Source organism: Pseudomonas azotoformans (assembly GCF_001579805.1).
Taxonomy (GTDB): domain Bacteria; phylum Pseudomonadota; class Gammaproteobacteria; order Pseudomonadales; family Pseudomonadaceae; genus Aquipseudomonas; species Aquipseudomonas azotoformans_A.
Window position 1 is genome coordinate 5,257,282 of sequence record NZ_CP014546.1, and the last position, 57,671, is coordinate 5,314,952.

Here is a 57,671-nt window from a genome sequence, read left to right on the forward strand (position 1 = left end):
AGCCAATCGCGCCCGTGACAAGGCCAGCGGCAAGTTGCAGAACAGCCGGCAGAGCCTGATTGACCTGGACAGCGACCAACTGCTGGCCAGCCAGAAAACCGAATACAAAACCCAGCTGGAACTGGCCCTGGGCCTGAACTTCGAACAGTTCACCCGTGCCGTCTTGCTCGCGCAGAGTGAGTTCAGCGCCTTCCTCAAGGCCAACGACAACGAGCGCAGCGAACTGCTGGAAAAGCTCACCGACACCGCCCTGTACACCCAACTCGGGCGGCGCGCGTTCGACAAGGCCAAAGAGGCCAGGGATGCGCACAAGCAGCTGCAGGACCAGGCCACCGGCGTGGTGCCCCTGGCGCCCGAAGCACGTGTGGAGCTGGATCAGCAGTTCGATGCCGCACAACAGCAACTCAAGACCCAGCAAGCGCAACTCAAGCAACTTGAGCTTCAGCACACCTGGCTCAAGGAGCTGCGCGAATGGCAGGAACGTCAACTTGCTGCCACCGAACAACTGCAGCGCGCGCAGGCCGACTGGGATAACCAGGGCCAGCAACGTGAAGACCTGAGCCGCCTTGACCAATTGGCGCCACAGCGTCACCAGTTTGCGCGCCAGGCCGAACTCGGCAGCGTGCTTGCCCCGCTGGCCGTGCAGATTCAGTCGCATATCCAACAGCAAGGCGAACTGCATACCCGCCAGGAGCAGGCCCGGCAACAACAAGCCAGCGCGCAAACTGCGTTGGCTGAGGCCCTGAAAAACCAAACGGATGCAGTGCCATTACTGCGACAGGCGTTTGAAGAGCAAAGCACCCTCGCCCACTTGACCAAGGAGCTGGCCAAGCGCACCGAGGACCAACAGCAACACGAAAGCGCCTGCGCCGAAGGTCAGGCCCACCTCACTGCGCTGCTGGAAAAGCAGAATCACGTTACTGAGCGCCTGCAACGCCTGGGCACCGAGCTTGAGCGCAGCGCCGCCCTCGCGCCGCTGAGCGATGCCTGGACCGCCTACCGCGATCGCTTGCAACAGCTGACGCAGATCGGCAATCGCCTGAATAAAGGCCAGGCCGAACTGCCGCAATTGGAGCAACGTGCGACCAGCGCCGCCGAGCAGTTCGCTCAGCAACGCGAAGCCCTGGACCTGCTGTATCAGGAGGCCGGTGCAGAGCCTCACGCCGTGGCCGAGCAGATCCAGTTGCTGGCGAGCCTGCTGCAAGACAATCGCAAACAGCAGCGCGCCTTTGAAGACCTGACGCGCCTGTGGGACAACCAGCAACAGCTGGACCAACACGCCGCCAGCCTGACGCACAAGCTCACCGACGCCCAACGGCAACGCGAACAACTGAACCAGACCGGTCTGCAAACCAAGGCCGAACTGACGGTTGCCGAACAGACGCTGAACGTGACCAAGCAACTGTTGGAACGCCAGCGCCTGGCCCGCAGCTCCAGCGTCGAGGAGTTGCGCGAGCAGTTGCAGGACGACCAACCTTGCCCGGTGTGCGGCAGCCACGAACACCCGTATCACCAGCCCGAAGCGTTGCTGCAAAGCCTCGGTCGACATGACGAAAACGAAGAAGCCACCGCGCTGAAAGCCGTGGACAGCCTCAAGGAAAAACTCACAGAGTTGCGCGGCGAAGTGGGCGGTTTGATCGCCCAACAAAAGGAATACCTGCAACAGCAGGAACACCTGGCCACGCAACAGCAAGCCCTCCAGCCAAGTCTGGATGCGCACCCGCTGGCCGCGTCAATGCTCAACCAGGAACCCGCCAAGCGTAGCGCCTGGCTTGAACAGCAACTGGGCCAACTGAGCCAAAGCATCGCCCAGGACGAACAACGCCAAAGCGCCCTGCTCAACCTGCAACAAAACGCCGGGCGCTTGCAGCAGCAACTGCAAGCGGCCCAGGAAGCCAGCCAGCAGGCCCGTCAATTGATGGTCGATCAGCAACGCGAGCTAACCAGCGACCGCGAACGCCTCGACCAGGAACTGAGCGCGTTCGCCAGCCTGCTGCCCGCAGAAACCCTGGAGGGTTTGCGCGCCGAGCCGGCCGCCACCTTTATGCAGCTGGACCAGCAAGTCAGCCAGCGCCTGGAACAGTTGGGCCATCAACGCGATGAACTGGCCGAGCAACACGAACGCCAACAGGTGATCGAGAAGGAACAGACCCACCAGCAGCATCGTCAGCAGCAACTCGACGCCCTGCGCCAGCAGGTCACCGAGTTGGCGATCCAACAGCAAGCAGCCCAGGCAAAACTCAGCACGTTACTGGGCGAGTACACCAGCGCCGAACACTGGCAGCAGCAACTGGAACAGGCCGTGACCCAGTCACGCCAAAGCGAAACCGACGCCAGCAAACAGTTGCAGGAAATCCACAACGCGCTGGTCCAACTGGCGGCGGACCTCAAGGCAAAACAGGAACGCGAACAGGCGTTGCAGGCCGAACAAAAGGCCCTCGTCACGCGTATCAGCGAATGGCGCGCCTTGCATCCGGAACTCGATGACGCTGGCCTCAACCGCTTGCTGGCCTACGATGACGCCCAGGTCAGCCAATTGCGCCAGCAGGTGCAGCTCTGCGAAAAAGCCGTCGAACAGGCCAAGGTACTGCTGCAAGAACGCGAACAACGCCTTGCCGACCATCAGGCCCTGCACAACGGCAACCTCGCAGCCGAAGAGCTGGACAGCACCTTGGCCACGCTCAATCAGCAACTGGCCGAGAGTGAAAAACACTGCGCTGAACTGCGCGCACGCCAATCCGAAGACCAGCGTCGCCAGGACGCCAACCAGGCCTTCGCCGAGCAGATCGCCAAGGCCTATGACGAGTGGCAACGCTGGGCACGCCTGAACGCGCTGATCGGCTCGGCCACCGGCGACACCTTCCGCAAGATCGCCCAGGCTTACAACCTCGACTTGTTGGTGCATCACGCCAACGTGCAACTGCGCCAGTTGGTGCGGCGTTATCGCCTCAAGCGTGGCGGCAGCATGCTTGGCCTGTTGGTGATGGACACGGAAATGGGCGATGAACTGCGCTCGGTGCATTCGTTGTCCGGCGGCGAAACCTTCCTGGTGTCACTGGCGCTGGCCTTGGGGCTGGCGTCGATGGCCTCCAGCACGTTGAAGATCGAGTCGCTGTTTATCGATGAGGGCTTTGGCAGCCTTGACCCAGAATCCTTGCAATTGGCGATGGACGCGCTGGATGGCTTGCAGGCTCAGGGTCGTAAAGTGGCGGTGATCTCCCACGTGCAGGAAATGCACGAACGCATTCCGGTGCAGATCCAGGTCAAGCGCCAGGGCAATGGTTTGAGCACCTTGGAGGTCAAGTGAGCGAAGCGCTGCTGTATTCGTTCCGGCGCTGCCCCTATGCGATGCGGGCACGGCTGGCGCTGCGTTATTCGGGCGTACCGGTGCGCATCGTCGAGGTGAGCCTCAAGGCCAAGCCCGCCGAGATGCTGGCGCTGTCGCCCAAGGGCACCGTGCCGGTATTGAACGTTGATGGCAGGGTGATTGAAGAAAGCCTGGAGATCATGCAGTGGGCCTTGGCGCAAAACGATCCGGATAACTGGTTGCGGCACGGCGACCCGGCGGTATTCGCATTGATCGCCGAGAACGACCAAGGCTTCAAGTATCACTTGGATCGATACAAGTACGCCGAACGCTACCCGGAAAAACCGATGGAGCATTATCGGGCCGGGGGTGAGGTGTTCCTGCAAAAGCTGGAGGATTTACTGACGGACCACGCCTATTTGCTGGCGGATCATCCGAGCCTGGCGGACATGGCCCTGGCGCCATTTGTGCGACAGTTTGCCCATGTGGATCGGGAATGGTTTGCCGGCGCGCCGTATCCCCGGTTGCAGCAGTGGCTGGAGCGGTTTCTGCAATCACCGCTGTTTGTAGCGGTGATGGCGAAGGCTTAGCCCTGGACCAAATCCAACAGTCGCTCGCGGGCAATCTCAGGCTCACCGTCTACCAGATGCACGGAAGACAGGATGGGAGCGGAATAAAGCACCAGAATGAGTGCGGCGAGTCGGAGTGCCATGCTGTCGATTCCAGGAAGATGAGCGTCAATTTCTGAGCGTCAAATTTAAACACATGGCAATATGATATCAATCTTTTTTCTTCTGCACATGCACAAACGCCAAACCACTCGAACGAGCCAGGCTTCGTTCCAGTGGTTTGGCGTCTGCTGGTGTGCAGGTTATTGCTGGGTTTTGTGATCCAGTGCGGCGTAGAAGTTGGCGCTTTGTTGCAGGTATTTCTGGGTGTAGGCGCTGGTGCTGGATTTTTTGCCGGAGACTTCCACACTGGCCGCGGCTGGCAGGGCAACAGTGGCGGAAACAGCGGAAGCGGCGATGATGGAGAAGAGATTCAGATTCATGTCGGTAACCCTTGTGTTCGTTTGGTTAAGTGGCCGGGGAAGGCCTTGGAACCAAACTTACGCCCGAGGGCTAAGCCTTAGAAATGCTTTGAAACAGTAGCCGCTATTAACAGAATTAATAGAAAGGCTCAGGCCCCGCATGACGGGGCCTGTGGCTTATTGACGCACCAGGAACTTGAGGTCGCTGGGCGCATCGATCGGCAATTTCTGCACGGTTTTACCCAGCAGGCCGGTTTTGGGTTCGCGTTCGACCACCACGATTTCGTTGCTTTTCTGGTTGGCGATCAGCAAGAACTTGCCGCTCGGGTCCAGGCTGAACTCACGCGGATGATCGCCTTCCACGGAGCGGCGCTGCAGTTCCTTGAGATGCGCGGTGGCCGGGTCGATGCTGAACACCAGCAGTTGATTGGCCGTGCCACGGTTGCTCAGGTACAGGAACTTGCCATCACTGGAGGCATGCAGCGCGGCACCGGCCTTGTCAGTCACCGGTTGCCCGGCGGCGAAATCCACCAGTTGGGTCTGGGTCAGTTGGCCGTCCTTGTAGTCGAACACCGCCACCTGCGCGCTCATCTCGGTGGTCAGCCAGGCATGCTTGCCATCGGCGCTGAACAACAAATGACGCGGGCCACTGCCGGGTGGCAATTGCACCGACGCCGGTTTCGCCGGGGTCAATGGCAGCTCAGGGTTGGCCTTCGGATCGTAGCGGTAGGCAAATACCTTGTCCGCCCCCAGGTCCTGCACAAACACGTATTTGCCATCGAGCGATGACACCACCGAATGCACATGGTTGGACGCCTGGCGCTCAGGGTTGACGCGACTGGCGGGGTGCCCGCTCAGTTGCACCGGGGCCGACAGCTTGCCCATGGCATCCACCGGCAGCACCGCCAGGCTTCCGCCTGGATCTTCCAGCACCGAATAGTTGGCGACAAACAGGTAGCGCCCATCGGCGGCCACGCTGGAATGGGTCGGCTCGTTGCCCAGGCTTTGCACCTGGTTGATCAGGGTCAGCTGATGATTCTGCGGGTCGATGCTGTAGCTGCTCACGCGCCCGACCGGGTCTTGCTGGCCGGGGCCGTTTTCGTTGACCACAAACAGGTGCTTCTGGTCCTTGGAGACCGTCAGCCACGACGGATTGTCCGCCTTGGCCGCCAGCACCGGCTGGCCCTGGAACTGGCCGGTACGGCTGTCGAATTGCAGGCGGTAGATCCCTTCGCTGCTGCCGGCGGTGTAGCTGCCCACCAACAGTTCATAGGTCTCAGCCGGCGCGGCTTGCACCGACATGGCACCGACACTGCCCGCCATCAGCAGGGGCCAGAATTTACGCATCATCATCCGCTTCATCCTCATCGTTATTGTTGTCGCCCTTGATAGCGCTCAAGCAGACCAGACGGTGTTCGCCGTCTTCGTTGCGCAAGAGCCAGCTTTGCAAGCTGTCATCAAAGGTGGCGGCGTTCAGTTGTTCTGGACTGAACTTCCAACGCTTGAGTTCCCGGCCGTCCATGCTTTCGATCAGCAAGTGCTGGTCAAACGTGAAGTCGAAGGCGTGCAGCCCGTTGATGATCAGCATGTCGCTGTCGGTCAGGGCGGTGCTCAGGTTGGGTTGCGAATCGGTCATGATGTGAAGTCACTGCGGGGGAAAAGACACATGATAGGTCAATTCCCCCGCGGTGCCTTGCGGCAATGGTCTAATCGATCAATGCGCGAAGAGTGAATTGCCCTTCTGCCCTGCCAGTTTCTCCGGCTTGATCAGGAACCGCGCCAGCGCCGGCAGCAGCCACAGCGCGCCGAACATGTTCCACAGCAGCATGAAGGTCAGCATCAGGCCCATGTCGGCCTGGAACTTGATGGCCGAGAAGATCCAGGTGCACACGCCGATTGCCAGGCACAGGCCGGTGAACAGCACGGCTTTACCGGTGGACTTGAGCGTCTGGTAGTACGCCTCTTGCAGCGGCAAGCCGGCGCGCAGGAAGCTTTCCAGGCGGCTGTAGATGTAGATGCCGTAGTCCACGCCAATCCCCACGCCCAGCGCCACCACCGGCAAGGTTGCGACCTTGACGCCGATACCCATGAACGCCATCAGCGCGTTGCCCAGCACCGAGGTCAGCACCAGCGGCAGCACGATGCACAGGGTCGCCGCCCAGGAGCGGAAGGTGATCATGCACATGGTCGCCACGCACAGGTACACCAGGATCAGGATGGTCAGCTCCGACTCCTTGATCACCTCGTTGGTAGCCGCTTCGATCCCGGCGTTACCGGCGGCGAGGATGAATTCCAGGCCGTCCTTGTTGTTTTCCTTGGCGAAGTCCTGCACCGCATGCACCGCGCGGTCGAGGGTTTCGGCCTTGTGGTCGTTGAGGAACACCAACACCGGCGCCAGGGAGCAGTTGTTGTTGTACAGGCCATCGGCACGGGCGATGGAGTTGTTCAGCACGTCCGGGTTACGCGACAGGGTTTCCCATTTCAGGTTGCCCTCGTTCATGCCCTTGATCATCTGCTTGGACACGGTCACCAGCGAGATCGCCGACTGCACGCCCTCGGTGTTCTGCATCTTCCACATCAACTGGTCGATGGGCGCCATGGCTTCATAGCGCGAGCAGCCTTCGGCCTTGGTCTTGACCATCACCACCAGCACGTCGGAGCTGGTGGAGTAGTTGCTGATGATGAAGTTGTTGTCTTTGTTGTAGCGCGAGTCCGGGCGCAGTTCCGGCGCGCCCTGGTCAAGGTCGCCGATCTTGAGGTTCTGGCTGTACCAGAGGCCGCCACCAAAGGCGATCAGGGCCAGGAAGATCGAGACCGGCGCGACTTTGGGGCTGGCGAATTTCGACAGCAGGCGCCAGAACGGGTGTTCGCGGTTCGCGTCTTTCTTGCTCTTGGCGATGGCGCGCTTGCTGATGCCGACGTAGGAAATCGCCACTGGCAGCAGGATCAGGTTGGTGAACACGATAACCGCCACGCCGATAGAGGCGCCGATGGCCAGTTCGCGGATCACGCCGATGTCGATGATCAGCAGCGTGATAAAGCCCACCGCATCGGCGAGGATCGCGATCATTCCCGGCAGAAACAGCTGGCGGAAGGTGCGGCGTGCGGCCGTCAGCGCGTTGTCCGCTTCGCTGGATTGCAGGGCGATACCGTTGATCTTCTGCACGCCGTGGGAAATACCGATGGCAAAGATCAGGAACGGTACCAGCATCGAGTAAGGGTCCAGCCCGAAACCGGCGGCATGCATCAGCCCCAACTGCCAGACCACCGCCACCAGGGTGGTGCTCAATACAGCAATGGTGCTGCGCAGGCAGTTGGTGAACCACAGCAGCAGGACCAGGGTGATGCCGAACGCCACGCCGAAGAACAGCACCACCATGATCAGGCCATCGATCAGGTCGCCGACTTTCTTGGCGAAGCCGACGATGTGGATCTGCACGTTGGGGTTCTGCTCCTGGAACTTGGTGCGGATCTTGTCTTCGAGTTCATGGGAGAACTTGCGGTAGTCCAAGGCCAGCAACTTGCCCTGGTCCTGTGGGTCCGGGTAAGACTCCAACAGCGGGATGTCGACGATGCTCGACTTGAAGTCGTTGGCCACCAGGCGCCCGACCTGGCCGGACTTGAGCACGTTGTTGCGCAGTTGATCGAGGCTTTCCGGCGAGCCGTTGTAGCTCTGCGGGATCACTTCACCGCCGGCAAAGCCTTCTTCGGTCACTTCAGTCCAGCGGACGCTGGGGCTCCACAGCGACTTGAGGCCCGAGCGGTCGACCCCGGAAATGTAGAACACTTCGTCGTTGATCTGACGCAGAGTCTCCATGTACTCCTTGGTGAAGATGTCTCCGTCCTTGGCCTCCACCGAAATGCGCACCGTGTTGCCCAGGTTCGCCAGGTCATTGCGGTGCTCCATCATCTTCTCGATGAAGGGGTGCTTGAGCGGGATCATTTTTTCAAAGCTGGTGGACGGGCGAATCAAGGTCGCCTGCCAGAACAGGAAAATACTCACCAGCAGGCAGATCACGATCACTGCCGGGCGGTTGTTGAAGATCAGGCGCTCAAGAAAGGTCGCTTTATCGTTGTGATGACTGCTCATTCTTTCCCCGCCTTCTTATTGTTTTGTCGGTTCGGCGCCATCGGCTTTAGCGACGCGAACGCCCCCCTGCCCGGCCAGAATCAAGTTGCCATTGCCTGCCGCCGTGACGGACGAAAGCGAAATGCGGTCCGCACGGTTGAACACGCTGAAGGTCACGCCGTCGTCATGGCTGACCACCACGCTGCCGCCGTTGCCGACCACGACAATCGAGCCGTCCTCCAGCAAGGTCGCGCCGGACAAACCAAACTCCAGCGCTCCCCGCGCAGCGTTCAGTTCAACTTGCTCCCAGGTATTGCCGAAATCTGTGGAGCGGTACAGGTTGCCGCGCAAGCCATAGGCCAGCAGGGTTTGCGGCTGGGCGGTGCCGATCACGCCAAACAGCGAGCCCTCGTAGGGGCCTTCGAGTTTTTCCCAGGTCTGGCCGTCGTCGCTGGAGCGGAACATGCTGCCCTGCTCGCCAACGATGAACAGGCCGGCGTCCTTGATGTGGGCAATGGCGTTGAGGTGGTATTGGTCTTCGTTGTCGAGGCGGTCGCTGACGTCGTCCCAGGTCTTGCCGCCGTCGGTGGTTTCGATCAACGCACCGTAGGCGCCGACGGCCAGGCCGTGGTTGGCGTCGTTGAACCACACGTCGAGTAGCGGGGCTTCGCGTTTGAGGTCCTGGTACTGCTGGGTCCAGGTGGCGCCGCCGTCGGAACTGGCAAGAATCTGCGCATCATGGCCCACCGCCCAGCCCTGCTTGTCATCGACGAAAAACACTGCCGTAAGCAACTGTCGGGTGGGGACTTTGGCTTGGGTCCAGGTGCTGCCCTGGTCATCGGAATAGAGGATGTGCCCGCGATCACCGACCGCCACCAGGCGCTTGCCCGCGTGGACCACATCGATCATCAGGCCTTTGGCGGCCTTGGGGGATTCAATCGCAAACGAGGTATCGCTGGCGGCCTGGACGGCTGCCGGTAACACGACAGCGCCAAACAGCGAGAGCGCTGCGGCCAGCATCGCAACCCTGCGTGCGGCGCGTGGGCGGCAAACAACCCAACCCATGACAGGCTCACTCATAGACCTTTCTCCCATTTATTATTGTTATCGCTGCCTTCCGGGGCCTTGAAACCTGCAATCTAGAGCGCCTGGAGGAAGCAGGGGCCATCCTATCGGGCTTTCGAATCGTCTGACAATCGGCGCTACGTTATCTTTTGTTAACTGACGCCCTTTCGTCAGCGCCTGAATATAGCTGTATTCGCCGGGGTGATCGCCGAGGCAGCAATGAATTTTTATTCCATCTATTGAAATATGGGAATTTTTATTCCATTAATAGTATTCCTGAAAACAATAATCCAAAGGACCACGGCGATGCGTGAACTCGGAATCGGCTTGATCGGCACAGGCTTCATGGGGCGCGCCCACGCCTTGGCCTTCAATAACGCCCGCGCGGTATTCGAGCTGCCGCTGCACCTCAAGCTGGCAGCACTGGCCGACGCCGACACCGAACGCGCCCACCGCTGCGCCAAGGATTGGGGCTTTGCCCAGGCCCATGGCGATTGGCAGGCGTTGATCAATGATCCCAATGTCGACGTGGTGGCCATCACCACGCCCAACCATTTGCACTACCCCATGGCCATGGCCGCCATCGCAGCGGGCAAGGCGGTGTATTGCGAAAAACCCCTGGCCGTGAGCCTGGAACAGGCCGACACCATGCGCCGCGCCGCCAGTGCTGCGGGCGTGGTGACGCGGGTGGGCTACAACTACCAGCACAACCCGATGATCACCCTGGCACGGCAGATGATTGCGAGCGGCGAGTTGGGCGAGATCATCAGCTTCCAGGGTGAGTTCAGCGAAGATTTCATGGCTGATCCGGCCTCGCCATGGTCGTGGCGTTGTGAAGTGGAACACGCGGGCGGCGCCTTGGCAGACTTGGGCAGCCACTTACTGTCGATGGCGCGCTATCTGGTGGGCGACGTAGTGAGTGTGTGTGCCGACACCCAGACCGTCCACGCCCGGCGACCTGCCGTCAAAGGCAGCACCGACCTTAAATCGATTGCGGTGGATGACCAAGTGCACGCCCTGCTGCGTTTTGCCAATGGCGCACGCGGTACGGTGAGCAGCAGCTGGCTCAAGCAGGGCTACAAGAACCACCTGAGTTTCGAGATCAGCGGGACGAAAGGCACCTTGGCGTTCGATCAAGAGCGCTTGAATGAATTGCAGGTCTGTCGCGTTGGCCAGGACGGTTTCCAGCGTTTGCTCGCAGGCCCTGCCCTGCCGGGTTATGCGGTGTTCAGCCCGGCGGCGGGGCATCAGTTGGGCTACAACGAGCTGAAGACGCTGGAGGTGCAGGAGTTGATCCTGGCGCTGGCCGGTCAAGGTGCAGATGGCACTGACTTTGAGGCAGCGTGGGAGGTGGAGCGGTTGGCGACGGCGATTCGCGTGGCGGCCAGAGAAGAACGCTGGGTACAGGTCGAAGAGGTTTAACAGCGCCGAACCTTGTGGTGAGCGGGCTTGCCCCGCGCGAGGCAAGCTCGCTCACCACAAAAAGAGAAGTCTAACGCAGTGCCCGGCGCAGGACTTTACCGACGGTGGTCTTCGGTAACTCAGTGGTGCGGAACTCCACGTACCTGGGCACCTTGTACCCCGTCAGGTACTCCCGGCAATGCGCAAGAATCTGCTCCTGGGTCAGGCTCGGGTCCTTGCGCACCACGATGATCTTGACCTTCTCCCCGGTCACGCCATCTTCTACACCAATGGCCGCCACTTCGGCCACGCCAGGGTGCAGCGCTACCACGTCCTCGATTTCATTGGGGTACACGTTGAAGCCGGAGACCAGGATCATGTCCTTCTTGCGGTCCACCAGGCGGATATAACCACGCGTGTCCATCACGCCGATATCACCGGTCGACAACCACCCCTCGGCATCCAGCACTTCGGCAGTGGCCTCCGGTCGTTTCCAGTAGCCCTGCATCACCTGTGGCCCGCGCACTTGCAGTTCGCCCTGTTCGCCAATCTCAGCCAACTCACCGTCTTCGCGCACAAACCGCACCCAGGTCGAGGGCAATGGCACGCCGATGCTGCCGGTGAATTCCATCTCGCGCATGCGTGCAATGTTGATCGGGCTGATGCTCACCACCGGCGAACATTCGGTGAGGCCGTAGCCTTCGATGATCGGCAGCCCGGTGACTTCCTTCCAGCGCTTGGCCACCGCCGTGTGCGTGGCCATGCCGCCGGCGATCACCATGCGCAGGTCGGAAAAGTCCCGTGCGCAGAACTCCTTGTTCTCGAGCAGGCCGTTAAACAAGGTGTTGACCCCGGCAATCCCGTTGAAGCGCTCCTTGCGCAGGATCATCTGCACGCGTTTCACGTCCCGTGGGTTGGCGATCAGGATGTTGCGCCCTCCCAGGCACATGAACATCAGGCAGTTCACCGTCAGGGAAAAGATGTGGTACAGCGGCAGCAAGGTGACGTTGGTTTCTTGCTTGTCCTGGTCCAACTGATCACCGACCCAAGCCTTGGCTTGCAGCAGGTTGGCGATGATATTGCGGTGACTGAGCATCACACCCTTGGCATCGCCGGTAGTGCCGCCGGTGTATTGCAGGAAGGCCAGGTCGTCGAGGTGCATCTCCACCGGGAAATGAGTGAGCGCCCGTCCCTGTTTCAGCACCTGGTTGAAGCGCAGCGAGCCGCGCAGATTGAACGCTGGCACCTGCTTTTGCACCCGGCGCAGGATGAAGTTCATCGCCGCGCCCTTGAACGTCCCCAGCAAATCGCCGATGGCCGCGATTACCACACGCTTGACGCTGCTGCCGGTGATGACTTTCTCCAGGGTGTGGGCGAAATTCTCGAAGATCACCACGGTTTCCGCGCCGCTGTCCTTGAGCAGGTGCTTGAGCTCATGGGAGGTGTACAGCGGGTTGACGTTGACCACCACCGCGCCGGCCAGGATCGTACCCAACAGGCAAATCGGATACTGCAAGCAGTTGGGCATCATCAGCGCAACACGATCACCCTTCTTGACGCCCTGCCCCTGCAGCCAGGCGGCAAAGGCATAGCCTTGCACCTGCCAGTCGGCGTAGGTCATTTCGGTGCCGATGCTGACGTACGCCACCCGTTCGCGAAACTTCTCCAGGTGCTCCAGGAACACCTCGCGCAGCGAAGGGTAGTCCTCGATAGCGGCGTCGATATCTGCCGGGACGCCGGGCAGGTAAGCGTTCAACCAGATCCGTTCGGTGTGTTCCAGGCTTACAGCGTTCATGGCAGTCTCCTTGTTGTTGTTTTTGATAGAGCTACTTTTCGACGATGGCGGTAATGCCCAGCCCGCCCGCCGCGCAGATGGAAATCAGGCCGCGCCCGCCGCCGTTCGCATGGATGATCTTGGCCAGCGCCGCCAACTGCCTGCCTCCCGTGGCGGCAAAGGGATGGCCGCAGCCCAGCGAGCCACCGTTGACGTTCATCTTCGCGCGATCAATGGTGCCCAGGGGCGCCTCCAAGCCAAGACGTTCGCGGCAATAATCCGGGTCTTCCCAGGCCTTGAGCGTGCACAACACCTGGGCGGCAAAGGCTTCGTGGATCTCGAAGAAGTCGAAGTCCTTGAAGCTCAGGCCTTCGCGTTTAAGCATGCGCGGCACGGCGTAGGCCGGGGCCATCAGCAAGCCTTCGGTGCCGTCGACAAAATTCACCGCGGCGGTTTCGCCGGTACGCAGGTAAGCGAGCACCGGCCAGCCGTTGGCGGCGGCCCACTCTTCACTGGCCAGCAGCACCACCGAGGCGCCGTCGGTCAACGGAGTGGAGTTACCGGCGGTAAGGGTGCCGTTCTGGCGGTCGTAGGCTGGAGACAGGCCGGCGAGTTTTTCCAGGCTGGCATCGGCGCGCAGGTTGTTGTCCCTGGTCAGGCCGCGATGGGGGCTGATCAGGTCGTCGAAGAAGCCGCGTTGGTAGGCCGCCGCCAGGCGCTGGTGGCTGGTGAGGGTCAGCTCATCCTGGGCCAGGCGTTTGATCTGCCAGCGCTTGGCCATTTCTTCGCAGTGCTCGCCCATGGATAGGCCGGTGCGCGGCTCGCCGTTGCGCGGCAGCAACGGCTTGAAGAACATCGACGGCCGGACCTTGAGCAACGTCTTCAGCTTGTCGCCCATGCCCTTGGCACGATTGGCCGCGAGCAAGGTGTGGCGCAGGGATTCATTAATGCCGATGGGCGCGTCAGAGGTGGTGTCGGCCCCCCCGGCAATGCCCACCTCGATCTGGCCGAGGGCAATCTTGTTCGCCACCAGCAACGCCGCTTCCAGCCCGGTGCCGCAGGCTTGCTGCACATCGTAGGCCGGCGTATCCGGCGACAAGGTGGTGGACAGCAACGACTCACGCGCCAGGTTGAAATCCCGCGAGTGCTTGATCACCGCGCCAGCGGCAAACTCACCGAGGCGTTGGCCGTGCAGGTTGTAACGGTCGACCAGCCCTTGCAGCGCGGCGACCAGCAGGTCCTGGTTGCTGTCGTGGGCGTACACCGTGTTGGAGCGAGCAAACGGGATGCGGTTGCCGCCGATGATCGCCACACGACGGACCGGGGCCGGGTTGAAGCTGTAGTCACTCATTCCAGGTTCTCTTTCCAGATGAAAAGGCCACGCATATGGGGTTTGTCACCGGCAAAATTGCGCACTTCGAATTCGCGGCGCGGGCCAGTCACCGGATGGCTCCACAGCGCGACCTGGCCGGGCAGGAAGATCGGCAGCTTGAAGTCACAATGGGCCTCGGCCTGGTCCAGGCCACCGGGCGGTTGCTGGGCGGCGAGCGCGCGGCCCAGGGTCCACATGCCATGGGCGATGGCACGGCGAAAGCCGAACAGCTTGGCGCCGATCACCGAGGTGTGAATCGGGTTGAAATCCCCTGAGACCTTGGCAAAACGTCGGCCCAGGTCGGCGGGCAGCACCCAGCGCTGGGTGCGTAACAAGCCTTCTTCCTGCAGCGACAACGCGTCACCCCACGGTTCGCCAACCGGGTCCTTGACGTCCCGGCGCAGGTACAGGCTGTCGCTTTCCCATACCAGCGTGTCGGCACCGTAGGCACGAGTGGCGATGCTCAATGCCTGGCCCTTGGGATGGGCGACCCAACGCTCGCAATACACCTCAATGCGCAACGCCTGGTCTTCGTGCAAGCGCTGGTGCTGACGGATGCGATTGGCCAGGTGCACCATGCCGCTGGCCGGGTACGGAAAGCTGGGGCGGGTCAGCAGCATCAAGTGCAAAGGGAACGCCAGCACGTGGGGATAGGACAACGGCACGCCCTGCTCGCGGCGAAAACCACAGGCACGGCCATAGGCGGCGATGTCGGCGGCAGACAACCCCACCGCCGAGCGCACCAGGCGCTCCTTGGGCAGCACAGGCGCACCGTCTAGCTTGGGTTTACGCAGGGCGCGCACGCCATCCAGCAGCAAGCGGCTGCGTGAAGGCGGCGGATCAATGATCTGCGTCACGTAGTCCATGGCTCAGGCTCCCAGCAGACTTTGGCCGCACACCCGTACGACTTGGCCGTTGACCCCGCCGGATGCCGGATGCGCCAGCCAGGCAATGGTCTCGGCCACGTCGATCGGCTGGCCGCCCTGGGACAGCGAATTCATGCGCCGCCCAGCCTCACGGATCATCAGCGGGATCTTGGCGGTCATCTGGGTTTCGATGAACCCCGGCGCCACTGCATTCACCGTCACCTGCTGCGGCGATGCACGCGGTGCCAGGCCCTGCACCAGGCCGATCACACCGGCCTTGGAGGTGGCGTAATTGCTTTGCCCGAGGTTGCCGGCGATACCGGAAATCGACGAGACACAGACAATTCGCCCTCCCGGTTTGAGGCCTTGACTGTCCAACAATGCCTCGCTGAGCTGCAAAGGCGCTTCGAGGTTAACCGCCAGCACGCTACGCCAGGCGGCCTCAGTCATTTTGGCGATGGTCTTGTCGCGGGTGATGCCGGCGTTGTGCACCACCACGTCAAAGGCGCCGTATTGGCTGACGTGGGCCTGCAACAGTGCGGCCGCGTCCAGCGCGGTGATGTCCAGGGGCAGCGCCGAACCGCCGACGCTGTCCGCCGCCTGTTGCAACGCTGCCTGGGCATGGGGCACGTCCACGCACACCACATGGGCGCCGTCCCGCGCCAATACCTGGGCGATCGCCAGGCCGATGCCACGGGAGGCGCCGGTGACCAGGGCGCGACGGCCGGCGAAGGGTTTGTCCCAATTGACCGTGACGTGGCCGTCCACCGGTTTTTCCAGGCGCACCACTTGCCCCGACACATAGGCCGAACGGCGCGACAGGAAGAAACGCAAGCTGCTGTCCAGCGCGTCTTCGGCACCCGGCGCCACGTAGATCAACTGCACCGTGATCGCCCGGCGCAGCTCCTTGGCCAGCGAGCGCACCAAGCCTTCAAGGGCGCGTTGGGCGATGGCCTGGGGCAAATCCTGGCAATGTTCCGGCGCGGTGCCGAGCACCACGACGCGGCCATGGTGGCCAAGGCGCTTGGCGTTGGCGTGGAAGAACACATACAGCTCGTCCAACTGTTGCAGGTCGGCCACGGCACTGGCGTCAAACACGGCGCCTTGCACTTTCACCGTGGACGGTGCCTTGAGCGTCGCCGGGGTGGCGGCAACGGTATCGGTGGCCGCGAAAATCCGCTGTACCTCGGCGGCCAGGCGCCCTGCCCCGGCGATGATCACCGGGTTGACCAAGCCCTGCTGGCCGCTGCGGTGGCGTTGCAGTGGCAGGGGCTGCGGCAAGCCGATGGCTTGCGCCAGGCGACGGCCCCAAGAGGAATTGACGAAGGAAAGGTAGCTGTCACTCATTGATAGATTCACTCACAACACGGTGTTGGCTAATTGACCGAGGCGTTTTCGCTTTGGCTGGTACGACGTTTCGCCGTCGGCTCCAGCGCTTGCTTGCGCTGCTGCAACGCCTCCAGCAAGCCGAAGTCCTGCGGGAAGTGGTCCACCTGGATGCCGTGGTCGGCGTATTCCACGTAGCGGCCGAGCAAGGTGTCTTCGTCGTCGCTGATCAGGTCCAGCGCCCGCGCCTTGACGCGCCAAGCGGTGAAGGCCGTGGCGGAGATCGGCATCGGTTCGATCAGGCCCTGCTTCACGGCGGGCTTGAGCCGGGCGTCGATCAGCTCGACTTGGGGCAGCAGGCGGAAACCCAGCTCGCCGTAGGCCAACTTGTCGATTTCCGGACGTGGGATGTAAGAGTTGGCCAACAAGCGGTCGCGGGTTTCGCCCGGTGTCTGCACCACGTCGGCCACTTGGGCCAGCAGACGGTCCGACGGTTTGCGCAGTGGAATCCCGAACGGGAATGTCAGGCCACGTAGCACCGCCGCAGCGGGTTTCGAGGGGTAGTTATCGAGCACTTCCGCCAGTGCTTCGTGGGCCCGCAGCAATGAATCCTGCGCCGCCCAGTGCACCAACGGCAGGTCCGCCTGGGGCCGGCCGTCGTCTTCAAACCGCTTGAGCACGCAGGACAGGATGTACAGCTGCGACAGAATATCGCCCAAACGCCCGGTGATACTTTCCTTGCGCTTGAGCGCACCGCCCAGCACGCCCATGGAAATGTCCGAAATCAGCGCAAGCACCACTGACAGACGATTGGCCTGGCGGTAGTAGGACGCCAGCGCAGGGTCGATCTTGGCCGGAACGGAAATCAACCGCCCGCCTGTCAGGGAATGCACCGCCGCTCGGACGGTATTGGCCAGCACAAAGCTCACATGGCCAAACATGGCACTGTCGAAGGCTTCCAGCGCTTTACGTCGGTCCGGGTTACGCGCTGCTTCCATTTCGCGGAACACATAAGGATGGCAACGGATCAGGCCCTGGCCAAAGATGATCAGGCAGCGCGTCATGATGTTCGCGCCCTCCACCGTAATGGCGATGGGGCTTTGCTGGTAGGCACGGGCCAGGAAGTTGTTGGGGCCCATGCAGATGCCCTTGCCGGCAACGATGTCCATGCCGTCATTGACGATGATCCGCGCGCGCTCGGTGACGTGGTACTTGGCAATCGCCGAGATCACCGAGGGTTTCTCACCCGCGTCCAGGGACGCCACCGACACCTTGCGCACCGCATCACAGGCATACAGGTGCCCGGCCATGCGCGCCAGGGGCGCCTGCACGCCTTCGAATTTGCCGATGGGCAGGCCGAACTGTTTGCGCATCGCGGCATAGGCGGTGGTGCCGCGCACCGCCACCTTGCCCAGGCCAACGTTGGCCGACGGCAGGGAAATCGCACGGCCGGCCGCCAGGCATTCCATCAACATGCGCCAGCCGTTGCCGACTTGCTCGCGGCCGCCGATCACCCACTCCAGCGGAATGAACACATCCTTGCCGGTGGTAGGACCGTTCTGGAAGACGGCGTTCAGCGGCCAATGCCGGCGGCCGCTGTTGACGCCGGGATGGGAGGTTGGGATCAGTGCGCAGGTGATACCGAGTGAACCCGGAGCGCCGAGCAACCCGTCCGGGTCTTCTGCGCGGAACGCCAGGCCGAGCACCGTGGCAATCGGGCCGAGGGTGATGTAGCGCTTGTCCCAGGTCACGCGAAAGCCCAGCACTTCCTCGCCTTCATGGGTGCCTTTGCAGACGATGCCCAGGTCGGGGATCGCCCCGGCATCGGAGCCGGCATACGGGCTGGTCAGGGCAAAGCATGGGATGTCTTCACCCCGCGCCAGACGCGGCAGGTAGTAATTGCGCTGGGCATCGGTGCCGTAATGCAACAGCAGTTCGGCCGGGCCGAGGGAGTTGGGCACCATCACCGAAATGGCGGCCGCCGAGCAGCGCGTCGACAGCTTCATCACCACCTGCGAGTGCGCGTAGTGGGAGAAGCCTTTGCCGCCGTATTGCTTGGGAATGATCATGCCGAGGAACCCGGCGTCCTTGGTGTACTGCCAGCCTTCGGGCGACATGTCTTGCCAGACCTGGGTGGTTTCCCAGTCGTTGGCGATGTCGCACAGGGTTTCCACTTCGTTGTCGAGGAAGGCTTGTTCCTCTGCGCTCAGGCTGGCCGGTGCGGCTTGCAGCAGACGCTGCCAATTGGGCTTGCCGCTGAACAGCTCGGCGTCCCACCACACGGTGCCGGACTCGATGGCGGCGCGTTCGGTGTCAGACATCGCCGGCATGATCGTACGAAACAGGCCCAAAGCCCTGCTGGTCAGCAAGGTGCGGCGCAGGGGTTTGATGGTCATCAGCAACGCGGGCGCCACCACCAGTATCGCCGCGACTGTGGCGCCGAAACCGGCCACGACGTTGAACAGGTAACCCGCTGCCAGCCAGATCAGGCCTGCGGCCAACCACAGGGTGGCGACAGCTTGTCGATATGCCAGGGCGATCGCTGCTGCGAAACCCACCAGTAACCAGATAACCATGGAGATACCTCGATTCGATTCAGGGTACGGCCTACGTGCGCCAGGTCGGATGACATGCGGCGTAACGCCACACTACAAAATTCGAAAACTATATTCAAATTTTGTTTTGAAATTATTATTTAATGCCTGGGCAAAAAAATGGCGGCTGAGCGAGCCGCCTGGTCAAGTCATCACCAAAGGGGAATACAGCCTTGAAACATCAGAACGTATAGGAGGCCGACAGGCTGACGACATCACCGGACGCATTCACCTTGCCATCGAGGCTCGCGGCCCCCAGCCGGTCGACGTTCTGGGTATTCAACTTCACCGTCTGAACGAACTGGTGGGAATAGGCAACGTCGAGGGTCAGGCCCTCGATTGCCTTCACGTCGTATCCGGCCCGAGGGACACAAAGGTGCGATCACCATCCGGGATGCGCGGGTCACGGGTGGAATTGCGGGTTGGCGTCTGGTCAATGGCCACACCTGCACGCAAGGTCAGCTCATCGGTCGCACGGAAGTCGCCACCGAGGGAGTACATCCAGGTGTCCCTGTAGTTGTAGGGAATAGACACGATGGTGATGTCCCCCGACTTGAGTGTCAGGTCCTTGAACGAGGACCACTGCGTCCAGACCACACTCGCGCCCAGGGTGAACCGATCATTGAACGGGTGCACCCAGTCCAAGCCTGCGGTGGCAGGGATATCCAACCGGGTGCTGGCATGGGCACCGTCCGGAAACAGCTCAAGCCCCGGATAGGCCGTGCCCACCAGCGTACCGCTGCCGCCGAAGGGGCTCGGTTGGGTCATAAGGTTGTAGGAAAACTTATCGGCATGGATGTTGTACTTGCCGGTCATCTTGTTCTTGATCCTGGCGTGGTAGTTCAACCCCAGCGTGTCTTTTTCCGTGGGTTTCCACACCACACCGGTAAACCAGCCGGCTGACACATTGTCGACCTTGACCCGCATCAGCGCGCCGCCACCGTCCGACGGGAAAGCAATGCCGCCCAGTTCAGAGTCCGATACCGCCGCCGCCGACAACAAGTCGATGTTCTGGCTGACGAACCCCTTGCTGTGCTGGACGATCACCCCACCGCCGACGGAAAACTGGTCGTTGACCTTGAACGACAAGGCGCCGGTCAAACCCACGGTTTCGATTTTGGTGTCCACTGCAAACCCACGCAGTTTCGAATCCTGGTCCCAGGTGGAACGCATGCCCTGGGGCACGACCTGGCTCAGGCCGAAGGCAAACCGGTCGCCCAGCGGCATGACCATGAAGCCTGTGGGCAGCCAGGCGGAGAAGACCCCTTGGCCACCGTCATTGTGGTTCGCGGTCGTCGCGGTGGAATCAGGAAAGCCGTTGTCATCCAGCGGCGTGCTGGAAATCGGCTTGCCAGCATAATCATAGGCGTCGCCTTTGTACTTGATGTTGATGCGCGCGTAATCGACCGTGAACTGCGCAACATTGCGGTCGACAAACGCCATGGCAGCCGGATTGTTATACGCCGAACTCGGATCGTTCTTGAACAGCGAGCCACCCGCGAAGGCCCTGCCCCAACCGGGGGCGCCATAGGTCGGGGTGGAGAAACCACCGGCCTGCACAGGAGCGGCCACCATCCATCCGCCCATTAACGCCAGGCCCAGCAGCACTTCAATCTGTCGTTTATTTAACTTCACACGGCACCTCTACTGCGCTCTTAATCAGCCAGCCGCAACAGACGCCTCATGGGAGGCGCCTGCCTTTTAACGGGCGCTCAGCCCCTTGTATTCACGCCATCCTCAAGGAACAACGGTGAACGCTGGCGTTGGCTTGACGCTCAGGCTTACCGGTGCAGTTGCCTGCCAGGGATTGATTGGTAGCCGTCAACACACCACCGCTGTAGTTGGCGGTGATAGTGGAAGCACCACAATTGGAGACGGGGTACAGAATCGAACCCGCGATGGTGTATCCGACGTTGGTCACCGAACCTGCGGTAGCACCGGTCGAGGTCAACGTCCATGGCAAGCCGGTGATCTTGGGCAGGCTGCAAAGCCCGCCACCCGTGATGGCAACGTCAGTGATTTTGGCAACGCCAGCGGCATCGACATTACCGGTGAAGGTCGCCCCGCAATTGACCGCGGCCCTGATAGGAGGATGGCGATTTCACCGAGATCGTGCCGGGTGCGGTGAAGTTGGTGTTTACAGGGGTGATGCTGTAGGCATTGGCCATGGAGGCGGCCCCCATCAGAACAGCCAAGGCAGACAACGATACGACAGTTTTAAAGTTCGTCATTGTTATTCCTCACATAGAAAGGCGAGTTAGTCGCCAGGGACAATGACCATGACTGAGGTGTTGAGGTGAAACTGCAAAACTCCTCGGCCAGGCCAAACTTCAAATTAATGACCGATACCGATGAGAGGGGAACCTTGTAGGAAGTTGCACAGTTAGCGTTCATCCCTTCAAATTGTTTTTTGTTCGGGTAGAACAACTTTCCTGCAACTAAGAAGGCGCCGGTATAGGACTAATCCGAGCGAGGAGAAACATCGTTTTTTTCAGGAAACAATGACGGAATCAGGCAGGAGCTTGAGTACTTGCGAGGGATGATGAAGCGAGAGGTAGAGAATGCCTCAGTGACAATCGAAACGGGTCGCACAGGCGACCCGTCGATGCGGTAACTGCGTGAAACAGCAGAAAGATGCGCTGACTGCCTGTTCCACTACCGCATGCATTAGAACCTGTAAGTGGCCGACAGACTGACAACCTCGCCTTTACTGTCCACTTTGCCATCCAGGCGCCCACCGCCCAAGCGATCAACGTTAACGGTCTTGAGCTTGACCTGCTCGACAAATTGCCGCGAGTAAGCACCGTCGACACTCAAGCCCGGTATGGCCTTGATGTCATAACCAAAGCCAAGCGATGCGAAGTAACGGTCACCGTCGGGGATGCGCGGGTCGCGAGTCGAGTTGCGGGTAGGGGTTTGGTCATAGGCTACGCCCGCCCTCAAGGTCAGCTCATCCGTGGCCTTGAAATCGCCCCCCAGGGAGTACATCCAGGCGTCCTTGTAGTTGTAGGGAATGGCGACAATCGTCGAACCTTCGGACTTGAGCGTCAGGTCCTTGAAGGAAGACCATTGCGTCCACATGGCACTGACGCCCAATGTCCAGCGGTCGTTGAGCTGGTGTACCCAGTCGATGGCGGCGGTTGCCGGAATGTCCAACTGAGTGCTGGCATTGGCGCCATTGGGGTACAGCTTGAGCCCAGGATAAGCTGTTTCAACCAGCGTCTTGCCATCACCGAAGATCGTATCGTCGGTCATCAGGCCGTTGTTCAGCGCATCCGCGCGGATCTTGTACTTGCCGGTCAGCTTGTTTTTGATTTTGGCGTGATAGTTCAGGCCCAATGAGTCCCTCTCAGTCGGTTTCCACACCACGCCGCCAAACCAGCCGACGGACACATTGTCCACCTTGACCCGCATCAGCGCGCTACCAACGCCCGACGGGAACGCGCCGTTGCTCAGGCCTGGAGAGACCGACGCGGCCGAGAACAGGTCGATGTTCTGGCTGACGAAACCCTGGCTGCGCTGGACGATCATGCCGCCACCGAGCGAAAGGTTGTCACGCACCTTGAAGGACAGCGAACCCGTCAAGCCGACGGTTTCAATCTTGGTGTCCACGGCGAAGTCACGGAACTTGGAATTCTCATCCCACGTGGTACGCATGCCTTGCGGCACGACCTGACTGAGGCCGAAGGCAAAGCGGTCATTGATCGGGATCACCAGGAACCCGGTTGGCAACCAGGCGGTGAAACCACCCTGACCACCGTTGTTGTTGTTGACGGTGGCCGTGCTCGGATCAAAGCTGCCATCGGGCAATACCGCGGTATTGCTGGCCGGGGCACCGGTGTAATCGTAGGAGTTACCCGTGTATTTGATCTTGATCCGCGCATAATCGACGGTTTGTTGAACCACTGATTGGTCGACAAACGCCATGGCGGCCGGGTTGTTGTACGCAGAACTTGGATCGTTCTTGAACAGAGAACCGCCGCCGAACGCCCGGCCCCAGCCTGGGGCGCCGTAAGTCGGCGTGGAGAAACCACCCGCCTGCACGGGCGCAGTCGTCATCAGCCCCCCCAGTATTGCCAGCCCCAGCAGTGTTCGAGCCTGTTGTTTCTTAGTGATCATGCGGCACTCCTTATTATTATTCGCTTCCGGCATGGCCGGCTTTCCACGGCAGCCGGCACCTCTTTCGAGGCACCGGCCTTTCAGCGGGTGATCAACCCTTTGTTCCGTGACCCATCCCCGTTATGGGTTAACGGTCAGACCTGTGGCAGTGGTGGTCAGCGAGACAATGTTGCAGCCGCCGCTCAGAGGCTGGTTGGCAGCCGTCAGCGTGTGCGTGGTTGGGTTCCAGTCCACGTCGATGGTGGAGATGCCGCAATCAGTAGCCGGAATAACGATGGTTTTTTTGATGGTGTAGCCGACGTTAGCCACCTTGCCCTTCTTGCCATCAGTGCCCGCCGATGCAGTCAGCACCCAACCGGGTGCCGGAATGCTTTTAAGCGTAGGCAAGCCACACAGACCGCCGCCGGTGAGGGCAGCGTTGGTAATGGTGGCAACACCGCCAGTGACCGTGCCGCTGAAAGTAATGCCGCAGGTCACGCTGCCGCCAAATGAGGACGGCGACTGCACCACGATGGAGCCAGCAGTCGTGGTGAACGGACCTTCAGGGCTGATCGAAGCGGCATTCGCCAGAGAGGCTGCGCCCATGCAAACAGTCAAAGCAGTCAACGACACGAGGGTTTTCAAGCTTTTCATTGTTTTTCCTCACATGTTATGGCGAAGTCATTTCGCCAGGGGTAATGGCCATGATCGAGAGGTCACGGTGAAACTGCAGAACTTCCCTTTCCAGCCAAATCTCAATTCAATTACCGCAATAAAATCAGGTAGTTACTCAACAACCTTAAAGTTAGGTGGCATCTTGATAGATACCGTCTTGATCGTGCAGTCTTCGCCGATCGGTACATTGGCGGCCTCCAACTTGCCGGTGGCGTTGTCCCAGGTGCCATCGGCGGTCGAGGGTCCGCATTTGCCGCCCAAGCCAAATGCATGGACATCCACGCTGATCTTCGACATGGAACCGCTCTTGGTGTCTTTGGCGACCAGTACCCAAGGCAGGTTGATGGCTTCGACCCGGCTGCACTTGAGGCCGCCGTCGAATTCGACTTTGTCGACATTCACCGATGAGCCATCCGCCGCGACTTTGCCGGCCACCTTGATGGTGCAATCAGCGCTGATCAGCGCACCTTTTGAAAAGCTGATGGGGCCCTGGGCGGTAAACGTACTGCCAGCCGGTTCGATACGGGCGGCCTGGGCCTGGTGATAGGCAATAAGGCCCAGTGCAGCCAAAATGATATGGGTGGTGAACTTGGCAGGTGCTTGCATGGTGTACGTCCTTCCCTTTAATTATTTTTGTTCGGGTCAAACAACTTTCTGGCTATCGAATTGGAAACTTCCGGGCGATAGAGGCCTGCGCGGCACGCAGGCCCCGAGTACGCAAACGGTGTGACTTGAACTTAAAAAGGCTTGGCGCTGTTGCTGTACTTCTCCAGGTACTTCAACCGTTGTGAGGGCTGAAGATTAGTCAGCGTAATATCTCCCGCATAATGATTCAGTACCCGATGGTCCATGCGCCGCCGCCATAAGTAAGGCACATAGGCCCAGACAATCATGCTCGCATAACCATAAGGAAGTTGCGGCGACTCATCAAAATGACGCAACGATTGATAACTACGAGTTGGATTGGCATGGTGATCGGAGTGCCGTTGCAATTGAAACAGGAAGATATTGGTAACAATCCGATTACTGTTCCATGAATGCCGTGGCGAACAACGCTCATAACGACCATTGGGCAACTTCTGACGTTTAAGCCCGTAGTGTTCTACATAGTTCACGACTTCCAGCAGCGAAAACCCGTAGATGCCTTGGATAATCAGGAACGGAATCACTGCCGCTCCCAGCCAAGCGATCATCGCGCCCCACAGCACCACGCTGTACATCCAGGCACTGAGCACGCCGTTCTGCCAATGCCAGGCCGGCAGGCCGACCTTGCGCAGGCGTTCGCGCTCCAGGTTCCACGCCGAGCGGGCACTGAACCACACCGAGCGCGGCAGAAAGGCCCAGAAGCTCTCCCCCAGCCGCGAGCTCGCCGGATCTTCCGGCGTGGCGACACGGACGTGGTGACCACGGTTGTGTTCGGTGTAGAAGTGACCGTAGAAGGTCGGCGCCAAGGTGACTTTGGCCAGGAACACTTCCAACGCATTGGGCTTGTGACCCAGTTCATGGGCGGTGTTGATCGCGATGCCGGTGGCGGCGCCGGTCGACATGGCCATGCCCAGGTAAGTGAACCAACTCACTTCGCCATGCAGCTGGGTGCGTGCGGTGATGTAGCTGGCCGCATGGGACAGCCAACTCGACGGCTCCAGGTTCGCGGCAGCCTGCAACAGCCCGCCGTGGATGATCCAGTCGATACCGCCAGCGGCCAGCCAACCGGTGATCACCACCGACGAAATGACAAACAGTACGCCGGTGTAGACGATCCAGCGGTAGTAGCTTTGCGATTCAAGGTGGCTGACGGCGGATTCGGGCGGGTTGCTCACGTCTTCACCGAGCAAACCATCGATCAGCGGGATCAGGCCGAAGATCACCAATACGCCGACCCACCAGAGTTGCTGGATACCGGTGGTGATGGCCAGGGCGCCGGACAACAAAGGCGTGGCCAAGGGCATGATGCCCAACCACCACAGGTGGCGCTTGCCGTCGGTCCATACGCTTGGCGCTGCCAGTGTCTGATTCATGGCAGCCACCGTTGCTGGGCAGTGCAAAACAGGTTCAGGGAGCGTTGAATGCTCCAGGAAATCAACCATGCGATAAAAGACGTTTTTTTCATTTTTATTCGCTCTTAGGCATTTCAAAAATCATTTCAAAATAAACATTGAAATATTTTTTTAAAGAAATAGCGCGGAATCGTTAGGTCGTCAACTACTTTTTCGAGGCCTTTTTTACGTGACCGGACAGTCTCTTTTTCATCCGCTGGGTCAGGTCTCTAGAGCAAGCATTTCGGACGGTACAACCCGCAGTGAGTGCCACGACTATTTGCTTGCCAACGCAAAGGGCGGATGCAGGACCGTAGCGGATTGCGCTGGCCGCGCACGCTTGGCCAGGTGGTGCACCGCCTCTACCACCCGCGCGGTGGCGGTGATCGGCAGCATATGCCCCCGCCCCTCCACCACCTGCAATTTCAGGCCCGGAACCTTGTCGGCCAGGGCCTGGCCGTGCTTGCGAAAGTCCAGGACCTTGTCCTGCGCGCCATAGATCAGGCTGATGGGCAGCGTCAGTTGCGGGTAACGCGTGACCATGCCCGGCAGGTCGTTGTTGACCAAGGCGATCTCACTGGACGCGGCATAGAAGTTATCGGGGCGCATGCCCAGCAGCCCTCCGCCACGGGTGGCGAAATCGTCAGGGGCACTGTCCGGTGCGAACACCCCTTTGACCACCGCGCGGCGCGTCAACAGGCCAATCGGCACCGTGAGGGTGTGAGACACCCAGCGCCGCAGCCAGGCCGGGCGCACCGCCAGTGACCAGAACACCACGGGCAAAGTCGGTTGTGGATGGGTCAGTGGCGCCACCAACACCAACCCCGACACTGCGTGGGGATGGTCGAGGGCCAGCGCCAGGGAAATCGCACCGCCCAGGGAATGCCCCAGCACCACGGGTTTATCCAGGCCAAGCGTATCGATAAAGGCTGCGACTTGCCGCGCCTGGGCTGGCAGGTCCGCAGCGGTGCCTTTGTGGCGTGTGGAATAACCCGATCCAGGGCGGTCGAGCGTGATGACACGGAACTGGTCACGCAATTGTCCGGACAAGGCATACGTCAGGTTGCGACTACTGCCCATAAGCCCGTGAATCATCACCAACGGTGGGCCCTTGCCCTCTTCGTAATAATGAAAGCGCTCGCCATTCACCTCCACAAAGCGCCCGTTGTTCGGAACGGCGGCTTCAATACGTCGCGTCATCCACGCGCTGAATCCCCACAAAACGGTGCTTGCGCCTATCAATACAGCCGCAGCGATAACCCATTCAACAGCCATAGCTCGGTCCTCTGCATCCCTGCGGCTGGCGACCTGACCGGAATTGATCAAGGCCTCAGCCATCGTCCACACCCTGGACCTGAACGTCGTGCCTGTCCGTCGGACAAGTCGCACATGAGGAACCTGGGACTAGCGTAGGCGATATTTTCAGGTAGATTATTTAAAATCTTTTTTAAAATAAGTAATTCAATTTTTCTTTGCAATGGTGTTCTATCTAAAAGACACAACAAGAAAAGGAGCACACCCGATGCCCATGAAGGAATGCTTATGAATGCCCAGCGCGACGCCATCGACATCGCCATCATCGGCTCCGGCTTTGCCGGCCTGTGCATGGCGATCAAGCTCAAGGAGGCCGGGTTCACCGACTTCTTTATCGCCGAGCAGGCCGATACTCTCGGCGGCACCTGGCGTGACAACCACTACCCCGGCTGCGCCTGTGATGTGCAGTCCCACGTCTATTCGTTTTCCTTCGCGCCTAACCCGGACTGGACTCGCCAGTTCGCGCCGCAAGCGGAGATCCGCGCTTACCTGGAGCAATGCGCCACGCGTTTCGGGCTGGCGCCCTACTTGCGGTTCGGCATGGGCCTTGAGCGGGCGGTCTTCGATGAGCAACACCAGCGCTGGCAATTGCGCTTCAGCGATGGTCGCCAGGTCAGTGCACGGGTTCTGGTCTCGGGCATGGGCGGCCTGTCGCGCGCGGCGCTGCCGGATATTCCGGGGCTCGACAGTTTCAAGGGCAAGCGCTTCCACTCACAGCAGTGGGACCACGACTATTCCTTGAAGGGCAAGCGCGTGGCAGTGATCGGCACCGGCGCCAGCGCCATTCAGTTTGTGCCGCAGATTGCGCCGCAGGTGGCTCATCTGGACTTGTTCCAACGCACTCCACCCTGGATCATGCCCAAGCCCGACCGGGCGATCTCGCCTTTCGAACGCTGGTTGTTCAAGCATCTGCCCTTCACCCAACGCCTGGTACGTGGCGCTTTTTATTGGGCGCTGGAAGGCCGTGTGGTCGGCTTTGCCCTGCACCCACGGCTGATGAAAATGGTGCAGAAAATCGCCCTGCGCCACCTGCACAAACAAGTGGCGCGCCCTTCCCTGCGCAAGACCCTGACCCCGGACTACACCATCGGCTGCAAGCGCGTGCTGATCTCCAATGACTACTACCCCGCGCTGTCGCGCAGTAACGTCGAGGTGGTCACCGACACCGTGCAGCGCATCGAAGCTGACGGGGTGATCACCGCCGACGGTATCAAGCACCCGGCCGACTGCCTGATCTTCGGCACCGGCTTCCAGGCCACCGATCCCCTGCCCCGCGACTGCATCATCGGGCGCGGCGGCGTCGACCTGATGGACACCTGGCAAGACGGCGCCCATGCCTACAAGGGCACCACGGTGCCCGGCTATCCCAACCTGTTCCTGATCGTCGGCCCCAACACCGGCCTGGGGCATAACTCGATGATCCTGATGATCGAAGCCCAGGTCACTTACATCCTCGATGCACTCAAGCAAATGCAGCGGCATCGCATCGCCAGTGTGGACGTCAAACCCAGCGTGGAAAGCGCCTTCAACCAACAGTTGCAAGACAAACTCAAGCGCACCATCTGGAATACCGGCGGTTGCCAGAGCTGGTACCTAGACCCTCGCACTGGCAAGAACACCACGTTGTGGCCCGGCTCGACTTGGTGCTTCAAGCAGGTCACGCGCCAGTTTGCGCTCAAGGACTACGTGGCCAGCCTGGTGCCGATCAATGCGCCCGACCGTCCTGTGCCCGCCGCCCATTCCGCTGCCGAAGGAAGCCTGTCATGAAGTCATTCAACGGCCGCGTGGCGGCTATTACCGGCGCGGCGTCGGGCATGGGTCGCGCGTTGGCATTAGCTTTGGCACGAGAAGGTTGCCACCTGGCACTGGCGGATAAAAACAGCCAGGGGCTGGAACAGACGTCGGCGCTGATCAAAACGTCGACCCTGGCGCCTGTGCTGATCACCACCCAGGTACTGGATGTGTCCGATCGCCAGGCCATGGAGGACTGGGCTGCACGCTGCGCGGCCGATCACGGACAGGTCAACCTGGTGTTCAACAATGCCGGGGTGGCCCTGTCGAGCACCGTGGAGGGTGTGGACTACGCCGACCTGGAATGGATCGTCGGCATCAACTTCTGGGGCGTGGTCTACGGCACCAAGGCGTTTCTGCCGTACCTGAAAGCCGCAGGCGATGGCCATATCGTCAACACCTCCAGCGTGTTCGGCCTGTTTGCCCAACCGGGCATGAGCGGCTACAACGCCACCAAGTTTGCCGTGCGCGGCTTTACCGAATCCCTGCGCCAGGAGCTGGACCTGCAACGCTGCGGTGTATCGGCCACTTGCGTGCACCCTGGCGGTATTCGCACCGATATCTGCCGCAGCAGCCGTATCGACGCGAACATGACGGGGTTCCTGATCCACAGCGAACAGCAAGCCCGCGCCGACTTCGAAAAGCTGTTTATCACCGACGCCGACCAGGCCGCCAAAGTGATCCTGCACGGGGTACGCAAAAACAAGCGACGTGTGCTGATCGGCCGCGACGCGTATTGCCTCGACCTGCTCGCCCGCTGCCTGCCGGCGGCCTATCAAGCCCTAGTGGTGTTTGCCAGCAAACGCATGGCGCCAAAGCCCCGCACGCCGGTACTTGAACCCAACGACGAGCCCCGCCTCTGAACAGGAGCACGCACCATGTTGCCGATCCGCCGTGACATCCGTTTCACCCTGCCCGCCGAGCGCATCAAGGACTGGCATGAACAGGGTCCGTTCATCACGCATTTCTTCAATGCCCTGTCGCTGCTGTTCCCTCAGGGCGAGCTGTTTTTCATGGACAGCGTGCGCCACTACCGCCAACGCATCGACGACCCCGTGCTGAAGAAAGAGATCCAGGGTTTTATTGGCCAGGAGGCGATGCACAGCCGCGAACACGTGGCCTACAACGACTTGCTGCAAGCCGCCGGCTTGCCCGCGCATACCCTAGACCGCCGGCTGAAATTTATCCTGGACCTGCAGAAAAAACACCTGCCAGCGTCCTTCAACCTGGCCGTGACCATTGCCCTTGAACACTACACCGCGATGCTGGCCGAAATCCTGTTGAGCGACCCGTCCCGCTTCGGCGAGTCACTCAAGGGCTACCAACAGATGTGGTACTGGCACGCGCTGGAGGAAACCGAACATAAGGCGGTGGCCTTTGATGTCTGGAACACGGTGATCAAGCCCGGACCCAAGCGCTATTTGCTGCGCACCGGGACCATGCTCACCACCACGGTGTTTTTCTGGCTGGTGGTCTTCGACTTCCACCTGCGCCTGCTGATCGCCGACCGCAAGTGCGGCGGACACCTGAAAGGCTTCTGGCGCATGCTGAAATTTCTGTATGGGCCCAAGGGCGTTTTCCCACGGATGCTGGTGCCGTGGCTGCATTACTTCAAACCCGGCTTCCACCCCTGGGATCATGACAACCGTGCGCGCCTAGCCGGGATTGACGACCTGGTCGAGGAGATCGAGCAGACCCAACGCGGGTATTAGGCTTGCGCCAAGGCGGCGCGTTCACGCACAAAGCCTTCCAACTGATCGCCCGGCAGTGCCTTGCTGAAATACCAGCCTTGGATGATCAATTCGGCGCCGGTGTTGAGGAAGGCCAACTGCTCGGCCGTCTCCACGCCTTCCACCACCACGCCCAAGTTCAGCGCCTCACAGAAGCGCAGCATGCCGGTCATGACCTGGGCCCCCTTGGGGTCGTGTTGGGCCACCACGAAACTGCGGTCGATCTTGATGAAATCCACCGGAAACTGATGCAGGTAACTCAAGGCCGAAAACCCGGTGCCGAAGTCATCGATATAGACCTTGGCGCCAATGGCTTGCAGCTTCTGGATGGTCTGGCGCGTGACTTGGATATCGCTGACCAGTGCGTCTTCGGTGATTTCCACCGAGACCTGCCCGTGGGCCTGGGCCAGGATTTCCACAAGGCGCTCGCCATAGGCGGCGTCGGTCAGGGTCGCGCTGGATATATTGATGGTCATCGGCAAGGCAAAGCCGAGTTTCTGCCACTTCTGGTATTGGCGGACCGCCTGGGACGCTACCCACACATCCACATCCGGCATCAACCGCGCCTGGGCCAGCCATTGCAGGAACTCCCACGGCGAATGCACCTTGCCCTGGGCATCGCGGGCGCGCATCAGTGCTTCACAGCCCGTGCACAAGCCGGTACGGGTCGAGACCTGCGGCTGGAATTCGAGGTAGAACTCGTAGTCACTGATTTGTTGGATGCGGCTCAATTCATTGGCCTGGCGCGCCAGTGTCTTGTGGGACGCGAGCACCGGGTCCAGTTCACGCAGCCGGCCCTTTTCTTCAAGACCCCGGAAAGTCATGTCCAGAGACTTGAGGTAGACCGTGCCCCCCTCGGTTGCCTGGCGATGAATCGCGCGCACATAGGGCGCATACACCAAAGTGCCCAGGCCCAGCAGCGTCAGTTGCAGCGCCACTGCCGCGAGGTCGCCGTGCGTGCTCAAGTAGGCATTGAGTAGAACAGGCGCTGTGAATGGAACGCTGACCACCGCAGGCGACACCCAGCCCATCTGCACCACCGTCAACGCCACCATGGCATTCAATGCGGGTACGATCAGAAACGGGATGAACAAGCGCGGGTTGAGGATGATGGGCAAACCGAACAACAGCACTTCGCTGACGTTGAACAGTGACAGCGGCAGGCTCGCCACCGCCAACAAGCGCATGGACTGGCTTTTGGAAAACAGCAGGATCGCCAGCAACAGGCACAACGCACCGCCGGAACCGCCGATAAACGCAAAGCTGCCGAGCAGCCCGCTGTTCAACATATATTTGATGGGCTCGCCCGCTGCCAGCGCCGTACTGTTCAGCACCACCGCCTGGTCCAGCACATCGAACAGCGGTTGCATGGCGTACACGCCATGAATGCCGAAAAACCACAGCAACGAATTCATCAGGGTCACGAACAGCCCGCTGCCGTAGGGCGACTCCAGGGCATCGAGTACTTGGGGCCCCTGCAGGTGCGCCACATACGGCACCTGCAACAGCAAGGACAGCACCACCACCAATCCCAGAGCGGTGATGGCGCCCGGCACCACCATATTGATCGTGCCCCGCAGGTTGTGGCCTACCAAATCTTCGTTGACCAAGCGAGTCCAGCGGTAACGGTGCAGCCAGGCAATCGCCGGCACATTCAACAGCGGCGAAGCAATCGCAATAAACAGGACGAAGGTGGCCGAAGCACGAGGATATTCGCGCAGGATAAACGTCGCCACCACCACATGGGCCAGACACAGGAACGCCACCGGCAGTTGTGGCAGGCGATACTGGATTGCCAGCATGTAACCGATGGACGCAGCGACCAACAGCGGGATCACTGAGCTGATTTGATTGTGCAAGCCTGCAAGGAACGTCACCACTTGCGGATCGAATCCCAGCACCCGTGCGCATTCCGACAGGATCAGGAAGCCGGCAGACACCAACAGGCATGGCAGGATCCACAACAAACCTTCGCGGATCGCTCGAAGAGACTCAGTGCTGGCCAAGGCGGCCAGACGTTGGGTGAAGAAAAGCTTGAACAGCGTTTGCGCCATGACCCATCCCTCTGCCCATCGCCCACTGTCCCTGGAAGGCAGGGCCGGAAACACGGGGCTAACGCTACACGTCCTGGCACAGTGAGCGAAAGCCTTTTGCCATTCAACCAGGTGTTTTTTCCGTAATAGATGACAGGCAAACCCCTGGATTTTAAAAATAATTGAGTTTTCTGACCTGGGCCAACCGCCGAATCTGCTTCAATGAGTATTATCGGCGCCTGTATTACGCAATGGATTCGCCGTATTCATGGACGGCTGCCTGCGAAGGAAGCAGGCACCAGGGAGAGAAGCTGGATATGCAAGACAAGCTGTCAATAAACGTACGCCCGCTGTTTTTCAACATCCTGCTGTGGGTATTCGGGGTTACGCTGCTGTTGATCAGCAAGGGCGTGATCGAACGAATGACGGGATCCACCGACGAGGGTTCCCTGGACCTGCCCCTGGTGTTGATCGCCTATCTGTTATTGTTTTTACTCACCCCCATACGCGCCTGGACCCACCGCCGACTACGCAAGCGCGCCCGCCGCCTTCGCGCCGGCCACCGTCCAAAGCCTGGCCATTGATTGGAGCAAGCCTTTGTCACCACCCGGCGATAACCACCAACTGGCATTGGACCGGTTTCTCAACGAACACCCCGATGTAGCCGTGGAACTCAACACCCTGAACCCGCTGGCGGCTCAAGCCAAGGGCGAAACCCTGGCGCACTATCGCGCCGAACGGCTGCATGAGGCCTTCGAAGCAGAGGCCGAACGCCAGGGCCTGTTTGCCTGGGAGTTGACCCTTAAACTCACCGCCGAATCCCCCGAAGACTTTGAAGCCCAACGTCTTGAAGTGCATAAGGAAGTGGCACAGATGGCCGGCCTGAGCTGGGACGAATATCGCCAGTTGCATGATTTGGCCGGTTGACCCATCACCCCACGAACCACAAGCGCCGTCGATTGGCCAACCCTTCGCGCAGCTCAGCGACCCCTAAGGTGCGCTGCTCGGGGTCCATGGCCAATGCTGAACGTAACGAAGGCCAGTACTGCCTGGGCAATTGCCTGGGCCGAGGCAGTCGCTGATGACATTGGCGCTCCCCAGGCCGCCGGCCCTCTGCCAGCTCATAGAGCACACAGGCCGCTCCGTACAGATCGGCGCTGGCGGACGGCAATCCTCCGGCCATCAACTCCGGCGCCGCATACGCAGGGGTCCAGGCATTCAGGCGGCTTCGGCTCAAACCCGGTAATCCTGACCTGACCTGGGCCTCGGCGTGACCCAAGCCAAAATCAAACAGGCGCACGCCCTGCTCGCTCACCATGATATTCGCCGGCTTCACATCGCCATGCAGGACACCTTGCCGATGGGTGTAGGCCAGTGCATCCAACAGTTGCAGGGCCATGGGCTGCAGCTCTTGCCAGGGCAATCCCTGCGGACACTCCGGGAGCATGCGGTCCAGCGTCAGGCCGGGCATGACTTCCATGGTAAAAAATGCCACTTGGTGCGCCGTGTCCACCTCAAAAGAAAATGCCCGCACCACATGATCATGTCGCAGGCTTCGGGTCAGGGCGAATTCACTGTAGAGAAGCACATGAGCGTCAGCCGACGCGGACAGGCTCTCGCCCAGCAACTTCAGCGCCACGCGGCAGTCTGGCTCGCCAAATGCTTCATGCAGCAGGTCCCGGGCGCGATAGACCACGCCCATCCCCCAGTACCCAGGATGCGTTCAAGCTGATAACGCCCCGCAAGCAGATTCGGTGGGCCTACCGTCGCGTTCATGGCTGGATCACCACAGCGGTAAGGTCATCTCTCGAAGCGCCGCGCAATACGTCGTGGAACAGCCGGTCCACGACCTGCCGTGGCGTACCGGCGCTCATGGCACGCCCCAACTCCCTATGACTGAGCCCCTGGTACAAGCCATCGCTGCATAACAAAAACACGTCCCCGGGTTGGGTGCATAACTCCAATACTTCCAGCTTCAGCGGCTGCCGGCCTCCGACCGCTCGGGTCAAGGCCCTGCTGCCTGGGTGAGCCTGGGCCAGTTCTGGACTCAACTGCTGGCGGTCGATTAGTTGCTGCTGCAAGGAGTGGTCGCGTGACAGTTGATACAGCCGCTGACCCCGCCAGAGATAGCATCGACTGTCCCCAGCCCAGATACAGGCCGCGCGGTTGGGTTCGAGCAACAGCACAACCACCGTACTGCCCATGATGCCCGCCCCGCCATCGACGGGTTGCAACTGACTGTCGAGGCCACGCAGGCAAAGGCGGACGGCCTCGATCCGTTGGTCAAAGCCGCCCTTGCCTGGCAGTGCGGCAAGGCTGTTGACCACCCACTGGCTGGCGACATTCCCGGCCTGATGACCGCCCATGCCGTCAGCGACCGCCCAACAACCCCGTTGTGGACAATCGAGAAGAGCATCTTCGTTGCGCGCACGGCTTTTGCCTTGTGCCGTGCGCCCGGCACTGCGCCATGCGTGCGGCCCACTCACAATTGTTCCGGCAGGCGGAACGTGCGCCATGTCGCCATCTGGAACGGGCTCGGGTTGCGTTGGCTGGTGAGCAGGTAATTGGCCCGCAGGCCTGCCAGGTCAGCCTTGAGAATCTGCGCATCCCGGCCGCTGGCAGACTCGCTTTGCATCAGGTCGAAAAACCGGAACAACGACCAGGCGCCACTGTCCTTCTCGATCCCCAGCGGCCGCTCTGCACCGCGCTCCAGCACCAGGCTGCTGCGACCATTGTCGGCTTCGATCGGCCAGCGGAATGCCATTGGCACGATCGGGCCGTGGCGGTACTCCAACTGCTGATCGCCGACGCGCAACGTCGCCCGGCTGACGGCCTGGTCCAGACTGTAGGGCGCCAATGTGAACCGCACGGCCCAATCACCTTGGTCTTCGGTGAAAAACCCCTGGCGAATGGTCTGGGCCCGGGTCAGTTGGTCCAGCACCGAACGCGACATTGGCAGGCTGCGCCCCTCCAGGGCCCGCATGCGATAACGGTCGCCCTCGACACTGACAAATGGCCGCAGGTACCCCTCATAAAAGCGCGCCAGCGCGCCCCGTGGCTTGAAGAACGCCTGAAAATCGCCCAGGGCGACGTCGCTGCCGGTGTGGGCATCGAACGGGTATCGCCGTTGGATGGCTTTCGCATAGAGGCCGTAGACCTCGCTTTGATAACGCTGATTCACGTACCCATACGCATCATCAAGCAGGTGGCGCCAAGTTTGGTCGGCAATACCCTCGAACCAACCTTTGAGCGGCTGCGGGAAGCGGGCCGCCGTATCACGCAGTTTGCCCAACAGCGGCTGCTGCCCATCCATCCGCTGCCTGGCCATTTTGAACGCGGCCTGCTCCGGTGAGCTATCCCGGTTGAGCGCCAGCAATTGCAACTGCAGCTCATCAAGCAAGCGCAATGCCTGTGTCAACTCGCCGCCTGGGTTCTGCTCTTCGTCGAGCAATTGGTGCAAGGGTTCGAAGCGGCGTTGCAATGCACGCCGGGCCGTATCTGGCAGTGGTGTTCTGGCCAGAACCTTGGAAGTCGCAGCGCCCAGTTCGCCAACGTGCGAGCTCACCGCCTCAAACCGATCGGGGATCGGCACTAACCGCGTGTTTTCGCGCACTTGCTGCAGCAACTGCACCAAGGCCGACTGCGCTGATGTGAGGCCCGCAAGTTGCTCCGCGCCTTGGCGCAGGCTGCCGGTGTCCTGCAGCCTGACCCGACCCAGGGCGTCACTCCAGGCATCGGCGTATTCACTGAAATAGCGTTGCTCCAGCGCCAGCATCAACCGGCGTAGTTCCGTGGTGCTGAGGTCGGAGTTTTCCCCAAGTACCCAATTGTCCTGGGCGATGGCATTGACCCATTGAGCGCCCTGTGTTTCGAAAACCTGCAGGTATTTTTGGGTGTAGAACCCCGGTATAGGGGGCCCTGAGCTGGAAAACGCCGGGCCTTCGACTAGACGGTAAGGCTCCAGGCTCCGCGCTTGTTCCCGCAGCGCCCGGTAGACCACCTCTGCCAGCGACTCACCACGCAACACCAAGCGAGCCTGGGCGACCAACTCTTCATTCAATGGCACCAGGAATGGTCGCTCAAGGAGCCGCATAAAGTGCTCGTTCAGACGCTTATGTGTCGAAGTGTCCCCCCGCCACTGACCTGCCACGTGCTCTGCCAGCCACCCCACATCACGCCGCTCGCGCAAATTAAGCATCAGGTAGGCACGCAGGCTGTCCAGCAATTGCCCTCGGTCACCCAGGCTGCCTCGTACTCGTCCTTCGAGCAGCCTGGTCACGTACGGCAGTAAATGTTGCTGCAAGGCTTGGTCATAGGCGCTGGCCCAGCAGCGGATAACTCACCTCTCCCTGATACAAGCCAGCCCGATCAATCCAACGTGCTTCGGCCAGCGATGGAAACACTTGCGTTGCAGCCAGGCGACTGTCCAGCAGCGTCAACAGTGCGAGGCTCTCGTCGTCTCCTTGTTGAATAGAGGGTTGGGTGTTGATCAATCCCAGTAGTTGCACCAACCGCTGATGGTTGAAGGTGTAACTGTGCGTCCACAACGCCCCCGCCGTGCCCATGACCACCGACGCAGCCAGCGCCATCAGCCCATGACGCCGATGTATGCGCTGCCGCTCAGGGCTACGCAGTCCGGCAAGATCGGCTTCGGCAAAAATCACACGTTTGAACAGGCCTTGGACAAAATGAGGCCGTACATCGACCGTCTTCGCACAGGTCAGGTAGAACCCTCGCAAGCCATTGATATGTTGATAGCGGTGGGCGGAAAATCCAGTCTCGATAAACAGGCACAGGCGATCACCGATCTGTGCGACCTGCCGTGGAAAGTCCAATATCCGGCGTCGACGCGCGATATTTCGCTCCTGATGCAAGCGCGGGATCAGCTCCGCGCCCAGACGCTGCAAAAGGTTCTCGAACACCTCTCTCACCTGAGCGATGTCTGTGCCGGCGGTACCTGTTGCCAGGTGCCCACCCAAGACGACTTCTGCGCCGTCGCCCTGCTGCGCGTCAAAAAACTCGGCAAACCCGGCCAACCGATCAGCCTGGGTCAACACCAGATAGACCGGAACATCCGCATGCAATGTCTGCTGGATGTCCTGCAAGCGGCTACGTACATGACGCGCATGACGCTCCAGGTCGTGCTCATTGCTGCTTGAAAGTGTATCGACAGACAGCGTGACCACCACGCCATTGAGTGGCCGCGCCCGGCGTCGCGACTTGAGCAGACCCAGGAGTGTCATCCATCCCGCAGCATCAACCGAGGGGTCTGGCTGGCCCAAGTAGCGGCCGGCCGTCTCGACCATCACGGCGTCTTCGGCAAAATACCAGTCACAGTAAGGCGTAGTGCCTGGGAGCACGGTTTCTGGTCGCCCGAACAGAGACTGCACGCCGCTGGCAGCCAACAGGCTGGTCTTGCCACTGCCTTGATCGCCAATCAACAGGTACCAGGGCAACTCGTTTCGCCAGCGCTCGCTGCGGTCACCATAGTGTCGGGAGCTTTTCAGCGTGTGCAGGGCCTCCTTGAAGCGCCCCTGCACCTGCTTTGTTTCGTCATTGATCAATGCCTGACGCTGATGTTGCTCGTGGTGCTCGTGTTGACTCAAACGAGCGGTACGGCGAGTACCCACCACGACCATCGACAGTCCCCACAACAGCAGCAACCCGCTGATGGTCAGTAACCGGGATGTCGGGCTCTGCCAGAAACGGTAGTCATCCACCGCCAGCAAAGGCCCGAAAAACCAAATCAGCAGTGCGCTGGACAACACCAGCAACAAGCTCCACAGCCAACTTTTGCGCAGCACCGTCCCCACGCCCTTGAAAAATGCGTTCATCCATTGCTCCCAGCGTTATGAGTGCGTCCGAAACAAACCTGGCACCCAGGATTGAAGAGGTTGCAGCATCGTCTTGCGTTCCTGGCCCAGTACCCAGGCAAATCCTGAATACATCACCAGCAAACAGACCAGCACGCAGATGGCGACCCCTGTGCCGGAGGCAATACGTATCCGTGACCGGGATGCTCTCCCTGCCTCTGGCGAAATGGAGACCGGCAAACGGTCCCCGCGCACATGCCTGATCTGGCGGTACAGAGCGTCATGAAGCGCTTCAAGTTGCGCCCTTCCCCGCTCCATGACGCGGTATTTGCCTTCGAAGCCCAACGACAAGCACAAGTACATGAGTTCCAGCATGGCCAGATGCTTGAAGGGATCGCGGGACAAACGCTCCAGCAATTGGAAAAACTTTTCCCCCCCGAAGGTTTCGTTGTGAAAGCGGCTCAACAGGCTTCTCTTCGACCAATCGCTACTACTGCCCCAAGGCGTGGTCACGACGGCCTCATCAATGACACTGCACAACACGTAACGCGCCGAGATCACCTGACTGTTCTCTACCCCCAAATGCAAGGCATGGGCCTCAAACGCGGTGACACCCGATGAAAGCTGGTCATTGAGCGTCTGCAGGCTTTCCCGACCGGGGCTGGCCTTGAGCAGGGCAACCTGCGACAGCAGTTCCCAGGCTGCGGCCAACAGGCTGTTGGAGCCCATCTTGAAGCTCTGAGCCCCCTGCAGCTGGGCGGTGTAGATCATGCGGTCTTCCAGCTGCTCGAAGCGTGGCGGCGTTGGAAAGTCAGTGACGGGCCCCTGTGCCGGACCGAACCCTTCACGGTCCAGCAATATGGTTTTTTCATCCTGCGGGTATTCACTGTCCATCGTCATGGTGTTCAGTTCCTGATAGCCCAGAAGTGGAGTTCCAGCTCGGCGAACTCGCCACTGGCGTGGAAGGCGAAACCACCCGATTGCTCCAACTGCGCGATGTCACGTGGACTGAGTTCGAGCATGAAATAGGTCTTGCCGGCGTGATACGGAATCTGTCGAGGTGCTACCGGCAGCGGCTTGATCTTGATGCCTGCGAGATGCAGGTTCACCAGCTCGCGGATACGTTCCACAGGACCGATCTTGAGATGCGCCGGCAGGCGATGACGCAGCTCCTCCGTATCACACTGGGCGGTAGCCGCTAAAATGAACGTCGCAGTGCCGAGCAATTTGAGATCGCTGACCGGGCAGACCAGTACCCCGTACTGGCGCTGTTGCAACATCAGCTCGATGGCGTGTTGCTCCAGCACCGACGACAAGACGGTGCGAAGCCCCTCCATCAGCCCGCGAAAGCTCGCCCCCTGGTCGCCGTGTTGGTACTGCACCGCCAATTGCGCACGTTTGTTGTCGCAGGCGAACGTCGAGAGTTCCCCGAGAATCGCCAACAACTCCCGATACAACAACTCCGGCCGCACCTGGGTTTGCCCCTGGTAATGACGCAATATCAACTCAGCACGGTTGATCAGTTGCAGCATCAAAAAGTCGCCAACCTGTGCCCCAGCCGAGGCGCCACTGCCCTGGATGCGTGATGCGATCGCATCGCCACGCGCTGCCAGCAGACTGATCACCTCCTTGAGGCATGAAGACACATACCCCGAACCTTGGAGATAGATGAACGTCGGTACAAAATCCGCCTCCAGCTTTACGCCCCCCTCCTGGGTCGAATCCTGCACCTGGGCGACCTGGAGTCTCACGTAGAACGGATCGCTGGGCCCTTCCCCCAGCATCAGGCGCAAGTCCGGCCGTGCACAGTGGATCTGGCAACGAGCGTCGACGCCGGCATTGGAGTCCCCTATCTCCGTTTCACAGGCGACGTAGCGAGCCAGGACATCGCCTTGCTCCTGCCTGCGCACTTCAACCTGATTCTCTGTTGCCAGCGGCAGCGCCAGGTACACAGCTTGTCTGCCTGCATTGGCAGGCACCTGCAACACCAAAGGCTCCATCGCGCCACTCAGCTCGAACAAGCTGCCATCCGGCAAGACACCGCTGGCCCGGTTGACCACGACCTTGCCCAGATTGAGGTACTGCACATCAACTTCCAAGGTCAGAAAACCCCAGGCATCACTGCTCAGCAGGCGGGTACGGTTGAGCTGTCGATGGTAGTAGCGGTCGTTATGCTGCAAGTGCTGGGGCCGCAGCAGCATGCCCTCCTGCCAGATCACGTTATGGACATTCATTTCAATCCTCCGTCCTGTCAGTTTGAGGCGCGACCAGGCGGAGGCCCGTCTGGTCCAGCGCAACTTCGGCCCGCGTCAGTTGCCCTGGCACCACTGGCAGCACCAACCGCCATTGCACGTGGGGCAAGTCGCGGTAGGCCGCCAGCACGCCGACATAACGGCTATGCGGCTCGACACTGAGCTTGAGCGGCACCTGCTCGCCGGGACGCAACTCCCATTCCTCGCTGCTGACCCAATCTTTGGCGAGTGTCTGCTCGGCCCGGCTGTAGAGGCTGAAGAAGTCGGCGTTTTCAAAGGCCACGGGATGCCGCAGCTCCAGCAGTTGCACCACCACGGGTGAGGGACGACCGTGCAGGTCGGGGTTGACTTCATCGCCAGCGGTCAACGTCAAGTCCAGTTTGGTCAACGTCGAAAAAGGTGAAAGCGTGCTACAGCCGGCCAATAGGCCAAGTGCTGACAGCGTTGATATGACAGCGATCCGATACATGAACATCATCCTGGGCACCCGACGTGCAAGGTAGAGACCAGGCGCACCTGCTCCTCGTAGGCTTTGGAAAAATCATTCAGCACCCCCTGCTCGCCCAAGGGCTCTCCGGACGTCAACCGTTGATAGTGGCGTTGATACGCCCGCCAATGGGCGCCATCGCTGAAGAACCTGGGTGGCTTGCCCTCGCGTTCGAAACACAGCAGCAAGTGGCCTGGCGCAAAGGCTGCCAATGCACTGCGCACAGCGGCCCGACTGGCCACGACCAAGGCCAGTTGGTGCACTTGCAGTTCACGACAGACCTGGGCGACGGCGTATTCGGCAGAGTGTTCACCCAGCTCGCCAACACCCAGCAATGACGTCATGGCAGTTGGGCCGTCGGCACAGGCTTTTAACGGGTTGCGGGTATCGAGTCCTGGAGCGGTCAGTGCAGAGTTGATTTCACTGTTCAGCTCGTCGCGGGTTCGCAGGCTCTGCTGCAACCCATCGATGGTTAGCCTGAGCAGACCTGCCACTTTGATCGCCAGGGCCTCACGGCCCAGCGTATCAAGCGTGTCCAGTTGCACGCCCAGCGCTTGCGCGAACTGTGACCAGAATGTTTCCGAGCCACCCGGCGCGGGCGCAGCGGGCACGGTAGGTAGGAGCTCCCTGACGGGGTCAGCCCACTTCGGCACGACCAGATGATCACGATCCACGGCCCCCTGACATAGCGCTTGGGACGGCACCTGCATGGCTGTATCCAAGGCATCAAGCTCTGCCGATGAATCAGCACGCAGTGGCTCGCGATCCAGTGCATCGACAGGGTCAAGTCCCAGGAAACCATCGTCTGGGATCGCGTCATCCCGGGCATATGACCGCCGCTCATTTGCCAGCAAGCGAGCGCGGATCTCCAGCCCGCCCAATTGGTACACGTCACCCTCACTGATCAGCCGTGCCTGCCCCTTTTCCAGGCGTTCCATGCTGCCTGATACACCGATGCCGTTGCTGCTGATATCGGTCAGGAAGTAGCGGCCTTCTCGGTAACTGACCAAGCCGTGATGACTGGAGATCAGGCGATTGGCATCAGGAATGATCCAGTCACAGCCCACCCCACGGCCGATCACGCCACCGACGCCCTCAAACGTCTTGCGAGCAGGCGTCGCAGCGCCTTCGGTACCACAGACTTCAAACACTAGTTGCATGGCGGAGCTCCCCTGCTCACTGCCCACGTCGGGTCGCCTGGGGGTCACCCAACGGACGGTAGTCGGCATCGTCAAAGACATAATTGGCGTTACAGCCACTCAACAAACACAGCACCAGCAAAAGGCCTTGCCACGCACGAAAAAACATCAGGTATCTCCCATGAAAATCAGGTGCCAACACGCCCCCATTCAGCCCCCCTCGCAGACATCACCCAGGGGGATCTTCAGGCGCGCCAGGCGATAGAGCAGCGTGCGGCGAGCGACGCCCAACTCACGTGCGGTACGGGTGCGATTGCCACGGTTTTTGTGCAGGCAATCGATCAGGAATACTCGCTCGACCCGTTCCAGGCGTTGACGCAACGTTGCATCGACGGACTCATCGGTGGGGGGTGCAGACAAGGACAAATGCGCGGGCAGGATCACACCGTCATCGCAGAGCAGTACCGCACGTTCCACCAGGCACTTGAGTTCACGAACATTGCCGGGAAAGGCGTGACGCGACAGTTGGTCAAGGGCCGCGCTGGACCACGACACCGGTTCGCGCTCAAGGGCAAGAGAGGCCTTTTGCGCAAATTCACGCGCCAACAACAGCACATCGCCGTCGCGCTCACGCAGGGGCGGCAGTTCGATGGGAAACTGCGCCAGCCGGTAGTAAAGGTCTTCGCGAAAACTGCCTTGGGCGACCATCGCGGCGAGATCACGGTGAGTCGCGGCGATGATGCGCACATCCACCTTGTGTGCCGCGCTGGCGCCCAAGGGGCGGACTTCGCCCTCCTGTAGAACCCGCAGCAACTTGGCCTGCAGCGACAGCGGCATGTCGCCGATTTCGTCCAGGAGCAGCGTACCGCCGTGTGCCGCATCAAACAGCCCGGTATGGTTGCGTTCAGCCCCTGTGAAAGCACCTTTGCGATAACCAAACAGCTCACTTTCCAGCAGGCCTTCGGGAAATGCCGCACAGTTCTGCACCACGAACGCTTTGCTGCGACGCGACCCCGCAGAATGGATAGCCCGCGCCACCACTTCCTTACCCGTTCCCGTCTCCCCTCGCAGCAATACGGTGTAAGAGGTATGCATGACCTTGCCAATCAGGCGGTATGTCTCATCCATGGCCGTACTGTTACCGACCAAGCCAAATTCTGCACGGGGAGCCGGTGTGCATTGATTCTGTCGGACGACACTTCCCAAGGATGGCTGACAACGCAGCAAAGCCAATTGCATCAAGGTAAAACTACCCAGTTGGCTCAGGGACACGGAGTAGTCCTGCAAGTGTTTCCGGCATTGGCTGGCGCACAGCAACACGCCGCTGATGGCCTTGTCCCGGTTGAACAACGGCACACATGACAGCGCTTCCCAGGCTGTCGCCATGGCTGGCAGGAAGCCGTATTCGTACACGCTGCTCGATAGGTCCTCCAGGCTAAGGGCCGTTTGATGGCTGAGTACGTAGTGCAATACCTGCTCGTGCTGGAAGTCCTGGGTGCCGACCGGATCACCGGGGCACAGCTCCCCGGATAAATGCTGGGCAATCAGTTCGAGTCGGCCTGTAGACTCATTTCGCCAGTACAACTGGCTGAGTTCGCACTGGCTGAGTTGCGCCACCGCCGTCACACACAGGCCGGGCAACGAGGCTTCGACGCCATCGATGCCCAAGCGAATGAACCAGCCGAGCAACACGTCGGCGAAGGCCAGGGGATGGGATAGTTGAGTGGACCGATTATCCCTCATTGGCTGAGCTCACAAATGGGATAGCCGCTACCCTCCAGACGCGCATGCACATTCGCCAAGCATTCACCTTGGGCCATGGCCGACAGCAGCCGATCCGCCACCTGCGGCAACAAACGGAGCTCGATCCACTGGTCAATGTAACGAGCGCCGCTATCTCCGTGGGCACAGTGTTCGGCCATGTGTGCAACCAGCTCTGGCGTATAGCTGAAAGCCAGCTTGCGAAGACGCAACCGTTGTCCCAAGCGTTCCAGCTTGAGTCGCGCCAGGTCATGCAGAACCTCACCCTTGATCGGGTAATACGGCACCACACGCATGCGGGCCAGCAATGCCGGTTTGAAGTGGTCGCGCAACAGCGGATGGATCGCCTCTTGCAGCACTTGCACGTCAGGCCGTTGATCGCCAGCACACAGCTCACCGATACACTCACTGCCGAGGTTGGAAGTCATCAGGATCAGTGTGTTGCGGAAGTCGATTTCCCGGCCTTCCCCGTCATTGACCAGACCCTTGTCGAAAATCTGATAGAACAGGTTCAACACTTCCGGGTCGGCTTTCTCGACCTCATCGAGCAGCACCACCGAATACGGTCGTTGGCGCACGGCTTCGGTCAGTACACCGCCCTCGCCGAAACCGACATAACCGGGCGGTGCGCCAATCAACCGCGACAGGGAGTGTTTTTCCTGGAACTCCGACATGTTGAGCGTCGTGACGAAACGTTCACCGCCATACAGTAGATCGCCAAGGGCAAGTGCTGTCTCGGTCTTGCCTACACCGCTTGGGCCGACCAGCAGGAACACACCGACCGGTGCGTCGGCTTTGTTGAGCCCCGTGGCAACGGCGCGCAAGTTGCGGTCCAGGGCCTGCACCGCCTGTTCCTGGCCAAGAATGCGCGCGCGCAGCGCATCGGCAAAGCCCAGCGCCCGTGCGCTGTGCTCGAGTGCCAGTTGTTCAACCGGGATACCGGTCCAGGCACTGATGACCTGGGCCACCATGCGCGGGCACACCTGCTGCGGCACGGCCTGTTGCTCAAACCAGCGCTGTTCCAGCTCCAGGCGCTCACTTTCCATTGCATCCCTGCGCAGTTTCAACGCGTGCAAGATCTGCTCATCCACGGCAAACCCTGCGTCCCTGTCACGACTTAATGCCTGATGCTGCCGCATACCTTCCGCCTGCTCCGCGTACAGGCGTTGTAATGCCTCCGGTGCGGTCTCCCGTCGGGTACGCAAGCGAGCACAGGCCGTGTCCAATACATCCACCGCCTTGTCGGGCAACTGGCGCCCGGACAGGTAACGAGCGCTCATTTGCGCCGCCGCCACGACGGCATCGTCACGCACATAAACGCCGTGGCTGCGCTCATACACCGAAACCAGTCCGCGCAAGATGGAAACCGCCTGCTCGACGCTGGGCTCGCCCACCCGTACAGGCTGGAAACGCCGCGCCAATGCCGGGTCCTTTTCGAAGTATTTTTTGTATTCCGACCAGGTAGTGGCAGCGATGGTGCGCAGTTCGCCACGCGCCAGGGCTGGCTTGAGTAGATTGGCGGCGTCGGACGCGCCTGCCTGGGCGCCTGCCCCGACCAAGGTATGCGCCTCATCGATAAACAGGATCACCGGCGGCACTGAAACGTTGACCTCATCGATCAAGCCCTTGAGGCGCCGCTCGAATTCACCCTTGATACTGGCACCGGCCTGGAGCAAGCCCATGTCCAAGGTCAGCACCCGGACATCCTGCAGTGGTCCCGGCACCTGCGCAGTGGCGATGCGTAGCGCGAGGCCTTCGACAACGGCCGTCTTGCCGACCCCGGCTTCGCCGACGAGTATTGGGTTGTTCTTGCGGCGGCGCATGAGGATGTCAATCAACTGGCCGATCTCGACATCCCGGCACAACACCGGATCAATACGCCCTTCATGGGCCTGGCGCGTCAGGTCGTGGGTGAAGCGTTCCAGCAGTGACTCACCCTTCGGGGCAGGGTCAGTACCAGGTGCCTGGCTCCGCACAAAGTCGAGCACACGCTGCGCATCCAACCGATTCAATAAAACCTGATAGACACTCCCCGCGTGGTGCAGCGGATGACGCAGCAATGCCAGCAACAGGGCGCCGTGATCGACCTCGGTCTGTCGCAGTTCCAGATGGGCAACCATCAGGGCCTGTTGCAGCCACTCTACAAGCGCCTGGGCAAACACCGGATTGCGCGAAGCACTCGCCTCCCCTTTGGGTTGCAGTGCAGCTTGCAGCTCGCCGGTTTCGATGCCCGCATCTGCCAATGCCCTTGCCAGAAGGCCGTCGTGATGCTCCAGCAGGGCCAACAGCAGGTCTTCCACCAATACCTCCCGGCCGCCGCGCGTTACGCAGCGTTCAGCAGCGCGCACCAAATCGCGACGAGCCTGGGGGGTCAAGGTCTGGATAAGTTGTTGCAGGTCCACATTCATCATAATGATTCATCCCTCATGAGCGTTGCTCGGCACCATGACCACACCATCGGCGTACTCATGTGCCAGCCAGCTGGTCCAGCCGAGACGACAGACGTTGTGCTCGCCAATGTGCAACGGTCGGATCTCTTCTTTGGCAAGCACCAGGCGCAGGTCATATTCCAATGGGTCCCGCGCCGTCAGCCGCACCAATGAGCACAGCAGCGGGTAGTCCGCACCCGTGGGCAGAAACCCATGGAGTTGCTGCCAGCGCAGGCCCTGCAGATGCACCCTGAACTTGCCACTGCGGTCGGCCACCTGGCTGCCCAATACCTGGTCATGGCCAAGCACACTGTTCGCGACGCCGAGCCGGTTTCGCTGTGAGTCGGCGATGACAACCGTGCGCAGCACCCATTGCTCGATGAACAGCCGGTTGTGCTTGAAGTAGTAGCGCAGCACCGTCTCGATCAAGGCTGCCGAATGTGCCCGCAGGCCTAGCAGCCCCAAGTAGGGCAACAGCCGCTGGCAGTTCAATTGCGCGACACTGCGAATCTGCCGCCCCCTCAGCCCGATCAACGCAAACATCTGCTCGGAAAAGGCGTCACGCGCGCCCGCCTGGAAACACGCCCGATAACGATATTTGCGCCAGATCGGCAGCATCAGTCGTTGCAGGCGGTGATGAAACACGTCCAGGAAATCTCGCGTAGCGTTGCCGCCCACCCCGTCGCCATAGGCCTGCTCGCCATAAAACGCAGGTAACGGCGACCCCGCGCCACACAAGCCCAAGACGTTGAGGCGAAGGCGTGCGCGCAGCTGTTCGTGCTCGACAAAAAATTCCACGCGATCAATATCGTGACCGGGAAAACCGAGGCCAGGATTGGCTTGAAACTCCAGCAAGTCATACAGCGCGTCGTCATCCAACAGAGGATGGGCATCGCGCAGACGCTTGATCACCTGCAAAACCGCCTGGAACAGCGAATATTCGCGGATGATCCGCGACAGTCGCGTCAAAGCAGGGGCTGCTGCCCCATCCGTGGTGGCCATAGATACACGTCTCCTTGTGTGCTGATGACTCTTAGTTCGTGATAAGCATTGAGGCTGGCGTAGAGCGCAAAGAACTCGTTGAGTACTGACGCAAAAATGAACACTTCGCCCGGCCCCAAGAAACCCTGGGGATCAATCTTCAAATCAATTCGTACTCCGCGACACGGCAAGCCGCGGTGCAATCGGTCGACCGATGAATGACTGACGGATCGCATTGCACCCAACTTCCTCTCACTGACCTTTTGCGCCAGTCGGTCGTGATAGCGCGGCAAGTCATAGGTTTTGAGAATCACCTTCAAGGCGTCGATATCGCTCAATGACAGGTAGTTGAGCGACATGTTGCTGATAAGCCGCCAGAGAAAATCCTGGTCCAGAGGCGGAGACAGACTGGCTGTCGGCGCGCAGATATTGCGAAACGACAGCCCCTCTGGCGTCTGCTCGCAAGGCCGGTTGATGTCGCCTAACTGCAACAGTCGAGGTAGGTTGTGATTGGTGCACGTCAACTCGATCGACAGTGTTTGCTGGTCCGACTCGAGGCCGTTGCCAATCCCAAGCCAGGTTTCCAGCCCGGCATGCTGTGTCGATGGCCGTTGGCGAATGCTGTAGCTGGGCGGGTTTTCCGGTACGTCGGTATCGCCACCATGTTCAAAGGATTCGAACGGCACATAGGCCTGGTATCCACGCCCACCCGGCTGCCAACCCGTTACACGGTCTACGGAAAACACACTCGCGTTCTCCCGCGAATACTCGCCGGGAATGAGCAGGTACTCATCCTGCTTCCCGTCCAGGCGAATGGGCACCGCGTCATGCTTGAACAGATTCACGATGGGCGTGCAGTAGAGCTTCACGTTATCCAGGGTGGGCTGTTGGGACTCACGCCATGGCGTGCGTAACTCAAAGCGCATTATCAGGCCACGTACCTGCTTGAGCTGCTCACCGGGCAATCTGTGCAGCACGTCCATGCCCCCCACATCGACAAACAGGAACTTGTCAGGAAAGGCAAAATACTCCTGCAGATGGCGATACCCCGGGAAGGTATTCTGCGGATAGGGGATCAACGCCTGTTCCTCACTGAAACCCACCGGCTGTACCTGTTCGGCACCCAGTCGCAGTGATATTGCCTCACCGTCGGGCCCGCTGACGGGCAGTCCATCGTGGCCCAAAGGCAACAGCTCGATACCTTCGAGGTGGCGCAGCAGGCTCAGGTATAACGCCTGGCTGATGTAGCTATCCCCGGCCAGATGCAGGCGCAACTGATCAAAGGCCCAGTCACTGAAATTACCGGCGGCGCTCATGTGCAGGCGCAGACTCAACACGCCCTGCCCTGCCTGTGCGCTGTACTCCAGGACGCTCAGTTGCAGCGGTAGAACCTGTGTGGCGTAGCAGGTACGAAAACGGCATCGCTCACCGTTGACTGCGGCGCTTTCCACCGGTGTATCACGCGCCACCCACACACCGGGACCTGAGTGCTTCAACGGGTCAAATTGCAGCATGCTGAACGCTGGCATTGGGCGCATGTAGTTGGGCCACAGCAAATGCATCAGCGAGTGCGTGAGCTCTGGAAATTCGTCGTCGAGTTTTTGCCGCAAGCGCCCCGTGAGAAATGCAAACCCCTCCAGCAGCCGCTCGACATCGGGATCCTGGCCAGACTCTGCGAGAAAAGGGGCCAGCGCAGGATTGCGCTCGGAGAACTGCCGTCCGAGCAGTCGCAACGCACTGAGCTCACTTTGGTAGTAACGGTTAAAAGACATCCGGCAAAACCTCTACCTGACCGGCGTCACAGAGTCGCGCGGTAAACACAACAGGTTGCTTGATACCCTTGACCGTCAGTGTGCCTTCGATAGCGAACGCCAGCGCCAATGGATCCTGGTCCCGCGGCAACGTCGTGACCCGCACATGCTTCAAGCGTGGCTCGTACGCCCGGATAAATCGCTCGATCAACAAACGCGATTGAGTCAATGACTCATGCAAGCTCTGGTTCATGTCGTTGAGGTCGGGCAACCCGTAATCCGGAAGTGTCTGCACGCTGCCGGCACGGATACTGAGCATTTTTCCCAGATGCATCGCGACAGATGTCACGCCACACGCGGGAGTAGCCGCCGGACGTTCAAGACGCTCGAAAAGGCGTTGGTGGTGGGACACTCCCTGGCCGCTGCTCATTCTTTATCGAGCTTGCCGACCAGGGACAGCGTGAAGTCGGCCCCCATGTACTTGAAGTGCGGCCGTACACTCAGGTTGACGCGGTACCAGCCGGGCTCGCCGTCGACATCACTGACAACGATGCGCGCCGCGCGCAATGGCCGTCGTCCACGCACTTCGGCACTGGGGTTTTCCTGATCGGCGACGTACTGGCGAATCCATTTATTGAGTTCCAGCTCCAGGTCTGTGCGCTCCTTCCACGAACCCAATTGCTCGCGCTGAAGAACCTTAAGGTAGTGGGCCAGGCGATTGACCACCATCATGTAGGGCAATTGGGTACCCAAGCGGTAATTCAGCTCGGCTTCCCTGCCCTCGGGACTGAGGCCAAAGTGTTTCGGCTTCTGCACCGAACTGGCGGAGAAAAACGCGGCATTATCGCTGCCTTTGCGCATCGTCAAGGCAATGAAGCCCTCTTGCGCCAGCTCGTACTCACGGCGGTCGGAAACCAGCACTTCCGTCGGGATTTTGGTTTCGATCTCACCCATGCTCTGGAAGTGATGCAGCGGCAAGTCTTCCACCGCACCACCGCTTTGCGGGCCGATGATATTCGGGCACCAGCGAAAGCGCGCGAAGCTGTCAGTCAGGCGCGTGGCAAAGGCGTATGCCGTGTTGCCCCACAGGTAATGTTCATGGCTGTTGACCACGTTTTCCTGATAAGCGAAGGTCTTGACCGGACACTCAACTGGATCGTAAGGCGTACGGAGCAGAAAGCGCGGCACGGTCAAGCCGATATAGCGTGCGTCTTCGCTTAGGCGAAAACTTTGCCATTTGGCAAATTGAGGACCTTCGAAGTGGTCCTTCAGGTCTTTCAGGTCCGGCAGGCCGGTAAAACTCTCCAACCCGAAGAACGCCGGCCCGGCAGCGGCGATGAATGGCGCATGGGCCATGCAGGCCACGCTGGATGCGTACTGCATCAGTTTCACGTCGGGTGCACTGGGAGACAGAAAGTAGTTGGCGATAATCGCGCCCACAGGCTGACCACCAAACTGACCATACTCAGCACTGTAGATATGTTTGTACAACCCGGACTGGGTCACTTCCGGTGAATCCTCGAAATCTTCCAACAGGTCTTGCCGGGAGACGTTCAGCAGTTCGATCTTGATGTTCTCGCGGAAGTTGGTACGGTCAACCAACAACTGCAATCCCTTCCAGGCGGCTTCCAGAGCCTGGAATTGCGGGTGGTGCAAAATCTCATCCATCTGCAGGCTGAGCTTCGTGTCGATCTCGGCAATCATCCGGTCGACCAAGCGTTTCTTGACGGGCTCACCACGATTCTGCGGTTTGATCAGCTCTTCGATGAACGCCGAGACGCCCCGCTTGGCAATGCCATACGCCTCGTCGTCTGCACTCAGCAGAGTCTGGGCAACGATGTTGTCGAGAATGCTGAATTGATCATCGGTGGGTGCTGGCAGTGTGTGTTGTTGTGTCGTCATGCGGTCAGTGTCCTTTTACTGAAAAATGTCAGGCGTCGGGGCTGTCCAGACCCAGCTCAGCCAGTACCCTGGCGCGGGACTCGTCATCCGCCAGGGCCTGCTCGATAGCCTTGCGAAAGCTCGGGGTGTTTCCCAAGGGTCCCTTGAGCGCCATCAGTGCCTCGCGCAACGCCATCAACTTGTGCAATTCGGGCACCTGCTCAACCAGGTTCGCGGGATTGAAGTCCTTCATTGCATTGATGCGCACCTGAATGGCCAACTCCTCAACACCTGAATCCTCCTGCAGGCGGTTGGGCACGTTCAGCGTCAGGCTCAACGCCTGCTTGGCCAGCACGTCATCAAGGGTGTTCTTGTCGATCGCGATGGGCTTGCGATCTTCGAGCTTGCGCACGTCCTCACGTTGGATGAAATCGCCCAGCACCAACAGTTTCAGTGGCAGTTCGACTTCTTCCTGCGCTCCGCCGATAGCGGGTTTGAACGTGATATTGATGCGTTCCTTGGGGGCGACCGAAGCTTCTTTGGCCATGGTGTCTCTCCTTTTTCAAGTGGCTCGAAAGCCTATTCAAGTACCGCTTCCAGATCGAAGAGGCACAGCCTGCGATGGGTGTCTTCCTTGCGCTCGCGCACGGCGTGGTTTTGTGGCAGCAGGTCGCAGCAGCGATACAGAAGCTGGGCAACTTGAAGTGCCAGCTCCGGTTCCCAGCGCTCAAGGCCTGTGCGTTGCAGTTCGTGGTCCAGGTGTTCGAGCTGGATCTTCGCCAGCTCATGCTTGCCCGCCTGCACACACAGGCGCGCCTGTGCCAGCCGCCAGTGAAAACGCGCGCGATCACTGCGAGCGGCGAGGCTGCCTTGCTTGAGTTCATGGATCGCGGCCTTGAGCCCATCCTTGCGCAACCTGGGCGCTACCGCCTGCAAGGCGAGCTCCCAGGGCTCGGCTTCGGAATCCACCACGGCGGCTGATTCGGGTACTTGCAAATGCCGGCTGACCTGCAGCGTGATCCAGTCACGGCTGGCGGCGTCGGCAAAAGGAACGCGGTCGTGAAAGCAGAACGACGGCAGGTCCGGCAAGCGTTGCAACAACAAGGCGAAGACAACTTCCAACTCGAGCATGGCCTGTTCGGCCTGCAAGGCTTCCAGGCATTGCCAGAGCATGCGCAACCCATCGAACCAGAACATGGCACCGGCCAGACTGGCCTCGAGTTCAAGTACCAGGTCGGCGTAATGCCCTTGGGCAAAACGCTCCTGATAACGCTTGAGCTTGTCAGGGGCAGGCCCGCGCAACGCGGTCACCCGTTCGTTGTCGGCATCCGGGTAGCTGGCCAGTACCAACCAATTCAATGTTCGGTTGAGGCGCAAGGCGCGCAGGTCGGTAGCGTTCTGGCGCAACCACCAGGTACACAACGGGCGGGCCTGCTCCTGCAAGGTACGTAGCAACTTGCTGGCGTCTTTTTCGTTATTCACAACGGCTTCGGGTTTGAGCAATTGGCTGGCCGCTTGCTGGACCTGCGCAATGACACCGCTTAACCCCGCCGCCGGGGTATCGTCCTGAGCCGCACGCTCCAGTCGTTGAGCCAATTGCCTGCGAATCGGCAGCAGCAACGGCGCGTCATCCGCGAAGTGCTTGGCCCATAGCTCATCGAGACCTTTGAGTTGCTCCAGTACAGCGCGAAACAAGGGCTGCTGGTTCTGCAACGGCAAGCCTTGCGCGAACAAAGGCTCGAGGCGCAACACCAACCAAGCGAATGCTGCGCCACGGGTACGCAGCTTTTCGGGGTAGGCCACCGACCAATGATGCTCGCAGAGATAGCGCAACATCCCGAGCCCCGCCAGCAGCCCTGGATAGGATTCGCGCTGGTGCAAGGCCCAGGTCAACCAGACCGCCACGCGTAGATCCTTGGATTGTTGCCGTAACAGGCCTTCGCTGGTTTCCAAAACCTTGTGCCAATCCGGCTGACTGCTGCCATGGATCGATTGCGCCTTTGCCAGCTCGGACTCCAAGGTTTCATACTCACTCGAAAAGCGCATATCGCTGCCCGCAAAACTTGTTTGCGCACAAGGCAACCTTGCAACTTCAAGATAGTAATCACACAGCTTGTCCGAATACGACATTCAACACCTGGCGCAACTAACCAAAACAGGGAAAAGCCAACTAGCGACACTTAAAAAGCACACCAACAGGCCATCTTAACCTTGCTGTAATTCCTGCAAAGCTCCCAAACCTTAGCCACGCCAAAAGCATTCAGCAAGCGACAGAATAATACTTAATCCTTTTCCTACAACCCCGCAAACAAAGCCACTGCGCAGCATTTTGCGCACTGACGCAGGGGTGCGATTTAAACTCTATTACGACCTCCCTATTTAACCCGCGTGTGCACCGAGCAATTAAATGCACACCTCTGCGCAACTAAATACGCCATATAACAACCAAAACCATCTCGTTTGATTAGCACCCCAGACTTATTTAGCGCCAACCCCCCGTATTTATTAATCCACCCACTTTCAGGCACGCTTCTTGTAGTAACAGGGACTTGCCCAACCGGTGTCATGATCGGTTGGGACTACCTCTTCAATCAGACAAGGAAACCCGTCATGCCAACACCCGCCTATCTTTCCATCACCGGTGTCAAACAAGGTTTGATCACGGCAGGCACGTTTACCCAGGACTCGGTAGGTAATATTTACCAGGAAGGCCATGAGGACCAGATCCTGGTCCAGGCGTTTGCTCATCAGGTGATCATTCCCCGCGATCCTCAATCCGGCCAGCCCACCGGCCAGCGGGTCCACAAACCCATGATGATCAGCAAAGTCTTCGATAAATCCTCCCCATTGCTGTTCAGCGCACTGACCAGCGGCGAAGAGGTCAAGTGCCGGCTGGAATGGCTGCGCACCTCGTCCGCCGGCACCCAGGAGCACTACTTCACCATCGAACTGGAGGGCGCGACCATCGTGGATATCCAGTCACGCATGCCCAACTGCCAGGACCCGGACAACGCCCACTTCACCCACTTGGAGGATGTGTATTTCACCTACCGCAAGATCGTGTGGACCCACGAAGTGTCCGGCACTTCCGGGTCCGATGACTGGCGCAGCCCGGTTACGGGTTAAACCGGATTAACCAGGGAACGGTGCCAAGGGAGGCGCCGTTCCTGACCGCGGGCTAAACCATCGCCAGAGGGTGCTTGCGCTTGGGTGCGCCAAACACGCGGTCAATCGCGTCGAGGTCGTGCTCATCCAGTACCAGCTTGGCGGCGGCTGCGTTGAGCCGCACGTGCTCTGGGGTGACCGCCTTGGGGATCGCGATCACACCGTCTTGGCGCAACACCCAGGCCAGTGAGACCTGGGCGGGCGTGACCTCATGTCGACGGGCGATCTGCTTGAGGGTCGGGCTGGACAACAACTCGCCACCCTGGGCAATCGGACAGTACGCCATCAAGGGCAAGTGATGCTGTTGCCACCACGGCAGCAGGTCAAATTCGATGCCGCGCTCTTCGATGTTGTAGAGCACCTGATTGGTGGCGCACGCCGGGGATGCGAGTTCCTGCAGATCGGCCACATCGAAATTGGAGACGCCCCAGCGGCCGATCTTGCCGGCTTCACGCAGGCGTTCGAAGGCTTCGACGGTTTCCTCAAGGGGGTGTTGGCCGCGCCAGTGCAACAGATAGAGATCAATGTAGTCCGTGCCTAGGCGCTGGAGGCTGGCTTCACAGGCACGGGGCACGCCCTTGTGGCTGGCGTTGTGCGGGTAGACCTTGCTCACCAGGAACACCTGGTCGCGCCTGCCGCGAATGGCTTCGCCGACGACCGTTTCGGCGCCGCCCTCACCGTACATTTCGGCGGTATCGATCAGGGTCATGCCCTCGTCGATGCCCAGTTGCAAGGCCGCGACTTCGGCGCGGTGCTGGTCGGGATTTTCGCCCATGCGCCAGGTTCCCTGGCCGATGACAGGGACGGGGACGCCCGCCAGATCAATGGTACGCATGACAACCTCCTGATGAGTTCGCGGATTAACAGTGTGGCATTGACCGGACAAAAGGGTTCAATCGAAGTAAGGTTAGCCTCTGCCAAGCCACCAGGAAGAACCTGTAATGCTGTTTGTCGTCATGCTCGGGGGCAAGCACCCACGGGCAAAGATTGAAGTGCACGATGTGGTGTTTGCGGTCGCGGACACGCTGGAAGCGACCTACCCGCAACTGCGCGCCGACTGGTTCGGCAGCCCCAAGGGTGTACATATCGATGCCTGGATGGCCGTGGAGGGCGTCGACGGCTGGAAAGTCGAACTCAGCCATCTGGCCCCTGCTGCTGGGGCGCACCACCTGTACTTCATCAACCTTGGCGGTTACGAGTCCAATAGCTTTGGTGAAGCCCACCACTACCTGCTGGTGGTCGCCCGCAACAAACAGGAAGCCATGAGCAAAGGCAAGCAACAGATGCTGCGCCACTGGTCCCAAGCCCACACCGATGGGGTGCTGGACATCGACGACTGCCTGCCCATTGATCTGGTGAGCGGTCGCTATATTCATCTGGTGCAGGGCCCGCACCGGCCGATCATCCAGCAGAACGACTACATCGTCCTGAGCTGAACCCTACCCGAACGGGGTATGGCGCCCACCGGCCACCTGCCTGACAGTGCAATCAGTCCCTCAGCCTGATAACAAGCACAACTCAAGGTGGGTCCCCATGCGTAAAGCCTTTATCGCCCTGTTCAGCGCCGCATTGCTTGCATCCTGCACCTTGAGCCAGGCCGCCGACGACCCAGGCAATACCTTGCGCATCTACAACTGGGCGGACTACATCGGCGACACCACCCTGGCCGATTTCGAGAAAGCCACGGGGATCAAGGTGGTCTACGACACCTACGACTCCTACGAAACCGTGCAGGGCAAGTTGCTTTCCGGACGCTCCGGGTATGACCTGGCCCTGCTCAACGCTTCCCTGGTACCGCTGCTGATCAAGGGCGGCGTCTTCCAGCCACTGGACAAGTCCCAGTTACCCGACTGGAAGAACCTTGATCCATTGGTGCTGAAAAGCCTGGAAGCCCACGACCCCGGCGTCACTTATTCCGCGCCCTACACCTGGGGCAGCAATGGCGTGACCTACAACGTCGACATGATCAAGGCGCGCATGCCGGACGCGCCTATCGGCTCCCTGGCGATGATTTTTGACCCGAAAGTGGTGTCGCGCTTCGCCGATTGCGGCATCACGTTCATGGACTCCCCCACTGACATGATTCCCCTGGCGCTGACCTACCTCGGCCTGGACCCCAACAGCGTCGCCCCAAAAGACCTCAAGGCCGCCCAGGACGTGTTGATGGCGGTGCGCCCGTACATCCGCAAATTCGACTCCAGCGGTTTCATCAACGGTTTGGCCAACGGTGATCTGTGCCTGGCCACCACCTGGTCCGGCGACTACGCCACGTCTCAGGCACGGGCAACGGAGGCCGGGGCCAAGATCACGCTGGACTATTTCATCCCCAAGGAAGGCTCGCTGATCTGGTTCGATAACTTCTACATCCCCGCCGATGCGCCCCATGTGGCCAACGCCCACCGGTTCATCGAATTCCTCCTGCAACCCAGCACCATGGCCGGCGTCAGCAACACCATCCACTACGCCAACAGCAACCTGGCCGCCAAGCCCTTGGTGAATGCCGATATCCGCGACAACCCGGCCATCTACCCCGATCCGACGACGATGCAGCGCCTGTTCACCCAGAAAAGCCAGCCGCCGGCCGCTGTACGCCTGATCACCCGCACCTGGAACGCCGTCAAGACCGGCAAGTGACCCCCAGCCATTGAAGGTAAATGCCATGACTCTGCCAAATCCCGCTTTCTTCGCCCAGTTCGACCACGACAAACTGGACGCCGCCGACAAAGCCCACTACATGCACGGTTTCCACATGTTCGACGAACACCGTGAACAAGGCTCGTTGAACATCGCGATGGGCGACGGCGCCTACATCTATGACACTCACGGCAACCGTTACCTGGATGCGGTCGGCGGCATGTGGTGTACGAATATCGGCCTGGGCCGCGAGGAAATGGCCGACGCCATCGCCAACCAGGTGCGCCAACTGGCGTACTCCAACCCGTTCTGTGACATGGCAAACGTCACCGCCATCGAACTCTGCGCCAAGCTCGCCAGCCTGGCGCCCGGCGACCTTGATCATGTGTTCCTCACCACTGGCGGCTCCACGGCGGTGGACACGGCCTACCGACTGGTGCAGTTCTATCAGAACAGTCGCGGCAAACCGACCAAGAAGCACATTATCTCGCGCTTCAGCGCCTACCACGGCAGTACGTTCCTGACGATGTCGATTGGTAACAAGGCCGCTGACCGCGCGCCGGAATTCGATTTCATGAGCGACCTGTTCCACCACATCTCCTGCCCCAACTACTACCGGGCGCCGGAGGGGATGAGCGAGGCTGACTTCCTCGACTTCCTGGTGAACGAGTTCGAAGACAAGATCCTCACCCTCGGCGCGGACAATGTGGCGGCGTTCTTCGCTGAGCCGATCATGGGCTCCGGCGGCGTGATCATTCCGCCGCAGGGCTACCATCGGCGCATGTGGGAAATCTGCCAGCGTCATGACCTGCTGTACGTCGCCGATGAAGTGGTGACCTCATTCGGGCGCCTCGGTGCGTTTTTCGCCTCCGAAGAGGTGTTCGGCATGCAGCCCGA

The 57,671-nt window shown here is 60.2% G+C and carries 44 protein-coding genes and 4 pseudogenes (2 of these 48 only partly in view); 12 read left to right on the top strand and 36 right to left on the bottom strand.

What is annotated here, in order from left to right; translation table 11 throughout:
* Both AYR47_RS24040 and AYR47_RS24045 read left to right on the top strand, forming a co-directional pair.
* Positions 1-3,307: the 3' portion of an SbcC/MukB-like Walker B domain-containing protein gene (locus tag AYR47_RS24040; RefSeq protein WP_061437262.1), read on the top strand. Its footprint begins 332 nt before the window's first position; only the last 3,307 of its 3,639 coding nucleotides appear in the window; its start codon lies beyond the left edge, outside the window; its stop codon occupies positions 3,305-3,307.
* A complete protein-coding gene (locus tag AYR47_RS24045; RefSeq protein WP_033902394.1) occupies positions 3,304-3,897 on the top strand; it encodes a glutathione S-transferase in 594 nt (197 codons plus the stop codon). Before AYR47_RS24040 ends, AYR47_RS24045 begins: the two co-directional genes overlap by 4 nt.
* On the opposite strand, the gene AYR47_RS33165 is transcribed toward AYR47_RS24045, so the two are convergent.
* From AYR47_RS33165 to AYR47_RS24070, 6 genes are all read right to left on the bottom strand, one after another.
* Positions 3,894-4,019: a hypothetical protein gene (locus tag AYR47_RS33165; RefSeq protein WP_257722330.1), complete on the bottom strand. Its 126-nt coding sequence runs from the start codon at positions 4,017-4,019 to the stop codon at positions 3,894-3,896. The two genes, AYR47_RS24045 and AYR47_RS33165, sit on opposite strands and share 4 nt — an antisense overlap.
* A 159-nt stretch (positions 4,020-4,178) precedes the next feature.
* The gene (locus tag AYR47_RS24050) at positions 4,179-4,358 is read right to left on the bottom strand and encodes a hypothetical protein (RefSeq protein WP_016980181.1); all 180 of its coding nucleotides are present in this window, start codon (positions 4,356-4,358) and stop codon (positions 4,179-4,181) included.
* A 156-nt stretch (positions 4,359-4,514) separates the two neighbouring features.
* Positions 4,515-5,690 carry a lactonase family protein gene (locus tag AYR47_RS24055; RefSeq protein WP_061437264.1) on the bottom strand — a complete coding sequence of 392 codons (1,176 nt, stop codon included), beginning with the start codon at positions 5,688-5,690 and terminating at the stop codon, positions 4,515-4,517.
* Positions 5,677-5,973, bottom strand: coding sequence for a DUF5629 family protein (locus AYR47_RS24060; protein ID WP_033902392.1), 297 nt, complete (start codon positions 5,971-5,973; stop codon positions 5,677-5,679). The genes AYR47_RS24055 and AYR47_RS24060 overlap by 14 nt, the downstream gene beginning before the upstream one ends.
* A gap of 78 nt (positions 5,974-6,051) precedes the next feature.
* Positions 6,052-8,427, bottom strand: coding sequence for an efflux RND transporter permease subunit (locus tag AYR47_RS24065; protein WP_033902391.1), 2,376 nt, complete (start codon positions 8,425-8,427; stop codon positions 6,052-6,054).
* A gap of 15 nt (positions 8,428-8,442) precedes the next feature.
* A complete protein-coding gene (locus tag AYR47_RS24070; RefSeq protein ID WP_191983023.1) occupies positions 8,443-9,471 on the bottom strand; it encodes a WD40/YVTN/BNR-like repeat-containing protein in 1,029 nt (342 codons plus the stop codon).
* A 306-nt stretch (positions 9,472-9,777) separates the two neighbouring features.
* Here AYR47_RS24070 and AYR47_RS24075 point away from each other — a divergent pair, with 306 nt between their 5' ends.
* Positions 9,778-10,893, top strand: coding sequence for a Gfo/Idh/MocA family protein (locus AYR47_RS24075; RefSeq protein ID WP_033902389.1), 1,116 nt, complete (start codon positions 9,778-9,780; stop codon positions 10,891-10,893).
* A 70-nt stretch (positions 10,894-10,963) separates the two neighbouring features.
* Here the strand turns inward: AYR47_RS24075 and AYR47_RS24080 are convergent, their stop codons facing one another.
* The 12 genes and pseudogenes from AYR47_RS24080 to AYR47_RS24135 all read right to left on the bottom strand — a co-directional run bounded on the left by AYR47_RS24080 (position 10,964) and on the right by AYR47_RS24135 (position 26,951).
* On the bottom strand, positions 10,964-12,667 hold the full coding sequence (locus AYR47_RS24080; RefSeq protein WP_061437266.1) for an AMP-binding protein: 1,704 nt from the start codon (positions 12,665-12,667) through the stop codon (positions 10,964-10,966).
* Between the two features lie 31 nt (positions 12,668-12,698).
* Entirely contained in the window at positions 12,699-13,997 is a 1,299-nt protein-coding gene (locus tag AYR47_RS24085; RefSeq protein ID WP_061437268.1) for an acetyl-CoA C-acetyltransferase, read from the bottom strand.
* Complete coding sequence (locus AYR47_RS24090; protein ID WP_061437270.1) at positions 13,994-14,884, bottom strand: MaoC/PaaZ C-terminal domain-containing protein; 891 nt, start codon at positions 14,882-14,884, stop codon at positions 13,994-13,996. The genes AYR47_RS24085 and AYR47_RS24090 overlap by 4 nt, the downstream gene beginning before the upstream one ends.
* A gap of 3 nt (positions 14,885-14,887) precedes the next feature.
* On the bottom strand, positions 14,888-16,231 hold the full coding sequence (locus AYR47_RS24095) for a 3-oxoacyl-ACP reductase (protein WP_061437273.1): 1,344 nt from the start codon (positions 16,229-16,231) through the stop codon (positions 14,888-14,890).
* Between the two features lie 29 nt (positions 16,232-16,260).
* A complete protein-coding gene (locus AYR47_RS24100; RefSeq protein WP_061437274.1) occupies positions 16,261-18,786 on the bottom strand; it encodes an acyl-CoA dehydrogenase in 2,526 nt (841 codons plus the stop codon).
* Between the two features lie 199 nt (positions 18,787-18,985).
* Positions 18,986-20,391, bottom strand: a pseudogene (locus AYR47_RS24105) (outer membrane protein transport protein).
* A 150-nt stretch (positions 20,392-20,541) separates the two neighbouring features.
* A pseudogene (praB, locus tag AYR47_RS24110) lies at positions 20,542-21,035 on the bottom strand (alkane oxidation protein activator PraB).
* Positions 21,036-21,471: 436 nt separating this feature from the next.
* Positions 21,472-22,923, bottom strand: a complete 1,452-nt coding sequence (locus tag AYR47_RS24115) for an outer membrane protein transport protein (RefSeq protein WP_033902383.1) — start codon at positions 22,921-22,923, stop codon at positions 21,472-21,474.
* Between the two features lie 120 nt (positions 22,924-23,043).
* Positions 23,044-23,556, bottom strand: a complete 513-nt coding sequence (gene praB / locus AYR47_RS24120; RefSeq protein WP_033902382.1) for an alkane oxidation protein activator PraB — start codon at positions 23,554-23,556, stop codon at positions 23,044-23,046.
* A gap of 132 nt (positions 23,557-23,688) precedes the next feature.
* Entirely contained in the window at positions 23,689-24,183 is a 495-nt protein-coding gene (gene praA, locus AYR47_RS24125) for an alkane oxidation protein activator PraA (RefSeq protein ID WP_033902381.1), read from the bottom strand.
* A 131-nt stretch (positions 24,184-24,314) separates the two neighbouring features.
* Positions 24,315-25,595, bottom strand: coding sequence for an alkane 1-monooxygenase (locus AYR47_RS24130; RefSeq protein WP_033902380.1), 1,281 nt, complete (start codon positions 25,593-25,595; stop codon positions 24,315-24,317).
* A gap of 294 nt (positions 25,596-25,889) precedes the next feature.
* On the bottom strand, positions 25,890-26,951 hold the full coding sequence (locus AYR47_RS24135; RefSeq protein WP_061437277.1) for an alpha/beta fold hydrolase: 1,062 nt from the start codon (positions 26,949-26,951) through the stop codon (positions 25,890-25,892).
* 204 nt (positions 26,952-27,155) lie between these two features.
* Here AYR47_RS24135 and AYR47_RS24140 point away from each other — a divergent pair, with 204 nt between their 5' ends.
* From AYR47_RS24140 to AYR47_RS24150, 3 genes are read left to right on the top strand one after another with little or no spacing between them, the layout of a single operon-like run.
* Positions 27,156-28,694, top strand: coding sequence for a flavin-containing monooxygenase (locus AYR47_RS24140; protein WP_061437279.1), 1,539 nt, complete (start codon positions 27,156-27,158; stop codon positions 28,692-28,694).
* Positions 28,691-29,581 (top strand): SDR family NAD(P)-dependent oxidoreductase, encoded by an 891-nt coding sequence (locus AYR47_RS24145; protein ID WP_061437282.1) that lies wholly within the window; start codon positions 28,691-28,693, stop codon positions 29,579-29,581. The genes AYR47_RS24140 and AYR47_RS24145 overlap by 4 nt, the downstream gene beginning before the upstream one ends.
* Before the next feature lie 15 nt (positions 29,582-29,596).
* The gene (locus tag AYR47_RS24150) at positions 29,597-30,430 is read left to right on the top strand and encodes a metal-dependent hydrolase (protein ID WP_033902374.1); all 834 of its coding nucleotides are present in this window, start codon (positions 29,597-29,599) and stop codon (positions 30,428-30,430) included.
* Here AYR47_RS24150 and AYR47_RS24155 read toward each other — a convergent pair.
* Positions 30,427-32,502 (bottom strand): EAL domain-containing protein, encoded by a 2,076-nt coding sequence (locus AYR47_RS24155; protein ID WP_033902373.1) that lies wholly within the window; start codon positions 32,500-32,502, stop codon positions 30,427-30,429. The two genes, AYR47_RS24150 and AYR47_RS24155, sit on opposite strands and share 4 nt — an antisense overlap.
* A 161-nt stretch (positions 32,503-32,663) precedes the next feature.
* On the opposite strand from AYR47_RS24155, the gene AYR47_RS24160 reads away from it, so the two are divergent.
* Together AYR47_RS24160 and AYR47_RS24165 are read left to right on the top strand one after the other, a co-directional pair.
* Positions 32,664-33,065, top strand: a complete 402-nt coding sequence (locus AYR47_RS24160) for a hypothetical protein (RefSeq protein WP_237142503.1) — start codon at positions 32,664-32,666, stop codon at positions 33,063-33,065.
* A gap of 13 nt (positions 33,066-33,078) precedes the next feature.
* Positions 33,079-33,408 (top strand): DUF6388 family protein, encoded by a 330-nt coding sequence (locus tag AYR47_RS24165; protein WP_033902371.1) that lies wholly within the window; start codon positions 33,079-33,081, stop codon positions 33,406-33,408.
* Positions 33,409-33,412: 4 nt separating this feature from the next.
* Here AYR47_RS24165 and AYR47_RS24170 read toward each other — a convergent pair.
* The 16 genes and pseudogenes from AYR47_RS24170 to tssA all read right to left on the bottom strand — a co-directional run bounded on the left by AYR47_RS24170 (position 33,413) and on the right by tssA (position 53,105).
* Positions 33,413-34,257 (bottom strand): annotated as a pseudogene (locus AYR47_RS24170) (serine/threonine-protein kinase).
* The gene (locus tag AYR47_RS24175) at positions 34,254-34,967 is read right to left on the bottom strand and encodes a PP2C family protein-serine/threonine phosphatase (protein WP_420492047.1); all 714 of its coding nucleotides are present in this window, start codon (positions 34,965-34,967) and stop codon (positions 34,254-34,256) included. Before AYR47_RS24175 ends, AYR47_RS24170 begins: the two are co-directional and overlap by 4 nt.
* Positions 34,964-38,315: pseudogene (gene tssM, locus AYR47_RS24180) on the bottom strand (type VI secretion system membrane subunit TssM). The gene AYR47_RS24175 and the pseudogene tssM overlap by 4 nt, the downstream one beginning before the upstream one ends.
* A gap of 15 nt (positions 38,316-38,330) precedes the next feature.
* Complete coding sequence (gene icmH / locus AYR47_RS24185) at positions 38,331-39,194, bottom strand: type IVB secretion system protein IcmH/DotU (RefSeq protein ID WP_033902367.1); 864 nt, start codon at positions 39,192-39,194, stop codon at positions 38,331-38,333.
* A gap of 5 nt (positions 39,195-39,199) precedes the next feature.
* Positions 39,200-40,528 carry a type VI secretion system baseplate subunit TssK gene (gene tssK / locus AYR47_RS24190; protein ID WP_061448786.1) on the bottom strand — a complete coding sequence of 443 codons (1,329 nt, stop codon included), beginning with the start codon at positions 40,526-40,528 and terminating at the stop codon, positions 39,200-39,202.
* A 1-nt stretch (position 40,529) separates the two neighbouring features.
* Positions 40,530-41,015 (bottom strand): type VI secretion system lipoprotein TssJ, encoded by a 486-nt coding sequence (gene tssJ, locus AYR47_RS24195; RefSeq protein WP_033902423.1) that lies wholly within the window; start codon positions 41,013-41,015, stop codon positions 40,530-40,532.
* A gap of 5 nt (positions 41,016-41,020) precedes the next feature.
* A complete protein-coding gene (tagH, locus tag AYR47_RS24200) occupies positions 41,021-42,193 on the bottom strand; it encodes a type VI secretion system-associated FHA domain protein TagH (RefSeq protein WP_061448787.1) in 1,173 nt (390 codons plus the stop codon).
* Positions 42,194-42,209: 16 nt separating this feature from the next.
* Complete coding sequence (locus AYR47_RS24205) at positions 42,210-42,341, bottom strand: hypothetical protein (protein ID WP_033902364.1); 132 nt, start codon at positions 42,339-42,341, stop codon at positions 42,210-42,212.
* A gap of 41 nt (positions 42,342-42,382) precedes the next feature.
* Positions 42,383-43,915 (bottom strand): sigma-54 interaction domain-containing protein, encoded by a 1,533-nt coding sequence (locus AYR47_RS24210; protein ID WP_061448788.1) that lies wholly within the window; start codon positions 43,913-43,915, stop codon positions 42,383-42,385.
* Positions 43,912-46,344 (bottom strand): AAA family ATPase, encoded by a 2,433-nt coding sequence (locus AYR47_RS24215; RefSeq protein WP_061448789.1) that lies wholly within the window; start codon positions 46,342-46,344, stop codon positions 43,912-43,914. Before AYR47_RS24215 ends, AYR47_RS24210 begins: the two co-directional genes overlap by 4 nt.
* Positions 46,345-46,350: 6 nt before the next feature.
* Positions 46,351-47,364, bottom strand: a complete 1,014-nt coding sequence (gene tssG, locus AYR47_RS24220) for a type VI secretion system baseplate subunit TssG (protein ID WP_061448790.1) — start codon at positions 47,362-47,364, stop codon at positions 46,351-46,353.
* Positions 47,328-49,115: a type VI secretion system baseplate subunit TssF gene (tssF, locus tag AYR47_RS24225; protein ID WP_061448791.1), complete on the bottom strand. Its 1,788-nt coding sequence runs from the start codon at positions 49,113-49,115 to the stop codon at positions 47,328-47,330. Before tssF ends, tssG begins: the two co-directional genes overlap by 37 nt.
* Positions 49,105-49,506, bottom strand: coding sequence for a type VI secretion system baseplate subunit TssE (gene tssE / locus AYR47_RS24230; RefSeq protein WP_033902422.1), 402 nt, complete (start codon positions 49,504-49,506; stop codon positions 49,105-49,107). Before tssE ends, tssF begins: the two co-directional genes overlap by 11 nt.
* A 14-nt stretch (positions 49,507-49,520) precedes the next feature.
* Positions 49,521-50,996 (bottom strand): type VI secretion system contractile sheath large subunit, encoded by a 1,476-nt coding sequence (gene tssC, locus AYR47_RS24235; protein ID WP_033902359.1) that lies wholly within the window; start codon positions 50,994-50,996, stop codon positions 49,521-49,523.
* A 28-nt stretch (positions 50,997-51,024) separates the two neighbouring features.
* Positions 51,025-51,522: a type VI secretion system contractile sheath small subunit gene (gene tssB, locus AYR47_RS24240; protein ID WP_033902358.1), complete on the bottom strand. Its 498-nt coding sequence runs from the start codon at positions 51,520-51,522 to the stop codon at positions 51,025-51,027.
* Between the two features lie 32 nt (positions 51,523-51,554).
* Positions 51,555-53,105 carry a type VI secretion system protein TssA gene (gene tssA / locus AYR47_RS24245; RefSeq protein WP_082781534.1) on the bottom strand — a complete coding sequence of 517 codons (1,551 nt, stop codon included), beginning with the start codon at positions 53,103-53,105 and terminating at the stop codon, positions 51,555-51,557.
* 480 nt (positions 53,106-53,585) lie between these two features.
* Here tssA and AYR47_RS24250 point away from each other — a divergent pair, with 480 nt between their 5' ends.
* Complete coding sequence (locus AYR47_RS24250; RefSeq protein WP_033902356.1) at positions 53,586-54,101, top strand: Hcp family type VI secretion system effector; 516 nt, start codon at positions 53,586-53,588, stop codon at positions 54,099-54,101.
* A gap of 52 nt (positions 54,102-54,153) precedes the next feature.
* Here AYR47_RS24250 and AYR47_RS24255 read toward each other — a convergent pair whose 3' ends face one another.
* On the bottom strand, positions 54,154-54,975 hold the full coding sequence (locus AYR47_RS24255) for an aldo/keto reductase (RefSeq protein WP_061448793.1): 822 nt from the start codon (positions 54,973-54,975) through the stop codon (positions 54,154-54,156).
* Positions 54,976-55,081: 106 nt separating this feature from the next.
* Here AYR47_RS24255 and AYR47_RS24260 point away from each other — a divergent pair, with 106 nt between their 5' ends.
* The 3 genes from AYR47_RS24260 to AYR47_RS24270 all read left to right on the top strand — a co-directional run.
* Positions 55,082-55,576: a DUF1543 domain-containing protein gene (locus tag AYR47_RS24260; protein WP_033902354.1), complete on the top strand. Its 495-nt coding sequence runs from the start codon at positions 55,082-55,084 to the stop codon at positions 55,574-55,576.
* 97 nt (positions 55,577-55,673) lie between these two features.
* Positions 55,674-56,774 (top strand): polyamine ABC transporter substrate-binding protein, encoded by a 1,101-nt coding sequence (locus tag AYR47_RS24265; RefSeq protein WP_061448794.1) that lies wholly within the window; start codon positions 55,674-55,676, stop codon positions 56,772-56,774.
* Positions 56,775-56,799: 25 nt separating this feature from the next.
* Positions 56,800-57,671 carry the 5' portion of an aminotransferase gene (locus AYR47_RS24270; RefSeq protein WP_033902352.1) on the top strand. 547 nt of this gene lie beyond the right edge of the window, so the window shows 872 of its 1,419 coding nt (coding positions 1-872); it begins with the start codon at positions 56,800-56,802; its stop codon lies beyond the right edge, outside the window.

Excerpts from the sequence above, each read along its gene's own strand:
- AYR47_RS33165 (WP_257722330.1), bottom strand. The coding sequence starts at position 4,019 with ATGGCACTCCGACTCGCCGCACTCATTCTGGTGCTTTATTCCGCTCCC.
- AYR47_RS24050 (WP_016980181.1), bottom strand. The coding sequence starts at position 4,358 with ATGAATCTGAATCTCTTCTCCATCATCGCCGCTTCCGCTGTTTCCGCC.
- AYR47_RS24055 (WP_061437264.1), bottom strand. The coding sequence starts at position 5,690 with ATGATGATGCGTAAATTCTGGCCCCTGCTGATGGCGGGCAGTGTCGGT.
- AYR47_RS24060 (WP_033902392.1), bottom strand. The coding sequence starts at position 5,973 with ATGACCGATTCGCAACCCAACCTGAGCACCGCCCTGACCGACAGCGAC.
- AYR47_RS24065 (WP_033902391.1), bottom strand. The coding sequence starts at position 8,427 with ATGAGCAGTCATCACAACGATAAAGCGACCTTTCTTGAGCGCCTGATC.
- AYR47_RS24070 (WP_191983023.1), bottom strand. The coding sequence starts at position 9,471 with ATGGGTTGGGTTGTTTGCCGCCCACGCGCCGCACGCAGGGTTGCGATG.
- AYR47_RS24075 (WP_033902389.1), top strand. The coding sequence starts at position 9,778 with ATGCGTGAACTCGGAATCGGCTTGATCGGCACAGGCTTCATGGGGCGC.
- AYR47_RS24080 (WP_061437266.1), bottom strand. The coding sequence starts at position 12,667 with ATGAACGCTGTAAGCCTGGAACACACCGAACGGATCTGGTTGAACGCT.
- AYR47_RS24085 (WP_061437268.1), bottom strand. The coding sequence starts at position 13,997 with ATGAGTGACTACAGCTTCAACCCGGCCCCGGTCCGTCGTGTGGCGATC.
- AYR47_RS24090 (WP_061437270.1), bottom strand. The coding sequence starts at position 14,884 with ATGGACTACGTGACGCAGATCATTGATCCGCCGCCTTCACGCAGCCGC.
- AYR47_RS24095 (WP_061437273.1), bottom strand. The coding sequence starts at position 16,231 with ATGAGTGACAGCTACCTTTCCTTCGTCAATTCCTCTTGGGGCCGTCGC.
- AYR47_RS24100 (WP_061437274.1), bottom strand. The coding sequence starts at position 18,786 with ATGGTTATCTGGTTACTGGTGGGTTTCGCAGCAGCGATCGCCCTGGCA.
- AYR47_RS24115 (WP_033902383.1), bottom strand. The coding sequence starts at position 22,923 with ATGATCACTAAGAAACAACAGGCTCGAACACTGCTGGGGCTGGCAATA.
- praB (WP_033902382.1), bottom strand. The coding sequence starts at position 23,556 with ATGAAAAGCTTGAAAACCCTCGTGTCGTTGACTGCTTTGACTGTTTGC.
- praA (WP_033902381.1), bottom strand. The coding sequence starts at position 24,183 with ATGCAAGCACCTGCCAAGTTCACCACCCATATCATTTTGGCTGCACTG.
- AYR47_RS24130 (WP_033902380.1), bottom strand. The coding sequence starts at position 25,595 with ATGAATCAGACACTGGCAGCGCCAAGCGTATGGACCGACGGCAAGCGC.
- AYR47_RS24135 (WP_061437277.1), bottom strand. The coding sequence starts at position 26,951 with ATGGCTGAGGCCTTGATCAATTCCGGTCAGGTCGCCAGCCGCAGGGAT.
- AYR47_RS24140 (WP_061437279.1), top strand. The coding sequence starts at position 27,156 with ATGAATGCCCAGCGCGACGCCATCGACATCGCCATCATCGGCTCCGGC.
- AYR47_RS24145 (WP_061437282.1), top strand. The coding sequence starts at position 28,691 with ATGAAGTCATTCAACGGCCGCGTGGCGGCTATTACCGGCGCGGCGTCG.
- AYR47_RS24150 (WP_033902374.1), top strand. The coding sequence starts at position 29,597 with ATGTTGCCGATCCGCCGTGACATCCGTTTCACCCTGCCCGCCGAGCGC.
- AYR47_RS24155 (WP_033902373.1), bottom strand. The coding sequence starts at position 32,502 with ATGGCGCAAACGCTGTTCAAGCTTTTCTTCACCCAACGTCTGGCCGCC.
- icmH (WP_033902367.1), bottom strand. The coding sequence starts at position 39,194 with ATGACGATGGACAGTGAATACCCGCAGGATGAAAAAACCATATTGCTG.
- tssK (WP_061448786.1), bottom strand. The coding sequence starts at position 40,528 with ATGAATGTCCATAACGTGATCTGGCAGGAGGGCATGCTGCTGCGGCCC.
- tssJ (WP_033902423.1), bottom strand. The coding sequence starts at position 41,015 with ATGTATCGGATCGCTGTCATATCAACGCTGTCAGCACTTGGCCTATTG.
- tagH (WP_061448787.1), bottom strand. The coding sequence starts at position 42,193 with ATGCAACTAGTGTTTGAAGTCTGTGGTACCGAAGGCGCTGCGACGCCT.
- AYR47_RS24205 (WP_033902364.1), bottom strand. The coding sequence starts at position 42,341 with ATGTTTTTTCGTGCGTGGCAAGGCCTTTTGCTGGTGCTGTGTTTGTTG.
- AYR47_RS24210 (WP_061448788.1), bottom strand. The coding sequence starts at position 43,915 with ATGAGGGATAATCGGTCCACTCAACTATCCCATCCCCTGGCCTTCGCC.
- AYR47_RS24215 (WP_061448789.1), bottom strand. The coding sequence starts at position 46,344 with ATGATGAATGTGGACCTGCAACAACTTATCCAGACCTTGACCCCCCAG.
- tssG (WP_061448790.1), bottom strand. The coding sequence starts at position 47,364 with ATGGCCACCACGGATGGGGCAGCAGCCCCTGCTTTGACGCGACTGTCG.
- tssF (WP_061448791.1), bottom strand. The coding sequence starts at position 49,115 with ATGTCTTTTAACCGTTACTACCAAAGTGAGCTCAGTGCGTTGCGACTG.
- tssC (WP_033902359.1), bottom strand. The coding sequence starts at position 50,996 with ATGACGACACAACAACACACACTGCCAGCACCCACCGATGATCAATTC.
- tssB (WP_033902358.1), bottom strand. The coding sequence starts at position 51,522 with ATGGCCAAAGAAGCTTCGGTCGCCCCCAAGGAACGCATCAATATCACG.
- tssA (WP_082781534.1), bottom strand. The coding sequence starts at position 53,105 with ATGTCGTATTCGGACAAGCTGTGTGATTACTATCTTGAAGTTGCAAGG.
- AYR47_RS24250 (WP_033902356.1), top strand. The coding sequence starts at position 53,586 with ATGCCAACACCCGCCTATCTTTCCATCACCGGTGTCAAACAAGGTTTG.
- AYR47_RS24255 (WP_061448793.1), bottom strand. The coding sequence starts at position 54,975 with ATGCGTACCATTGATCTGGCGGGCGTCCCCGTCCCTGTCATCGGCCAG.
- AYR47_RS24260 (WP_033902354.1), top strand. The coding sequence starts at position 55,082 with ATGCTGTTTGTCGTCATGCTCGGGGGCAAGCACCCACGGGCAAAGATT.
- AYR47_RS24265 (WP_061448794.1), top strand. The coding sequence starts at position 55,674 with ATGCGTAAAGCCTTTATCGCCCTGTTCAGCGCCGCATTGCTTGCATCC.